Raw genomic sequence first — 57,671 nt, 5'->3', positions numbered from 1 at the left:
CCTCCTTAATCCTGTCTGCTTTATTTTTCAAGCTTTAAAACTGCCTGTTTATTTCTTACGTGTATGTTATAACATTAATTGTTAGCACTGTCAAGCCTTGAGTGCTAATGTTATTATTAAAAAAATATAAACACTTTAAATCAATGTATTTATCCGAAAATTTATTATGGTATTTGCTTTTTAAATATATTTTTTTATTTGTCTAATAATTATATCTTTTTATATGAATTCTCTGATTCTCATGTTTTGCTGTAAAACAAGACTTATCAGGCGGCATCCTAAAAGCATACATTCATTGTTAAATACTTTGATTTCCTAAATAGACCTGCAATTGATAATTCCATTGCAGTATTCCTGATATAACAATCTGCTGCACAATAAATTCAGGGCTGGCATTATGTTCATTGTGTGCTATATGCAGCAATTCCTTTATTTTATTCTCCCTGTCCTCTTCTGCGCAGTCTGTACAGAGATAGTTACCGCCGGGCAATATCTTTAATCCGTCAATATTTTCATAGCGGATACATACGGCAAATAGTTTAGACACCCCGTTTTCTGTATAAATACCAGCCAGATCTTCAAATGTGAATTGCTCTTTTTGCAGTAATTCAATTTTACTATAGAAATGGCTCAAATAATTCCAAAGATTATTGAGAGTTGGGGTTTCCAGCGTGTCAGACAACATGATAACCCGTTCCGGAAAATATCTGGTGATAATCCCCTCTGTATGGCGCTGTTCGCGATATTTACGCTCATATCCAGATTTCGCCAACTGAATCTTTTCTTTGCTGTTTTGAAGTAATTTAATTTTTTCCTCCGCTCTTTTTTCTGCCTCCGTTAAAAAGCTGATGATCTTTTGAAGGTCTTCATATTCTAAAACTTCTTTGATTTTTTGAAGGGATAAATCCATCTGCTGTAAAGCGCGGACCGTATTAATACGCACAAGGTCTTCCTCTGTATAGTAGCGGTAATTTGTAAAATCATCTTTTCTGCTTGGTTTTACGAGCCCGATCCGGTCATAGTGCCGTAATGTTTCACTGGTTATATGAGCCGCCTTTGCAGCCATACCAACGGAATAAAATTTTTTCATTTTGCAATTCTCCCTTGACCTTTGTGTTGCACAAAAGTTTATAATAAGGATACCATGGATTGTTGATCAAATCAACAGCCCTGCATAACCCAGACAGGAGGAAACAACTTATGAAAAAAAATGCAGCAATATTAATGTGTATTATTTTAGGCGCCGCTTGTGTGACTGGCTGCGCACAAAACAATGAGGTATTTACAGAGAAACGTTACTCAGCGGACGCCGGAGAAATCACGGAAATTTGTATTGATGTCCGGGACAGGCAGATTGATGTCGCACCATCTGCTGATAACCAAATCCACATTAACTATTTTGATACCGATAAGGAGTATCACAATATTTCTGTTACTGACGGGCATACGCTCTCCATGACCACTGAAAGCAATAAGGATTGGACGGATTATATAGGAGGAAAACTCCCTGCCAGTTCCCGTAAAATATTGCTACAGCTGCCGGATTCGCCTATCACGGCGTTGAAGCTGTCCACTACAAATGAAGATATTTCAACTCCTTCATTGGCTAATATTGATAATCTTTCTCTGGCCTCTAATGGGGGAAATCTTATATTTGACAATCTGGAAGTTGGAAACACCATTTGTCTTGATTCAAAAAATGGAGATATCCGGGGAACAATAATCGGAAGTTATGATGAATATGCTATTTCCTGCAATATTAAAAAAGGCGAAAGCAATCTCCCGCCTTGCAAAGAAGATGGGGCTAAAAACCTGACAGTATCAAATAACAATGGTAATATTGAGATTAAGTTTACCGGGAAATAAGTATTAGGCTATATTCACAAAACCGTAAAATTTCACTATTGTCTGTTTTTCTTTCCCGCAGTATAATGAAAATATTTTATGACATTAAACAGCAAGGAGAGGAACCCATGGAACATTTATTAGAAGAATTGTTATCAGATAGAATCAAAGCAACCCCGCCGTCTTTCATCAGAAGTATTTTAAAAACAGCGTCCAATCCAGAAATTATATCCTTTGCAGGCGGCCTTCCTAATCCGGTTTCCTTTCCGCAGGAAGAGCTTTTGGTGTCTATGGAGCGGATAGTCAGAACATATGGGAGCAGCCTGTTTCAATATTCCATTACCGCCGGGCTTCCTGAACTTCGTCAATATATTGCTGACCGTTATAATCAGAAATTTGGCCTTCATCTCAGCATTGACAATATCCTGATTACCACCGGCTCACAGCAGGCTCTTGACCTGATTTCAAAGGTGTTATTAAATAAAGGTGACGGAGTTATCGTGGAAAAGCCCAGTTACCTGGGCGCTATTCAGGCTTTTTCTCAATATCAGCCTAATTTTTATCCGGTTGAATTGACAGAGTCCGGATTAAATATTGAACACCTGCAGGCTGCCTTACAGAATGACGTTAAATTCATTTATACCATCCCTGATTTTCAAAATCCCACCGGGCTCACTTATTCTGCTGAAAACCGGGACAGGATTTATGAGATTTTAAAAGAACAGGATATTTTCCTGGTGGAGGACGACCCGTACGGCGACCTGCGGTTTGAGGGAGAGCGGCTTCCTTACATCGGTGCGGGCAGACTTCCTAACAGTATCCTGCTCGGCACTTTTTCGAAAACAGTTACTCCCGGCATGCGTACCGGATTTATTATCTCTGAAAATACGGAATTATTAAAATATATTTCTGTAGCAAAAGAAGCCAGCGACCTGCACACCAATATTTTCTCACAGTATCTGATTTGGGATTATCTGGAGCACAATGATTATGACGCCCACATTGCACAGATTAGGAAGCTATATCAAACGCAGGCCCAGTTCATGATGGACGCTATGGACCGGTACTTTCCAAAATCCGTCCAGTATACCAGGCCCCATGGAGGAATGTTCCTGTGGGTGACCCTGCCCGAGGGAATCAGCGCATTATCCCTGTTTCCAAAAGCCCTTGAGAAAAAGATTGCGTTTGTCCCGGGGGACCCGTTCTATATCGGAATGAAAGACACAAATACCATGCGTCTGAATTACACTAACGCTGATTCTGAAACGATTGACGAAGGAATTCACAGATTAGGGGATTTGTTAAAGGATATGATTTTGTAAAGAGTTTCTTCACAAACTCTTCAGAAACTCATCACACTCCGGTCACATATAAATATTATAGTAGATTCATATAAAGGATATTTCCTTTTTACATAAATTCTCTTTTTCATAATTCCTTTCTTTTAAGAGCGCCGCATCAGCGGCGCTCTTAAACATATAGCTGGCTTTGAGCGCTTCAGCAATTCCACTGGTATTTTTTCAAATCCACGCTGTTATTGTCTTTCACCGCAACGCCCTCCGCTTCCAGCAGGAAACGCTGCTCCGCCCATCCCGGCGCAAGCCGTCCTGCATGGTTCACCACCCTGTGGCAGGGGTAGCTCCCATAGTATTGCGCCATGCTCAGCACTTTGCCCACCAGCCTGGCATTTTTCTCCCTGCCGGTCAGCCTGGCGATCTGGCCGTATGTGGCCACCTTTCCTTCCGGTATCTCTTCCACTGCGGACAGAATTTCATAGATCAGGTCTTCCTGTAGGATTTTTGTTTTCAATTTTTGATCCTCTTTTTTTAGAGTACACTTTTTCTATTTGCATTAAAAATTGGTCATGTGTAACTTAAATGGCTACGACATAGTGCGTAGCCATTTGCAAAGGTATATTAAACATAATAGATTATAACCATTGTCCATTAAGCTTGGCTCCATCATAGATATGGGCTTGACAAACTAAATCGCTGCCCTTTTATTCAATGTAATCCTTGTCTACTGAAATTATCTTACAAATAATTCTTTGTAATGATCTCATTTCATTAATCATTTCCATACCTTTATATCTAAATTCCTTCATAGAATTTGTATTAGTATTAGACAAATAAATTGCTGTGACAATATCTCTAATAGAACTTCCCGCCATTTTATTCGCATCTAACAATATTTTTTGATAGTGTATTGTGTTTCTAAGTTTTTGAGCAAATCCTCGAGCACCTAAATCCTCAAGACAAAGTTTTTCGTACTCACAATAATGTCTTAAAATCTTAATGTCTTCTTTTGTGGAAAATTTTAATAAGCTTTCAAAATTATCAAAAGATTCATCATTCTTAATGGCTAAAATTTTTGTAGAAAAGCAAGACCACATATCATCCTTTTCAATAATATTATAATCAAATACTTTTATCATATATTTTTTTATGCATTCGCTAGCCCATCGGCGAATATTTGTGGCTATTTAGGATTTCTTCTATATCCAAGAGAATTAAACATATCAAGATTAAAGTGTGTTGTATTATAACTTTTTCAGTTAGCCGCAGTTGTTCGGAATTTGCGAACAACTGATTTCTCTTCTAACTCTTCCTCTTCAAAAATATGCTTGATATACTCACTGATATTATATTTGCTGGTTACGTAAAGTTTGCATAATTGTGCCTATAGAAGCCAACCGGTCACATCTTTGAGTGTAACATCTATTTTTGTTTGACCTTCTTCCGTTTGATATATGACAAATCCATTTCCAAAACTATTAGTATTGCCTTTTTAACTTCCACCTTTGAACCTTCCTTTTTATCATTCATTTCATCATTGGTGACTTTGTTCTTCGCAGCTGTCAAATCAAGCACGTCCATCTTCAATTCCGCGTCAATATGTTTATCCTAGTGGAGTTTAGGCAGTAAATATACCGTTTCAACTTGCTCACCATTGTCCAAACCTATGCTCAAATCTTTTTCGATAATCGGTAGCTTAAACCGAATTGATTTAAGCCACTGCCCCCATCATGGCTGTTGTCCCATTTATGCAAAGGTCATTGCACTTTTGCTTTAAATTTTGTTATTATTCTAATTCTTTTTCTATTTCTTCAATCGAAGGCAAACTGCTCTGGAACTCCTCTGGTAAAGACTGTGCGAGCTGATTCTGCCAATCTGCAACACCAATCGGGTTCTGATAACCAGATAAAGAGTATTCCACTACAGTTTTATTCTTACCCTTAACCAACAAAAGCCCAATTGTAGGTTTATCATCAGGATGGCACAAAATATCATTCACTATATTCTGATACATATTTAACTGACTGATAAATCCCGGCTCAAAATCACAGGCTTTCAATTCTATCACGATATAGCAACGTAATTTCAAATGATAAAACAAAAGATCTAAATAAAAATCCTGTCCTCCAACCTCTAAATGAACCTGCCTCCCAACAAATGCAAATCCCTGTCCTAATTCTAATAGAAAACTTTGAATATGTTCTGTTAGTTTCTGTTCTATTTCCACCTCACGTCTTGGCATATCGGTTCCCAAAAAGTCAAACAAATAAGGATCTTTAAATATTTGATTCGCCATATCAGAATCAAGCGGAAGCAGTGCCACAGGAAAATTGTTGACCGTTTTTCCAGTACGTTCCATTAATTTGCTTTGTATCTGTAACTCAAGTATCGTTTTACTCCAACCATTTTCTATTGTTTTACCAGCATACCATATACGTTCTTCCTGAGTTTTTAATTTATCCATCAAAGTAATATTTGTACGCCATGGTATTTGTGCAACGACCCGTTGCACAATTTCATAATCCGCCCAACACTGGGCAAATTTGCGCATATACTTAATATTACGTGGAGAAAAGCCGGACATTTCTGGAAAAGCAATTTTCAGATCCTTTGACATACGGTCAATAACCTTTGCACCCCATCCCTCTTCCTCTTGTTTTTTCAAAATAGCCCTGCCAACATTCCAGTAAAGGCAAATCATACTTGTATTGGCATTCATTACAACTGAAACTCTCTGCTTCTGGATTTCTTTCTTGATTTCTTCTATAAATTGCAAATAACTATCACTCATTTCGGAAAGATTTGGAGCAACTGGAAAAATCACTCCCTCTTTATCTTTTCCCCTGTGCTTTTGTTTATCCATAAACTCCCACCTTTATCTATTCTTTCATCATAGACGATCGTATTTAGTTTCTCTTCAAGTTGCTCACACTTTGTTAAATTTTTAAAAATATTGGCAGGATAAGACTCTGGAAAAAGTTCAACGTTTATCCGATTTAAGTTTGGAAAGCAAACACACCACTTCCACCCCCACCGTCATAGGAAACATATCCACCGGCTGCACCCTCTCCACCGCATACCCCTTCGCGGACAAATATTTCAGATCCCTGGCCAGCGTGGCAGAATCGCAGCTCACATAAACAATCCTCTCTGGCTCCATGTTTACCATAGTTTCCAGAAGAGATTCCTCGCACCCCTTCCTGGGAGGGTCCACCACGATCACATCCGCTTTTGCCTGGTTCTCCCGGACCATCCGGGGAAGCACCTCCTCCGCTCTGCCGGTAAAAAATTCCGCATTTTTAATCCCGTTGAGTTCCGCATTGTCCCGGGCGTTTTCCACAGCTGCGGGAACAATCTCCACCCCTCTTACAAAATCAGCCTTTTGAGCGAGAAAAAGAGAAATCGTCCCCGTTCCGCAGTACAGATCCCACACCTGTTCCAAGCCAGTAAGCTGCGCATATTCCAGAGCTGTTTCATACAGAATCCTCGTCTGGGCAGGATTCACCTGAAAAAACGACTGAGGAGAAATCCTGTAGCTGATTTCTCCGATTTTATCCGTAATATAACCCGGCCCATAGAGATTGATCTGCTCTTTTCCCAGAATCACATTGGTGCGCTCCATGTTCACATTGAGAGAAATACTGGTTACCCCGGGCACAACTTTTAAAGCTTCCGTCAGCTTTTCTGCCTGCGGAAACTTTTTCCCATTGATCACCAGACACACCATCACTTCTCCGGTGGCTGCGGCAGTGCGGATCAGCACATGGCGAAGCAGGCCCTTATGGCTTTCTTCCTGATAAGCAGCAATCTTGTTTTCTTTCAAAAATCCCTTTACAATCTCCATGATACGGCTGTTTTTTTCGTTTCCCAGCAGGCAGTCCTCCTGATCAATAATCGCATGGGTCCTGCCGGCATAGAAACCAGAAATCAGCCTGCCCTCCCGGTCATACCCCACAGGAATCTGCGCCTTATTGCGGTAGCGCCAGGGGGATTCCATCCCTATCACGGGAAGCACCACAACATCAGTCAGCCCGCCAATGCGTGAAAGATGGTTCTGAACCTTATTCCGCTTAAATTCCAGCTGTTTTTCATAGGACATCGCCTGGAGCTGGCATCCCCCGCACCTGCGGGACAGCGGACAGGGCGGCTCCACTCTGTCAGGAGACGGTTCTTTCAGTTCTGTCAGCCTGGCATAGCCGTAATTCTTTTTCAATTTCAGGATTTTTACTTCCGCCACATCACCGATAACCGTATCTTTCACGAATAAGGGAAAGCCTTCCAGCTTTCCCACTCCTTCGCCGTCATGGCTCATATCTTCAATTTTTACTGTAACAAGGTCATTTTTCTGCAATTCCATGAAACTCACTCCACTCCTGTCATGTTCTGGAAGTCCTGCGCACATTGCTGTCCATCAGCCTGTTAAAGCCCAGCCATTCCATGGTATCCGCGCCATCTAAAAGTTCCGTCATAATTTCCAGTTTTGCATCTGTATTATCCGCAAAATTCAATGCCAGCGCTTCGATAATCGCAGGCTTTTTGGGAGAACCGTACTCATATTCCCCGTGATGAGCCAGAATACAGTGCTTCAGTTCTGAAGCCAGCTTTGCGGGAAATCCCGGAATTTCCCGGATACGTTCTCCGATCCGTTCCACCCCAATCATGATATGACCCAGCAGCTGCCCGTCGTCCGTATAATCATTGGCCGGAAAATCCGACAGCTCCTCCAGTTTTCCGATATCGTGAAACATGGCTGCCGTTAACAGCAGATCCCGGTTCAGAAGCGGATACTGGGTGCAATAAAAATCACAGAGTTTGGTCACCGCCAGCGTATGCTGCAGCAGCCCTCCGATAAATCCATGATGCACGCTTTTAGCAGCAGAATGTTTCTTGAATGATTCCGCAAACTTCTTATCATCTATAAAAAAGCTGGAAACCAGCCGGCTCAGCTTTTCATTTTTTACCTTAGCAGCCAGCTGCAGCAGCTCCTGATACATTTCTTCAGGGTCCCGCTGGGAAGTGGGGAAGAAATCTCCGGGGTTATACTCGCCTTCTCCGGCCCTGCGCACCCTTTTTACATTGAGCTGCAGCGAACCCGCAAAAGAAGTCACCTCTGCCTCCACCTGAATAAAATCCATTGGGTCAAAATGGTCAATCCCAGGGCCCAAATCCCAGACCTTGGCGTCTATTGTTCCTGTTTTATCCTGCAGGATCAGAGAATAATAGCTCCGTCCGTTTTTCGTGGTTCCCGTCTGTTTCTGTTTGCAGAACCAGATTGCTGATATTCTCTCTCCCTCTCTTAAATCCTGAATATAACGCATATTCCTCCTATCTTGTCATTAACGTCACAGGGAACTGCAGCTCCCTGTTCTCATCCCTGCCGGAACGGACGGCTGTAATCACCACCTTGTCTCCCGGCGACAGTTCATTCAGCTCCCCTATGAGCTGTTTCATATTTTCAATCGGCGTATTGCCTATTGCAACAATCACATCCCCATTCTGCAGATTCCCCGCATAAGCAGGACTGTTTTCTTCCACAGTAGTGAGGTATACCCCCACAGGAATTCCCTGCTGCTCAGAAATTTCCTCTGTCACATCGCGGCCCACAATCCCCAGATAAGGAATTGGCTTCTGGTTGCACAGCGCCTGCAGGATGTACCGGATATCTGTAATTCCCACAGCTGCAGTCAGGTTTTCCATCCCGCTTTCCTTGTAGCTGTCGCACAGCCAGCCAATCAGCTCTCCGTTCAGGTTAATCAATATCCCCGAACTGCCTGCCACAGTCTGCATCCCTGTATAGATCATCGTCCAGCTGGAATCTGTCAATCGCTTGTTCTTCTTGATATAGCTTATATAGGTATAGCCTACAGATCGGCTGACCCCTAAAGGACTGCCCAGAGCGATCACCGGGGTCCCCGGCTGCACCGCGGAAGAACCCAGCGGAAGCTCTGTAAGCCGGGCGGAGATTTCCGGAGCCACTTCATTCAGCGAAACACTCAGTATGGCCATTCCGGTCAGCGTATCCTGGGCGGCCAGCACTGCCTCCACCTCTGTCCCGTCTGAAAAAACGGCGTCTAATGATACATAATTTTCCAAAATTTTTCTGCTGGCAAGCAGCAGTATTTCCTGATCAGTTTTATGTACAATAAATCCCACCGCATCCCGCTTATTTTCATAAGTCTGGTCAAACCAGTCTTTTCCCTGCATGGTCACCAGCAAATCCACAGAAGATTTCTCTACCTGGGTTACCAGTTTCTGCACAGCGGACTGGATCTGCAGCCCATCCTGGACCCCTAGAGTTTCCTGGGCCAGCCTGGATTCTATGATTTGGCTGATTTGGCTGTTCAGGTCCTCTTCCTCGGTAGACGTCTGTACTTCTGTTTCCGAAACCTGAGCTGAACTCTCTGCTTGTGTTGTCTCTGGTTCCACAGGGTCAGTCCACACAATTTCGGTAGAGGTTTCAGGCTCCATCCCTCCCCCCAGGTTCAAAAAGAAAGCAAACGCGCCTCCCGCAGCAGCTCCAAAAACAGCCGCAAGAAGCACGCCCACGCAGATCCGCCTGGCAATTTCCCTTCCGCTGGGAGGCCGTTTTACGATTTTTTCACGGATAAAAGGAGTGTCCTCCTGCTGTTTTTCCTGAAAATCCTTTTCCTCTGCCATACCATTCACCTCTGCCGGTCCTGCCGAAATGATATACACCAAACCTATTATAATGGAATTGCTGCCGAAAGGGAAGCTTTTTTTATCAAAATCCACAGATATCTACTAGGTCTGCACAAAAAATTGTGATATAATGTGCTCAGCAGCTATTTCCCAAAAAAATAACAGGAGTCTAATCATGAATATCCAAATCCTGCACCTGCTGGAGGGCGCCAGAGCCGCTTCAGGACTCACCGTAATTATAGATGTTTTCCGCGCTTTTTCGCTGGAATGCTATCTCTATGCACTTGGAGCTGAAACCATATTTCCCGTGGACACGCTGGAAAAAGCCTATCAATATCGTGAAAAATATCCCGGCAGTCTGCTGGCCGGTGAACGAAAGGGTAAAAAGTGCGCCGGTTTTGATTTTGGCAACTCTCCTTCTGCCATTATAAATTTTCCCATTCGCGGGAAAAAGGTAATCCATACCACCAGCGCAGGAACCCAAGGAATTGCCAATGCACATGGCGCTGAAGAAATTATTACAGGCAGCCTTGTCAATGCCTCGGCTGTCGCCCAGTATATCCGCGCAAAAAATCCTGAAACAGTATCCCTGGTCTGTATGGGGGTAGGCGGCAGGCGCAGGGCAAAAGAGGATTATCTCTGTGCGGAATATATCAAAAGCCTGCTGAAACAGCAGCCATTCAATATCAGCCGCGGGATTTCAAATCTCCGGTATGACGGGGGGACGCATTTTTTTGATCCGGACAGACAGGATGTATTTCCTAAAGAAGATTTCCACCTCTGCGTGAAATATGATCAATTCCCATTTGTGATCCGTATCAGAAAAAATGACGCAGGCGACACTTGTACAGAAAAAATAGATGTTTTATAGATTATAAACAGGAGAAGATATGAACGAAAAAGCATTACGGGTACTGGAGTACCATAAAATAACAGATCAACTAGCACAGCATGCAACCACCCCTATGGGACGGGAAGCCTGCCTTGCCCTTGTGCCCATGGATTCACTGGAATCTATTAAAAAAGCCCAAAAGGAGACGGAAGACGCGCTGAAACGTATCCTAAGCCGGGGTTCTGTTTCTTTTTCCGGTGTGAAAGATATCAGGGACACGCTGATGCGTCTTCATGTAGGCAGCTCCCTGGGAGCTCCGGAACTGCTGCGGATCAACGCGGTTCTTCGTGTAGCCGCCAGAGCCCGGTCCTTCGGCTGCCGCGATCTTCCGGAAGAAGAATATGACAGCCTGGATGAAAAATTCCAGTCCCTACAGACGATTTCCGCTCTGGGAAGAGAGATCGACCGGTGTATTATCTCCGAAGAAGATATCAGCGATGACGCCAGCCCGGCCCTCAGGTCCATCCGCCGGAGCATGGCGCTGGCAAATGAAAAAATCCACAGCCAGCTCAATTCCATGCTGAACTCCTCCCGCGCTTACCTGCAGGATGCTGTCATCACCATGCGAAACGGGCGCTACTGCGTGCCCGTCAAAAACGAATACCGCAGCCAGGTAGCCGGCATGATCCATGATCAGAGTTCCAGCGGCTCCACTGTCTTTGTGGAACCCATGGCTGTAGTCAAACTGAATAATGAACTGCGGGAGCTGGAAATCAAAGAGCAGAAAGAAATTGAGGTGATTCTGGCGGCTTTGAGCGAGCTGGCAGCCCAGCATGAGGAAGAACTGCAGGAGGACCTGAATATCCTGACTGAACTGGATTTTATTTTTGCAAAGGCATCGCTGGCGAAAGTGCAGAAAGCAAGCGCCCCCCTGTTTAATGACAGAGGTTATATTAATATCAAAAAAGGCCGGCATCCCTTGCTTCCGGGGGATAAAGTAGTCCCTATCGACATCCACCTGGGAAAAGAATTTGATCTCCTGATTGTCACCGGCCCTAATACAGGGGGTAAAACCGTTTCATTAAAAACAGTGGGGCTGTTTACCCTCATGGGGCAGGCAGGCCTTCATATCCCGGCTTTTGACGGCTCTGAACTGGCCCTGTTTACAGAAGTGTACGCAGACATCGGGGACGAACAAAGCATTGAACAGAGTCTCAGCACATTTTCTTCCCATATGACCAACATTGTTTCCATACTGGAGGAAGCGGACGACCGGTCGCTTGTGCTGTTTGATGAACTTGGGGCAGGAACCGATCCCACTGAAGGCGCGGCTCTCGCCATTTCTATCCTGTCCTTTCTGCACAATATGCAGGTGCGCGCAATGGCGACAACACACTACAGTGAGTTGAAAATCTTTGCTCTTTCCACGCCCGGCGTGGAAAATGCCTGCTGCGAATTCGATGTGGAGACCCTGCGGCCAACTTACCGGCTGCTCATCGGCATTCCAGGAAAGAGCAATGCCTTTGCCATTTCCAGAAAACTTGGGCTGCCGGAATATATTATTGAAGATGCGAAAAAGAGAATAGACGCAGAAGCGGAAAGTTTTGAAGATGTGATCAGCAACCTGGAAAAATCCCGTATCCGCATGGAACAGGAACAGGCGGAACTGGAGCGGCTGCGCAAAGAGACAGATTCCCTGAAATCCTCTCTGGCCGCCAGAGAAGAGCGGCTGGAATCTCAAAAAGCGAAGATTCTGGAAGAGGCCAATGAAAAAGCCCGCCAGGTGCTTCAGGATGCCAAAGATTTTGCGGACCAGACAATCAAAACGATCAACAAGCATACCTCCGACGGAGAAACCGGACGGATTCTGGAACAGGAGCGCACCCGCTTAAGGGAAAAACTTACCGGAGTGGAAAGCAAGCTTGTGCGCAAACCGCAGAAGCCCAAAAAAAAGGTCAGTCCCAAAGAATTAAAAATCGGGGACGCAGTTAAAGTGCTGTCCATGAATGTAAAGGGGACTGTCAGTTCTCTGCCGGATTCCAGAGGAGAGCTCTATGTCCAGATGGGTATTCTCCGCTCCAAGGTAAAACTGGACGACCTGGAACCGGTTCAGGAATCCACCATTTCCGGAGACGGAGTACAGCAGGCCGGACTGGCCTCTAAGTACGCCGGAAAATCTCTGGAGAAAGGCTCCGCCAGCCAGATGCGCATGAACAAATCTGCAAGTATTTCTCCGGAAGTAAATCTCATCGGCATGACTGTGGATGAAGCAATTCCGGAACTGGATAAATATCTGGACGACGCCTATCTGTCCCATCTGGAACAGGTGCGGGTGGTGCATGGCCGGGGGACCGGAGCGCTGCGTTCAGGCGTCCATAACCATCTGCGCAGACTGAAATATGTAAAATCTTTCCGCCTTGGCAACTACGGCGAGGGAGATACCGGCGTGACTATCGTAGAATTTAAGTAACAGGAGGACAGAAAAGCCATGGCAGAAAAACAGAAGATCCTGATTGTTGACGATGATGAGAACATCGCAGAACTAATATCCCTTTACCTGATGAAAGAATGCTTTTCCACACAGATTGTACATGACGGGGAAGCTGCCCTGGCTGCCATTCCGGACTTCCGCCCGGAGCTGATCCTTCTGGATCTGATGCTCCCGGGCATCGACGGATACCAGGTATGCCGGGAAGTTCGCCGCACTTCGTCCGTTCCTATCATCATGCTTTCAGCAAAAGGAGAAATCTTTGATAAGGTGCTGGGACTGGAACTGGGGGCCGATGATTATATGATCAAACCCTTCGATTCCAAGGAACTTGTGGCCCGGGTGAAAGCAGTGCTGCGCAGGACAGTCCCCGCAGCTCCCGCCATTGAAGAGACAGGCCAGTTTGTTGAATATCCGGACCTGACAGTTAATCTTACAAATTACTCCGTGGTTTATTGCGGCCACTCTGTGGAAATGCCTCCAAAAGAACTGGAGCTTCTGTATTTCCTGGCGTCCTCCCCGAATCAGGTGTTTACAAGAGAACAGCTTTTGGATCACATCTGGGGTTATGAATATATCGGAGATACCAGAACAGTGGACGTACATATTAAGAGGCTCAGGGAGAAAATCAAAGACCATGACCGCTGGTCCATCTCCACAGTCTGGGGAATCGGATACAAATTTGAGGTAAAGAAATGAAAAAAACCAAAACACTGTATTCCAAATTTATTCTGGGATATCTGCTGTTCGGTCTGCTGGGCTTTGCGGCCGTAGCCACCATCGGTTCTTTTCTCTGTAACCGCTATGTATTGAACCGTCAGAGGGAACTCATGTATCAGGAGGCAAATGCCATCGCTTCCAGCTACCGTTCCAGCTACAGCGGCTCTGAAACAAATTTTACTTCTGGCGTGAGCCTGCAGCTCAATGCTGTCGACCGCTGTATGAATGCAGAAATCTGGATTATGGACAACAAGGGCCGGATTTTGTTTTCCACCAGGGACAGGGACGTTCCTGAAGAAACGGATTTTGATCCCATTGACAGCGGCAGCAGATATTATGTAATCGGTGATTTTTACGGCATGTTTGAGGCCCCACAGCTCAGCGTCTACTGCCAGATGATAGGGCAGTACCATACCAACGCCTATGTGCTTCTCCATTACCCGGTTTCTGAGCTCAAAGCCGCCCAGGACGGAGCAATGAACATTGTCTATCTGATCTCATTGATTATATTTGCCCTGTCCTTTGTTATATTGATTTTACTGCATTTTGTTATTTACAATCCTTTGCGGAAAATCAACAAAGCTGCCAACGAATACGCTGCCGGAAATCTCACCTACGATCCGGGAGTACACACCCACGACGAAATGGGATATCTTTCCGCAACTCTGAAATATATGGCCAGCGAGCTGAACAATACCGGAGAAAGCCAAAGAAAATTTGTGGCAAATGTTTCTCACGATTTCCGTTCCCCGCTGACCTCCATCAAAGGTTATATCGAAGCCATCCAGGACGGCACAATTCCTCCACAGTTGCAGGACAAATACCTGAATATTGTTCTGGATGAAACCAACCGTCTTACTAAGCTGACGCAGAATCTTCTGACCCTGAATACCTTTGACAGCAAAGGCGCTTTCCTGGAATACAGCAATTTTGATATAAACCACGTTGTGAAAAAAACCATCGCGGCTTTTGAAGGGCTATGCGGCAAAAAGGGAATTACATTTGACCTGACCACCTCCTCCAGAGAACTCATCGTCACCGCGGACATAGGCAAAATACAGCAGGTACTTTATAATCTGATTGATAACGCAATAAAATTCAGCCGTCAGGATTCTTCCATAGCCATTTCCACCACAGACCGTTACGGGAAAGTATTTGTCTCCGTCAAGGATTCCGGCGCCGGTATCCCCAGAGAAAGCCAGGGGAAGATCTTTGACCGGTTCTATAAAACAGATCCCTCCCGGGGCAAGGATAAAAAGGGCACAGGGCTGGGTCTTTCCATCACAAAAGAAATTATTCTGGCCCACAATCAGACCATTGACGTAATCAGCACCGAAGGGGTGGGCAGCGAATTTATTTTTACTCTTCAGATGGCAAATGCCGGGCGTGAAAAAGGCGGGAATCCCAAATAGGACTCCCGCTTCTCTTTCTTCACGCCTAACGCTTCCCAATGTCCACTTCCTTCCAGACATTCTGACCAGCGCCATTTCCTGCCTGCTTCTTATCCCAAAACAGCGCCTGATTGCCGTCCCTCAATATCAGATACCTTTCATCTCCAAAACAACATTCCGCATCTCTTCTTTCCACAGGAATCTCATTGATCCTTTTTCCATCCTGGGTATAAATGAAGATCTTTCTCTGCCCGCTTTCCAATCCGGTTCCCCGGTTGTCGATATACAAATATTTGCCGTCCCAGGAAATTCTGGAATCATTCCCAAATTCTTCGTTTTCATCCAGCAATTTAAAATACTGAAGCGGATCTGCATCTTCACTGATATTGACTCTGGTTAAAACTCTCTTTCCAGCCTCAATCAAAACTCCGCCGTCGCCAGACAATTCCCTGTCCGTCTCTGTCACTTCCAAAACCTGATACAGCTCTTCTCCCGCCAGACAGTAGGAGGCGTCAAAGGTTGAACTGAGCTCTCTCACCCGCTGTTTTCCGACTTTTGTATAGTCCTGCAGGAAAAAGCGGCTGTTTTTCTGTCTCAGATCATAGGAGTCCACAATCAAATGGTCCCCGGACGCCTGCATCCCCGCGGGGCCCATGCTCACCACAAAACCGGCGCTGCTGTCCCTGATACATTCAGCTTTTTTCTTACCGTCAGCCCGTATCCGGTAAACAGCGGACAGATAAGGCTCTGCCGTCTCATCATAAGTTTCCGCGTACAAATATCCGCGGTGATAGAAAGCCTCCGCTCTGGATTTATCTGCATCTTTCATCTGGCAGATTTCACCCATCCGCTTCCACTCTGTATCATTCAGGCCTCGGGAATAAAAATACAGCGTATTTTCTTCAAATCCCAGGATATATAACTGTTCGGAATCTGCGGAGAGCGTTCCTGCCAGTTTCCCTTCCGCGTCAAATGCAGCCGCCGGTTCCAAACTGTCTCCGTCAAATCGATATCCCTGTCCGCCCGCGATCATATAATAATCGCCATTTACAGAACAGAGGCCGCTGCCCGGGCTGAAATACCCCTGCCATTCCGGCCCATCGGCCTCATGGCTGATCAGAGATATTACCAGATAAACAATCCCCACCACCGATGCAACCAAAACTACCAGAATCAGGATAAAATACCATAATGTCTTATTATTTTTCGTAATAGGCTGCTTATAAAAATACTCAATTCCCGGCTTATAAAACATACTTCCACCTCCCCATGGATACTACTTCACAAACATCAGTCCAAAGGCCACTGCCAAAAGCCCGCATACAAACAACACGGACGGCAGGCCAAACGCTATGGACAGCAGACCTCCCGCAACCGCTCCCATCACAAAGCACAGAAGTATTCCAAAGTACTGGATGCTGCGGGTAAGAAGCCCCCGGTCCTTCTTCTGTACTCCCTGGTACAGCAGTTCTGTAGCGCTGCGCAGATTGCTGGTACAGAGTGTGGTTACAAATGCATTTCCGTTAATCTTCCGGAAACTTTCTATCTGCAGGGCGCATACAAAAGAAATCATGGCATTGGCCGCCATATTCCAATTTCCCTGCGGGATCCATGCGGCCACAGCCAGAATACAAATTTCCAGAACTACCACCAGCTGCCGCCAATGGATAGACTGGCTCATCTTATAACGCTTTCTGATCATTTCAGCCACAAGAATACCTGCAAAAAAAGCAGCCAGCGGAACCAGATAAAAAAAGACTCCCGCCCATTCCCCCCTCGCAGCCTGGATACCCATCAGGACGATATTGCCGGTCTGGGCATTGGCAAAGGCATAGCCCCGGCACAGAAATGTATACGCGTCCAAAAAGCCGCCTGCCAGCGCCAGCAACACGCCGATCCTGTAAGTATCAGACATCTGCCAATTCTGATCTCTTGTTTTCTTCATTATACGCACCTCCTCCACATGTTTTCCTACTGTTTTATTATATTAAATGTATCACAATCCGCTGCAATCTGCAAGGAAAAGCAGCAATTATCCCAAAAAAATTATATATATTTGAGGCTGTAACCAAATGTCGAAATACGTCGAATAGTGTTTTGAAACCGTTATTGAAATTTTTACGCATATCTATTAAACTATAATCAGTTTAACATCATAAGCCGGGTGTTAAACTGAGAGAACGTGCTCTCCGTGCTGTAGTAAATATTATTATATTTATACATCAGTGCGTTCCTCCCCAACTCATCAATATAAGTTTCTGAACGCGAAAAGCATGCCTGACGGCATGCTTTTTGCTTATAATTTTTATTCAATTCGCCGTTATCCCGGCGCGAACCGGAATACAATGGACCCGCCCTGTTCTCCGCCCGGCTCCACAATCTGCAGATTGGACAACTCTTTAAATCCTCTGTTGTACATATTCGCCGCATCCGTGGAACATGTCTGGTTTTCAAGACAGAAAAATTCCTGTTCAGGAGTGAATACCACCAGGTGCGTGAACACGGGATCTGCCGTCAGTTCCAGGCAAAAATCCTCGTACTCAGCCACGGCGCAGGGCTGCCCTGTTATTCCAGTATATACATGGTCCAGATCCCTCTCATTAACCGGCACGGAAGTTCTCAGATCGAATTCTGTCCCTTCCACCGGAATCAGCCCTCCGGTAGGCAATTTATCTTCCCCGGCATCCATCACGGAATCTGCCATAACCCTCATCTCTACATCCTGCCCCAGCTTCTCAAAAAAAGGATGCAAGGCAAAACCGTATGGAAGAGGCAGGTCATCTCTGTTTTTCACCCTGTAAGAGTATGTAAACTGCTCCGCTTCCACCCGAATGGTAATTTGCAGTTCGCTCTTATATGGAAACTGTCTGTACAGAATGCTGCCTGGTTCAAACACCACTCTTCCTGTAAGGACTGCTCCTACATCATCCGCCTCCATTGATACCACCTCAAAGGGATGTTTCTTCACCAGCCCGTGCATTTCTGTTTCATGCACCATTTCATTGAAAGTGAATCTGTCATCCCTGGTGCGGTTGGGAGTAGGATAGAGAATAGGGATCCCATAGGTTCTCCCCTCCTCATATCTGTCCCTGCGGAATTTTACAACTTCTCTCCCATTGTAAACAACACTGAAAATATTCAGGCCGTCCGCCGGGTCCACTCTGAGCTGCAGGCTTCCGCAGCTCAGAGCGCAGCAGGCGCGCCCCTCATATACCGTATTTTGTACCTCGCCCCTCATCCTGACTTCCTCTTTTTAAGCTTCTTTCGCGGTCAGGTATTCATTGATCGCAGCTTCCAGGTCATCTGCATTGATGCCATGCACATAGGCTGCCTCAGCCAGTGATTCGCCCTGGGCTGAAGGACAGCCCAGGCAGTGCATGCCTGCTCCCATCAAAATCGGCGCGATTCCCTCATCCAGACGGATCAGTTCTCCGATCAGCATATCTTTTGATACCTTCTTAGCCATTCTATTTCCTCCTTGCATTGTACATTGTTCTTTGTTTTTTCGGCAGTGCTGAAAAAACAGCGCTACAGGGATAGTATAATACGAAATACGGTTTTTTACAAGGCGGTATTTTTGTATACTGTATTCAAAAAAATACAAAATCATCTTTTCTGGGGCTTGACGTTGTTGTCCTGTTTCTCTTATAATGATATTGTACAAAGAGACAGACATTTATTTAGGAGGAGTAAACGATAATGAGAGAAGAATGGACTGGTTTCTCCCATGGCGTATGGGAAAAGGAAATCAATGTAAGAGACTTCATCCAGAAAAACTACACTCCCTATGACGGAGATGATTCTTTCCTGGCGGGACCCACTCAGACGACAAAGGATCTGTGGGCACAGGTAATGGATCTCACCAAGCAGGAGCGTGAGGCCGGCGGTGTTCTGGATATGGACACTAAAATTATTTCAACAATTACTTCTCATGGCCCCGGATATCTGGACAAAGATAAGGAGACTATTGTAGGTTTCCAGACTGATAAACCATTCAAGCGTTCCCTGCAGCCTTACGGCGGCATCCGCATGGCTGTAAAGGCCTGCCAGGACAATGGCTATGAAGTTGATCCCGAAATTGTAGAATTTTTTTCCACACATAGAAAGACTCATAATGCAGGTGTATTTGATGCTTATACCCCTGAGATGCGCGCCTGCCGTTCCAGCCATGTTATCACAGGTCTTCCGGATGCTTACGGCCGCGGCCGTATCATCGGCGACTACCGCCGTATTGCGCTGTACGGTGTTGACAGACTGATTGAGGACAAGCAGCAGCAGAAGGATTCCACCCGTACGATCATGTACTCCGATGTTATCCGCGAGCGCGAGGAGCTGTCCGAGCAGATCCGCGCCCTGCAGGATCTGAAGAAACTGGGCGAAATCTATGGCATGGATATTTCCAAACCTGCCACTGACGTTAAGGAAGCAATACAGTGGCTGTACTTCGGCTACCTGGCTGCTGTTAAGGAGCAGAACGGCGCCGCCATGTCCCTGGGCCGTACCTCTACCTTTGTTGATATTTATGCAGAAAGAGACCTGAAGAACGGCACATATACTGAGGATGAGATTCAGGAAATCGTGGACCATTTCATCATGAAACTGCGCCTGGTGAAATTTGCCCGCACCCCTGAATACAACGCGCTGTTCTCCGGAGACCCCCAGTGGGTAACTGAGTCCATCGCAGGCGTTGGTATTGACGGACGTCACATGGTTACCAAGATGTCCTACCGTTACCTGCACACCCTGCAGAACCTGGGCACCGCCCCTGAACCGAACCTGACTGTTCTGTGGTCCACAAGACTGCCCGAGAACTTCAAGAAGTTCTGTGCAAAGACTTCTATCGAGTCCTCTTCCATCCAGTATGAGAATGACGATCTGATGAGAGTAACACACGGCGACGACTATGCTATCGCCTGCTGCGTATCTTCCATGAGACTGGGTAAGGAAATGCAGTTCTTCGGAGCACGCGCAAACCTGGCTAAGTGCCTGCTGTACGCCATCAACGGCGGTATTGATGAAATCTCCAAGAAGCAGGTTGGTCCTAAGTACCGTCCTATCACCTCCGAATATCTGGATTATGACGAAGTGATGGACAAGTATAAGGATATGATGAAGTGGCTGGCCCGTGTTTATGTAAACACCCTGAACATCATTCATTATATGCATGATAAATACTGCTATGAGAAGATTCAGATGGCGCTGCATGACAAGAAAGTAACCCGTTGGTTCGCTACCGGCGTTGCAGGCCTGTCTGTAGTAGCCGATTCCCTTTCCGCGATCAAGTACGCAAAGGTTAAGACTGTCCGCGATGAGAACGGCATTGTTGTAGATTATGAAGTAGAGGGAGATTTCCCCAAATACGGCAATGACGACGACCGTGTGGATGATATCGCTTCCGATCTGGTGAAGACCTTTATGAGCTATGTAAAGGGCAACCACACCTACCGCGGCGGAATCCCCACAACTTCCATCCTGACGATTACCTCCAACGTTGTGTACGGTAAAAATACGGGCTCCACTCCGGACGGACGTAAGGCAGGCGAGCCTTTCGCACCTGGCGCTAACCCGATGCACCGCAGAGATACCCATGGCGCGGTTGCCAGCCTGGCTTCTGTTTCCAAGCTGCCTTTCAGCGCCGCTCAGGACGGTATCTCCAATACCTTCTCCATCATCCCCGGTGCTCTGGGCAAAGATGCTCAGGTATTTGCAGGCGACCTGGATGTAGATCTGGTGGAACATGAATAAGAATCCCGCGAGCGGGATTCTCCGCCTGCGGCGTGTCGCTTTAGCGATGTGATTCCTCACGCCTCAGTGCGATCCCCCGGAGGGTTTTGTTACACAGGGAACGCAGTTTCTTGTGTAAAAACAAATAATCAATTTATCAGATTGGATGTGAAGCCCATGGCAGATTCCAAAAAAATAGACGATATCGTTGCCATGATTGACAATTTCATGGCAAACGGCGGCGGCCACATGAATGTAGATGTGGAAAATAACACGGAGAACCTGGACAAACAGGTCTCCACAACAAACAGCAGCGATTGCTCCGGCAGGGAAACGGCATGTATGGTGCCGACCCTGCACCAGGGGCTGGACAGAGACGAATAAAAGAGGAGGAGTTCACAATGGCAGTAAATGAACAGCAGATTGATAATCTGGTAAACATGCTGGACGGCTATATTGAAAAAGGCGGCCATCATCTGAACGTAAATGTATTTACAAAAGAAACTTTGCTGGATGCTCAGGCTCATCCTGAGAAATACCCTCAGCTCACCGTGCGTGTTTCCGGATACGCAGTAAACTTTATCAAGCTGACAAAAGAACAGCAGGACGAGGTTATTTCCCGTACATTCCACGATAATATGTAATTTTATGAATTTTTGGGGGCTGCATCACTGCAGCCCTCTTTAATTCCTATCAAGGAGGTCTTCTGATGAAAGGAAGAATTCATTCTACAGAAAGTTTTGGAACAGTGGACGGGCCCGGCATCCGCTTTGTCGTCTTTACGCAGGGCTGCCCAATGCGCTGCCAATACTGCCACAACCCGGATACCTGGGACCCGGTGGGCGGAAGCAGAGAAATATCAGTGGAAGAGCTTCTGGAAGAATACGACCACAACAAAAGCTTTTATAAAGATGGGGGAATTACCGTTACCGGCGGAGAACCTCTTCTTCAGATTGATTTTGTTACAGAATTATTTGAGGCGGCAAAACAGAAAGGCATCCATACCTGTCTGGATACCTCCGGCATTACATTTCAGCCAGGAAATCCTTCTGTTATGAAAAAAATGGACAGGCTGATGGAATGTACCGATCTGGTCATGCTGGATATCAAACACATTGATCCTGAAGAACATCTCAAGCTCACCAGTCGGAAAAACGATAATATTCTGTCTTTTGCCAGATACGTGGATGAAAAGGCTGTCCCTCTCTGGATCAGGCATGTGGTAGTTCCAGGGATAACAGATCAGGTTTCTCATCTGAAACGCCTTGGCGAATACATCGCAGAACTGCGCCATGTAAAAGCCCTGGATGTCCTCCCATATCATACCATGGGCATATCCAAATATAAGGAACTGGGTATGGAGTACCCCCTTGAAGGCGTCCCTGCATTAGACAAGAAAGACGCAGTAAAAGCAAAAGAAATTATCCTTGAAGCTTTTCGGGCTAAAAGAAGAACTGTATCCTGAATAGTACAATGCGGATACTTGCATTTTTTGCTGTTTTATGCTATAATTCTGCTAACCTAAAAAAAGGAGGGCGGTTTCCAATGGCATATGTAATTAGTGATGAATGTGTATCCTGCGGTACATGCGAGGGTGAATGTCCTGTAAGCGCTATTTCTGAAGGCGACGGCAAGTATGAAATCAATCCTGATACATGCATCAGTTGCGGTACATGCGCAGCAGCTTGTCCTGTTGGCGCCATCAGCGAGTAATTTTACAGCGTTCATATTTAAGCAGCAATGAGGACAGGCGGTTGATGAACCGCCTGTTTTTCGTTTCTTAGGGAAGTTGGCCCTATGAAACAAAATCTTCCGGGGGATGCGCACTATGCGCTAATGATTTATGGCCGCTGAAGCCGCCGCGCTTCGGCGCGGGGAAAATTTTTAAAAGTATTACTTAATGCATTGTTCTTGACATAAGAAATAAAACAGTTTATACTTTAATTATAACCTTTTAAAAGTTTCTGTTAAAAAAATAAAGGAGTGTTTATGACTACTTTACCGGCAAAACCCGGGCTTTTAAAACAGGCCAATCTTTCTATTATTCGTAGAGCTTTAAAAAATAAAAAGACAGCCACCAGAGCAGAACTGTCAGAAGAAACCGGGATCAGTCCCACCACAACCCGCGCCCTGCTTACAGAAATGATGGGAAACGGCGAGATTGAAAGCGCCGGATTTGACGCATCCAGCGGAGGACGGAAGGCGGAACGCTATCGTTTTCAAATGGATAAATACTGCGGCGCCGCGTTTTGTATAACAGATGAGGAAGTACGCTTTCTGCTCACAAATCTTTATGGAGAAGTGACGGACACCGCAATCCTTCAAATCCAAAATGATAATATAGAGCAGACGATTATATCCTTTTTGGACCGTCTGATTCTGACAAAAGAAATAAAATCTATAGGAATTGGGGTACAGGGCGTTGTGGACGGCACTTTTTTCTGGAAAAAAAGACTTCATGACGATGAACTTTACCGGGTTGATATCGGAAGCAGTCTGATGAAAAGATATGGAATCCCCGTAATTTTGGAAAATGACCTGAACGCTACCGCCATTGGGTTTAAACTTTGCTATGAGAAGGAATTTCCCTGTGAAAAACCTGACCAAATTAATATGGCCTATATTCATTTTGAAAAGGGATGTATCAGCGCCGGGTTTATTGCTGAAGGGCGAATTATACGAGGCAGCAGGAACTTTGCCGGCGAACTGGGCCTGATTCCTGTAGAAGGAGGCCGGCTTCTGGAAGAATCTCTCTCTTCCTGCAGTGATGATGCACAATACACTGACAGGCTCGTGAAAATCCTCAGTTGGGTATGCGGAATTCTCAATCCTCAATATATTGCGCTGGGCGGCAGTGATCTGCGCAAAAGCTGCATTTCTTCCGCCTGCGACGGACTGTCAGCTTATCTTCCAGACCACATGGCCGCCGAACTGCTTTATTCTCCCGATGTGTGGAATGACTATTTTCATGGACTGGCATTCCTTACCTCAGAAAAAATGTTTGATGAAATTCAGTTTGTAAAAGAATAGCAGGAAGACATCCTACTGGACAACGCCCTTCTGCAGCATAATGTTTGCATATAGAGCCTGTTCTCCTGTAGCGATTACGGCATAGGCCTCTCTCGCTTCCTCATAAAACCGGAAGCGTTCAATATGGCCGATCTGCCCCCTGCTGCCCTCATTTTTTTCAACAATATCAGCATACTGGTCCCAGATAGGCGTCTCTACATGATCCCCCGGCATTACTTCCATCAGGTTTACTGGCTTTTCTACATAAGTATCCAGAGGGAACAGCTTCAATACTGCATCCAGGATCTCAGGAATCCCATGCCCATCCATTCGAATCACAATAGCGTCTTTACCGACAGATTCCGAAGGGAAATTTCCGTCCGCGATCACAATCCGGTCGCTGTGCCCCATTTCACAGAGCACCTTCAACAGCTGTGGGGATAAAATTTTTGGTACATTTTTGAGCATTTTTTCTCCTTTCTCAATGAACATCCGGTTACTGATTATGGGATACAAACTTAATTATTTTCATTGTAGTGTTGCGGAATGAAATATTCTTGTGTTATAATAGCAAAAAATATAACAATATTCAGCAGACAAATTCTATGGAGGAACTTCATGCATTACCTGGACTACAATGAACAGAAAAAACACGGTACAGATGAATTTCCTGTAGAGTACTATTTCGTCACGGAAAAGCATCCCCGCTACAATATGCCCTTTCACTGGCACAGAGAAGTTGAAATGATACGCATTATCAGCGGCTATTTGACAATATATCTGGACGATGAGGAGATCACTGCAGGAAAAGGGGATATCCTGTTTATTAATGAAGGTGTGGTCCACGGCGGCATACCTGATAATTGTATTTACGAATGTGTCGTGCTTGACAGCAGAATTTTGCTCACTCAGCTCAATATCTGCCGGAAATATATCGGTTTGATGTTTTCCCATAAAATAAGTATTAACAGTCTTTTCCCAAAGGACAACGAGCAGCTTCAGCGTACAGCCTTTTCATTATTTGACACCCTGAAAAATAATGAGGACGTAAATTCTTATACCGAAAATGAAATGATTATTACAGGCAAGATTTTTGAAATATTCGGGACGCTGTTCCGGGATCATATTTATCAGAAAACAATGGATATACGACAGTCAGGGACAAAAAAAATCTCTTTGATTAAGCCTGTACTGGAGTACATAGACCAAAATTATGACCAGATGATTTCTCTCCAGAAACTTGCCAAACTATCCGGCATGACGCCAAAGTACTTCTGCCATTATTTTTATACTGTGATCCACCGGACGCCTATTGATTATCTGAATTATTACAGGATTGAAAGAGCCTGTTCCCTGCTCTATACCTCAGATCTATCTGTAACGGAGATCGGGTTTCAATGCGGGTTTAATGACAGCAGTTACTTTATTAAAACCTTTAAGAAATATAAAGGGATCACGCCGAAACAATATTTAGGAAAGGATGGAGACACATAATAAAGGAGTATTTCTCCTGACCAAAATCCAGTGAATTTTAGTCAGCCTGAAATACTCCTTATCTATTCAGCCCTGTTCTTTCTTTTCCTGAAAAACAGAAACATCGCTGTTTTTTTCTTTCTTCTTTTTCTTAAAAAGCCCGCGGCTCTTTTTGGGCTTCGGCTCTTCTGCTTTTGCGGCCGCTGCCTCTGCATTTATTTTCTGATGCCCACGGATAGCTTCGTCCAGCTGCTTGAATCTTGCCTCTTCCTGTTCTTCCGCCATTCTCATCAGATAATCCATCTGCTTTAACAGCCTGTCATTGACGTTTTCAGTTACCTCTGTGGCCACGGTGGAAGCTACATTTTCACTGACAATCTGTCCGATTTCCTCTCCCATTTCCCTCGTGTTCTGGCGCATGGCTCTGGCCACAATTTCTGTCATAAGCATCTGAAACTGCTCCATTTTCTCTGTTCTGGGAATTGCTGCGGGAGCTTCAGTTTCTACAGTTGCCGGCAATGTGGGAAGCTCGTCCAATTCCTCAATACTCTTACCCTTAATCTTCGGCAGGATGGCTTTTATCGCTTTCAGCTGGTAGCCTCTGTCTTTCAATTCTCTGATCTGATGGAATGTCAGAATGTTTTCTTCTGTATAATACCGGTGTCCCATCTCATTGCGCGGAATCTCCAATTCCAGCTCCTCCTCCCAATATCTCAGCACATGTGCTTCCACATTGACCTGCCTGGATGCGTCAGAAATCATATATCGTACTTCTCCCATGTCTCTTTCTCCTTTTTGGAATTGATTTGACGGCTTCTTTTATTTTTATGTATCAATACTTTCCGCCCTATTGACAATATATGAAGATTCACCTGAGAATATTCCAATAAATTTGAAAGATTTATAGCTGAAGCCAAAGGTTTTTTTAATTTTCCCTGTTCCTCTTGCGTTCCTTCCTTTATTCCTATATAATTGTGTTAAATAAATAACTTTTGAGGAGGCAGACCATGAGATTTGAAGGGAAATGTGTAGTAGTAACAGGGGCGAGTTCTGGTATGGGGTACAGAATTGCTCTGGATTTTGCAAAAGAAGGAGCTGCAGTCATTGCCGTGGCCCGCAGAAAAGAACGTTTGGAGCAGCTTGCAAAGGATGCTGAGGGATTTGCCGGAAAAATTCTTCCCTATGCCGGAGATATTTCATCTTTGGAAGTAAACGAGGGGATGATTGATTACGCGGTAAAGGAATGTGGTAAGCTGGACGTGCTTGTGAACAATGCCGGTATCATGGATGAATTTAAGCCTATTACAGAGGTGACAGACGAGCAGTGGAAACGTGTAATGGACGTCAACCTGACAGGCCCGATGTACGCGATGAGAAAAGCAGTGGATGTTATGTGCGGTCAGGAATCCGGCGGTAATATTGTGAACGTAGCTTCAATCGGCGGCGTGTGCGGATGCCGCGCAGGCGCTGCCTATACTGCCTCCAAGCATGCTTTGGTGGGTTTGACGGAGAACACTGCATATATGTATGTGAGCAACAATATCCGCTGTAACGTTATCTGTCCCGGCGGCGTTGAAACCGAGGTTATGAACAGTCAGACTGATATCAGCCAGAAGGGGATGGGTGTGATCATGGCAGGGTTGAATACAGCCATTCCTCAGGGAAAACCGGAAGACATTTCTTCTGCTGTTCTCTATGTTGCCAGCGATGACGCAAAATTTATGAACGGTTCCACCATTGTGGTAGACGGCGGCGTATCCTGTAACTAATCAAATATAAAATGAGTGCGGTCATTTGGCTGCACTCATTTTTATCTGTAAAGATGACATGCCCTGTCATCTATTCTATGATATTATCATAGAAAACTAAAAGGAGATTCCAATGCATTTTGTAAATTCAAAAGGACTGCTTTCAGCAAGAAACGGAATGAATATCTACCGTGGCTGCACCCATGGCTGTATTTACTGTGACAGCCGCTCTGACTGCTATCAGATGAATCATTCCTTTGAAGATATTGAAGTAAAACAGAATGCGCCGGAACTGCTGGAAAACGCCCTGCGAAGAAAACGAAAAAAATGTATGATCGGCACTGGAGCTATGTGCGATCCTTATATGCACTGTGAAATGCAGCTGGGCCTTACCAGGAGATGTTTGGAGATCATAGACCACTATGGGTTCGGCCTTACTGTACAGACGAAATCTGACCGCATTCTGCGGGATCTGGATTTGCTGAAAAGCATCAACAGAAAAGCAAAATGTGTAGTACAAATGACTTTGACCACCTGGGATGAGCCGCTGTGCAGATTGATCGAGCCTAATGTCTGCACCACGCAAAGACGCTGGGAGGTTTTGAAAATTATGGAGGAAAGCGGAATACCCACAGTAGTATGGTTTTCTCCTGTTCTTCCTTATATTAATGATACCGAGGAAAATCTCCTCGGTATCCTGCGGCTGTGCTTCAGCGCCAATGTGAAAGGCATTATTTGTTTTGGAATAGGCACCACCCTTCGTCAGGGCGACAGAGAGTATTTCTATAATGCTCTGGACCGCCACTTCCCGGGCCTGAAGCAAAAATATATTCAGCAATTTGGTAATTCTTATGAATGCCTCAGCAGCCAAAATAAAAAACTGATGGATATTTTTCATACAGAGTGTGAACGCCGCGGCGTTATGCATGACAATGATCAGATATTCGAATATCTCCGTCATTTTCCGGAAAAAGAATACCAGCTCAGTTTATTCTGAACTGTCCATTTATGGACGCCTCTCGATATTCCCGAATTTTGTATAATTTGGAAGCCATGCCAGCTCCACTGTTCCGATAGGGCCGTTTCTCTGTTTTGCTATAATTACTTCCGCGATATTTTTCGCTTCACTGTCTTTATTATAATAATCATCACGGTAAAGGAACATCACCACATCGGCATCCTGTTCAATAGCACCGGACTCGCGCAGGTCTGAAAGCATTGGCCTGTGGTCAGGCCTGGTCTCACAGGCACGGCTCAGCTGGGACAAAGCCAGCACAGGCACGCTCAGCTCTCTGGCCAAAGCCTTCAGAGAACGGGAAATTTCAGAAATCTCCTGCTGGCGGCTGTCTGTCTTCTTGCTGCCCCCGCTCATGAGCTGTAAATAATCTATAATAATTACCCTGAGGTCCTTTTCCAATTTCAGTTTTCTGCATTTTGAACGTAGTTCTGTGATAGAAATCCCAGGGGTATCATCAATCACCAGATTAGAATTCGCTATCACGCCTGAACTCTCCACCACCTGATCCCAATCGCTGTCCGTCAGGCTTCCGGTACGCAGTACTTGTGAATCCACTCTCGATTCCATCGCCAGCATACGGTTAACAAGCTGTTCCCTGGACATCTCAAGGCTGAAAATTGCGGTGGTATGATGATTTTTTACCGCCATGTACTGCGCAAGATTCAGTACAAATGCAGTCTTTCCCATGGATGGACGGGCTGCGATAAGCACCAGATCAGACGGCTGCATGCCGCTGGTCCTGTAATCCAGATCTGTAAATCCAGTTGCAATCCCTGTCACAGTGCTCTTATTCCTGGCAGCCATTTCAATCTTATTGACAACATCAAAAACAATCTGTCTGATTGGAACATAATCACCTGTGGCTCTGGTTTGCAGCAGATTAAATATTTCCTTTTCTGTTTTGGCCAAAATGTCTTCCAGCTTCTCCCGGCCAAGATAACATTCATTCGCAATGCTTTCATTTACCTTGATCAGCCTGCGCAGCAGGGATTTTTCATAAACAATAGAAGCATAGGATTTCACATTGGCAGAGGTAGGTACTGAAATAACCAGATCCCGGACAAATTCCATGCTGCTCACTTCCGGCGGAACATCCTTTTCCTTCAAACGGTCCTGGAGCGTGACCAGATCCACAGGCTTCCCTTCGTTATAAAGTTCCACGATTGATTCAAAAATAACGCCGTACTGGCTCTGATAAAAATCTTCTCCATGAATCAGCTCAGATGCCGTGACAATCGCTTCGCGGTCCATCAGCATGGAACCAATCACGGATTGTTCCGCCTCAACGCTGTGAGGCAGTACCCTCTTGATCAATGACTCTTCCATGCAGCTTCCTCCCTTTTCCTATGTGTGTCAGGCTTCCTTTACCTTTACTGTCAGCGTTGCTGTCACATCCTTATGCACTTTTACCGGCACCAGATGAGTTCCAAGAGATTTGATGGGTTCTGCTAACTGCATTTTCTTTTTATCAATCGAAAAACCCAGCTGTTTTTCCGCTTCCGCCGCAATTTCCTTTGTAGATACGGACCCGAAAATTTTTCCGCCTTCCCCTGTCTTTATAGATACTACCACAGGCTTCTCTGCTATCTTTTCCGCCAGCGCCTTTGCTTCTTCCAGACGCTGCTGGGCCATCCTCTCCTCATTTGCCTTTTGCAGTTTCAAATCATTCAGGTTCTTTGAATTTGCTTCAATTCCCAGCTTTTTTTTCAACAGAAAATTACGGGCGTAACCATCGTTGACTTCTACCGTTTCACCCTTTTTTCCCAATGCTTTCACATCTTCCAGCAAAATTACTTTCATCAGATTTCTCCTCCTTCAGTCATGCTCTGGAGAACTTCCTTTACCTTCTCCTTCGCCTCTTTTGCGTCCATGCCTGTCAGCTGCGCTCCCGCTATAGTCATATGTCCCCCGCCGCCCAGACGTTCCATAATTACCTGTACGTTAACCTCATCTATAGAACGGGCGCTGATATATATTTTACTATGAAATTCCGTCAGCACAAATGATGCCTTGATCCCGCGAATATTCAGCAACTCATTGGCAGCCTGAGCGCCTATAATGGTGGGGCTTTCCACAGTGTCGTTGGGACATATGCTAATGGCAAAAATCCCTTCAAACACTTCCGCATCCCTCACAGCCGCCGCTCTTGCCTTATAATCCCCCATTTCATCCCGGAACATTTTGCGCACCCGGGTCACATCAGCCCCACAGCGCCTCAGATAGGCAGCAGCCTCGAAAGTCCGCACTCCGGTTTTATTCATAAAGTTATTTGTATCAATCACAATACCTGCGTATAACGCTTCCGCATCCAGCTGACGAAGGCGCAGATTATCCTCATAATATTGGAGAACTTCCGCCACCATCTCGCAGGCGGAAGAAGCATATGGCTCTACATAAGATAACACCGCATTGTCTATCACTTCTCTGGTCTGTCTGTGATGGTCCAGAACGACGATATGCCTGGATATTTGCAGCAGATCAGGACACTCTGTATAACTGGGCCTGTTCACATCCACCACCACCAAAACGGTATTAGGGTCAATGATCTCCAATGCTCTTTCGTTATTAATAAAAATATCCTGTTCATATTCAGGATTATCCCTGAAGCGGTCCATAAGCGGTTTTACGGAAGAGGTAATTTCATTTACAACAATATGTGCCTTTTTGCCGGAAATTTTCGCCGCACGGTAGATGCCGATGCCGGCGCCGATGCTGTCCACATCGCTCATATTATGGCCCATAATCATCACATGTTCCTTACCCTCAATCAGTTCTCTCAGCGCCTGGGCCTTCACACGCGCTTTTACACGGGTATTTTTTTCTACAGACTGGGACTTACCGCCATAATAATAAATTTTTCCGTTATCTTTTATCACGGCCTGGTCCCCGCCACGGCCAAGAGCCATATCAATAGCTGTTCTGGCGTACTCATAATTCTGCAGATAAGTCTCTCCGCCTTTTCCCAGGCCTATACTGATGGTTACGGACATCTCATTTCCGATATTAACTGTCTTTACATCCTCCAAAAGAGGAAATTTTGTATTTTCCAGTTCCTTCAGATACTTTTGTTTCAAAACTACAAAATATTTATCTTTCTCGATCTTTTTCAGGATGCCGCCCATGTTTGAAACATATTTGTTGATTTTTCTGTCGATCAGCGCTACCAGCAGGGAGCGGCGCACTTCTTCAATGCTCTCCAGGGCTTCTTCATAGTTGTCCAGATAGATAAGCCCGGCAATCAGCCTTTCCTCTTCAATTTTATTTTTATAAGAGATCAGCTCTGTTTCATCATGGAGATACAGTACAAACAGATCAGTTTCCGACTCCTGTTTTAATGGAAGATCAATTTCCCGAATTACATCCGTGATCCTGATCTTTTTTATTTCAATCCAGTATTTTTTTTCTTTGTACTGGATGTGGGTGATTTGTTCCACTTCCCCTTTCGGGAAATCTTCTTCAGTAATTTCTGTAAAAACAGAGTTAAGGTAATGATACAGCTTCCCGTCTTTTCCAGTAATCCGCTGAAAGGCCTGGTTCATCCATAACAGCCTTCCATTTTCATCTGTCATAGCGTAGGGCACGCTCATTTCGCTGAGGAGCTGCTTCTGTATCTGTGCATAATCAGCAGCAAAAGTGACCAGGTCTGTCATCACATACTTTGAACGGTACCAGTATAACAGACCGGACATCACCAGATAGAGCAGGGTAAACCCTACCATCAGGACGCCTGCCTGAAAGCTGACCATAAAAACAAAGATATTTAACAAAACTGTCAGTGCAGAAAAAACCATGGGCCAACGCAAATAAATTTTCAGTTTACCATTAATTTTTTTTTGATTATTCTGTTTCTGATTCTGCTTCTGTTTCATCCGCCTCATCCTCTTGTTCACTCTCACGCACCTTTGCGATGCTGGCGACTCTTACATCACTTTCTGGGTTGATATTCATCAGCTTCACGCCGGAAGTATTTCTTCCCAGCACAGAAATATCAGAAACCTTCAGCCGGATGATGATTCCTTCTGTTGTAATGATCATGATCTCGTAATGATCCTGAACGGCCTTCATGCCAACCAGGTTTCCGGTCTTGTCATTTATTCTGTAGCACCTCACGCCCTTTCCGCCTCTGTTCTGGCAGGTAAATTCATCAATCGAGGTCCTCTTTCCCATTCCCATTTCCGAAACAAACAGCAATTTATCGCCCTGAGTATCCATCTGCATTCCAATGACTTCATCTTCGTCATCCAGATTCATTCCTCTTACACCCATGGATACGCGGCCTGTAGGACGGACGTCCGTTTCCCTGAACCGGATACATTGCCCAAATTTGGAAACCAGGAAAATATCTTTCGTATTATCCGTCACCTTCACTTCAATCAATTCATCTTCATCCCGCAGGTTAATGGCGGCAAGCCCCGTTTTTCTGATATTAGCGTATTCCGAAATATCCGTGCGCTTTACCAGCCCCAACTTTGTGGCCATAAACAGATATTCACCATCGTTAAAATCTTTTTTTGTGATAATAGCGGTAACCTTTTCTTCCGGCTGCAGCTGAATCAGATTTACAATAGCTGTTCCCCTGGCTGTCCGTCCTGCTTCCGGTATCTCATATGTTTTCAGCCTGTATACCCGACCCTGATTGGTAAAAAACATTATATGGTGATGGGTCGTGGTCATCAGCAGATCCTCAATATAGTCGTCATCGATGGTCTGCATACCCTTGATTCCTTTTCCGCCCCGGTTCTGCGCCTTAAAATTGTCCACCGACATGCGCTTGATATATCCCAGCTTTGTCATAGCGATCACAGTTGGTTCATCCGGAATCAAATCCTCATCTGTAAAATCATCCTCGTCATAACCGATAGCAGTTCGCCTGGGATCCGCATATTTTGCCCGAATCACCAGGATTTCTTCCCGGATCACTCCCAAAAGCAGCTTTTCATCTGCCAGAATGGCTTTCAATTCCTGAATCCTGGCTTCCAGCTCCTTATATTCATTTTCCAGTTTTTCCCTCTCTAAACCAGTCAAAGCGCGCAGACGCATATCTACAATCGCCTGGGACTGGGCTTCCGAAAGCCCAAATTCCTGAATTAATGCAGCTTTTGCCGCGGCCACATTTTCTGAACCGCGAATAATCTGAATCACTCTGTCAATGTGGTCCAGGGCTATCAGCAAGCCCTCTAAAATATGGGCGCGCTCTTCCGCCTTATTCAGATCATATCTGGTCCTCCTGGTTACTACATCCTCTTGATGCTTCAGATAGTATTTCAGCATCTCATGAAGATTCAGAACCTTTGGTTCATTGTTTACCAAAGCCAGCATAATTACGCCGAATGAATCCTGCAGCTGCGTATGTTTCATCAGAAGATTCATCACAATATTGGGATTGACGTCACGCCGCAGTTCAATACAGATCCGCATCCCCTCGCGGTCCGATTCATCCCGCAGGTCCGTGATTCCATCCACTTTTTTATCTTTTACAAGCTCAGCTATTTTTTCTATCAGCCTGGCTTTATTAACCATATAAGGCAGCTCGGTTACAACAATCCTGTTCTTACCATTCTGCATTGGTTCAATATTTGTGACCGCCCGTACTTTAATTTTCCCGCGGCCTGTGCGGTATGATTCCTCAATCCCCCTTTTTCCGAGAATTGTGGCTCCGGTGGGAAAATCGGGACCTTTTACCAGATCCAGAAGCTCTTTCATCTCTGTTTCCCGGTTTTCATAAATGCGGTTATCAATAATTTTTACCACTGCATCAATGATCTCCCCCAGGTTATGAGGGGGGATATTGGTGGCCATTCCCACCGCAATACCGGTTGTGCCGTTCACCAGAAGATTAGGATACCTTGCAGGAAGCACGGAAGGTTCCTTTTCAGTCTCATCAAAGTTTGGCACAAAATCGACGGTATCTTTGTTGATATCAGCAAGCATTTCCATTGAAATCTTACTGAGCCTTGCCTCTGTATAACGCATGGCGGCGGCGCCGTCCCCGTCCACAGACCCAAAATTCCCATGGCCGTCCACCAACGGATACCTGGTAGACCAGTCCTGGGCCATGTTGACTAAAGCTCCGTATATAGAGCTGTCTCCATGGGGATGATATTTACCCATGGTATCGCCGACTATACGTGCGCACTTTCTGTGAGGTTTGTCCGGACCGTTGTTCAATTCGATCATGGAGTACAGCACGCGGCGCTGCACCGGCTTCAGGCCGTCCCGTACATCCGGCAGCGCACGCTGCGCGATCACGCTCATAGCATAATCGATATAAGAGGTCTCCATAGTCTCTTGCAAGTCTATATCATGGACCTTGTCAAATACTGTTTCATCCATATTTCCTATCCTCCGTCCCGGACTTTAAATATCCAGATTCTTTACATATTTTGCATTCGCCTCAATAAATTCCCGGCGGGGTTCCACCTTATCTCCCATCAGAGTAGTAAAGGTCAGGTCTATTTCAGACGCATTGTCCTCCTCCATCACAACTCTCTTCAGAATCCGCCTTTCGGGGTCCATGGTAGTCTCCCACAGCTGTTCGGCATCCATTTCCCCAAGGCCTTTATATCGCTGGATCTTGTTGTTGGTATCCCTGCCCACCTCTTTCAGAATATCATTCAGCTCTTCATCGCTGTAGGCATACCAGACTTTTTTGTTTTTCTCCAGCTTGTAAAGCGGGGGCTGAGCCAGATATACATAACCCTGTTTGATCAGCTCAGGCATAAACCTGTACAGGAAAGTCAGAAGCAGCGTGCTGATATGCGCGCCGTCCACATCCGCATCTGTCATGATAATAATCTTATGATAACGCAGTTTTGAAATATCAAAATCATCGTGAATACCAGTTCCAAAAGCCGTGATCATCGCTTTAATTTCGGCATTGGCATAAATTTTATCCAGACGGGCTTTCTCCACATTCAGGATTTTCCCACGCAGAGGGAGAATCGCCTGAGTATCCCTGGAACGCGCAGTCTTTGCGGACCCGCCTGCAGAATCTCCCTCTACAATATAAATTTCACACTTTTCAGGATTCTTATTTGAACAATCCGCCAGCTTTCCGGGAAGCGCAAGCCCCTCCAAAGCTGTTTTACGTCTGGTCAGATCCCTGGCCTTCCTGGCAGCAGCCCTTGCTCTCTGTGCCAATATGGACTTTTCGCAAATTACTTTTGCAATGGAAGGATTCTGCTCTAAAAAATATGTGAGCTGTTCGCTGACAATAGCGTCCACCGCGGTCCTGGCTTCGCTGTTGCCCAGTTTCTGCTTTGTCTGTCCTTCAAACTGAGGATCTTCGATTTTTACGCTGACAATCGCAGTCAGCCCTTCCCTGATATCTTCTCCGCTCAGAGGAGGCTCATTGTCCTTCAGAAGTTTATTTGTTTTTGCATACTCATTAAAGGTTTTCGTCAGCGCATTCTTAAAACCGGTGAGATGAGTACCGCCCTCTGGCGTGTTAATATTATTTACAAAGCTATAGGCATTTTCCGTATAGGAATCATTGTGCTGCATGGCTACTTCCACGTAAACACTGTTCTTATTGCCTTCACAGTAAATGACCTGCTCATACAGGGCAGTTTTACTTTTATTTAAATAAGTCACAAATTCCTTTATGCCGCCCTCATAGTGAAAGGTGGTGCTGTGCTTTTCTTCTCTGTCATCTGCCAGAACAATCCGCAGGTTCTTGGTCAGAAACGCCATTTCCCTCAAACGCGTTTTGAGCACATCATAATCATATACCGTCTCTTCAAAAATTTCATCATCCGGAAGAAACGTCACCCTGGTCCCTGTTTTATCCGGTTCACATTCGCCCACTACCTTTAGGGAATAAGCTGTTTTTCCCCTTTCATATCTCTGTTTGTAAATTTTACCTTCGTTATAAATTTCCACTTCCAGCCACTGGGACAGGGCATTCACCACAGAAGCCCCAACCCCGTGCAGGCCGCCTGACACCTTATATCCTCCGCCTCCGAATTTTCCACCCGCATGGAGAATAGTATACACCACTTCCACAGCGGGAATCCCGGCCTTTGGATGGATTCCGATTGGAATACCGCGTCCATTATCCGTCACCGTAATGGAATTATCTTCATTGATCTGTACCAGAATTTCTGTGCAGTATCCTGCCAGAGCTTCATCAACCGCGTTATCTACAATTTCATAAACCAGGTGGTGTAGGCCCTTTGAAGAGGTGCTACCAATATACATACCAGGTCTTTTGCGGACTGCCTCCAGCCCCTCCAAAATTTGAATTTGACTTGCACCATATTCATTTTCAACAGCCATAAAATCCTCCTAATTTTCATTCCTTACGGTACCTTCCGATACCCTGAATATTTTGTCCATGTGAAACCTGTGGTTGACAAAATCATCCAGACCAGTACAGGTGATCATGGTTTGAATCCCTTCAATGGAATTCAGAAGCTGTGTCTGCCTGCCGGCATCTAATTCGCTGAGTACATCATCCAACAGCAGCACAGGCGTATCCTTCGTCATTTTTTTTACTAAATTGATTTCAGCCATTTTCAGAGACAGAGCCGCAGTTCTTTGCTGGCCCTGCGAACCGAATCTGCGGATATCCACGCCGTTGACAATAAAATTAATATCGTCCCTGTGCGGCCCTGACATGGTGGTCTTTTGCTTCAGGTCCCGCTGTTCCCCTGAATGAAGCGCGTCCAGGATGCAGTCTGCCCGGCAGTCAGGCTCATACCTGATTTCCAGGGTCTCTCTGTTTCCCGACAGTTTTTGATGGATCTCCTGGATCGTAATACCCAGCTCCCGTATAAAATTCTCGCGCAAACGGACAATCTGGCTTCCAAAACGGTCCAGCTGTTCGTTCCAGAGTTCCAGCGTATCCATAAGCTCAGGCCTAAACGGCAGCTCCCGGAGCAAAAGATTTCTCTGCATCAGCGACTTGTTATAATTTACCAGTTGATATAAATATATTTTATCCAGCTGACACAGCTCTAAATCAATAAACCTGCGCCTTTCCGCCGGCCCGTTTTTAATAATCTGCAAATCTTCCGGAGAAAAAAATACAACATTTACAATTCCAAACAGTTCGCTGACCTTTCTGATCGGCACCCCGTCAACAGCGATTCCCTTAGCCCGGCTCCGCTTCAGATGCATATCAATCTTTCTCTGCGCCCCGTCCCGGGAAGCCATCAGTCTGATATGCGCTTCCTCCTGACCAAACCGTATCATTTCCCGGTCCCGGCTGCTCCTGTGGGATTTATTTGTGCCGCACAGATATACAGCTTCCAGAATATTCGTTTTTCCCTGAGCGTTATCTCCGTAAAAAATATTGATTCCGGGGTCAAATTGCAAACTTAGCTCCGGATAATTCCGGAATTGGTTTAAATCCAGAGAAGTGACGATCATGGCGCAGAGATCTGAATCTGCTCCCCATTATATTCTACCACATCCCCGGCATGTAATTTTTTGCCCCTCTGCAGTTCCACAGATCCATTCACCTTTACTTTGCCTTCTAAAACCGCAAACTTTGCGTCCACACCGGAATCAGCCAGCCTGGAAGCTTTCAGCGCCTGCCCTAGTTTAATATATTCTTCTCTGAGCACTACTTTTCTCATTTTTTCTCCTCACCATCATCCCGTCCGGTAAAATACCGGCGTCAGGCAATAAAATTCACAGGCAGAATCAGATAAATATAACTCTCCTTCTTATCCTTGATAAAACAGGGCGCTTTAGGGTTCACCATGTAAAGAGTGACTTCTTCATCATCAATTACCCGGAGAGCGTCCATTAAAAACTTTGGATTAAATCCGATCATGATATCTTTTCCGGATTTAGTAATCAAGATTTCTTCATTCAGGGAACCAATAGAGGATACCAGCTTCAGTTCCATCAGTTCATCAAGAACGTTCATGATAATCGGTTTTTTATCGCTTTCTTTCACAAGCAGGGTAGCGCGGTCTATACAGGATGCCAATTCCCGCTTGTTAATCTGCACCTTTGTTTCATAATCGCCGGACAGCATCTGATTAATTTTAAAATATTCTCCCTCAATCAGCCTCGACACGACGGTAGTGTCGTCAAACTCAAACAGCACGTGATTTTTAGTGAAGAACATCAGAACTTCGCTTTCTGCGTCTCCTGAAAGGATTTTTGCAACTTCTCCCAAAGTTTTTCCGGGAACTACTACCTTCATCTGTCCATAATCGTCCTTCAGTTCTACCTTGCGGATAGAAATCCTGTGCCCGTCCAGAGATACAATGCGAAGTTCGCTGCCGTTGATTTCAATCAGTTCGCCGGACATCATGCGGTTATTTTCATTATCAGCAATTGAAAAGATAGTCTGACGGATTATTTCCTTCAGCGTAAACTGAGAGAGGCTTATATAGTGGTCTTTTTCTATTTCAGGAAGATAAGCAAAGTCAGATCCTTCTTTTCCGGGAATATTGAATTTTGCCTTTTCACAGGTAATCAAAGTATTAAAATTATTGTCTGTTTCAATGGTGACGTCATTATCTGGCAGACGTCTTACGATTTCAGAGAAAATTTTAGCATCCAGAGCGACTTTGCCAGGATCTTCAATTTCTCCGTTTATTTTTGTTTCTATACCGAGTTCCATATCATTGGCAGTCAGTTTAATCTGTCCTTCTGAAGCATCCAGTAAAATACATTCCAGAATAGGCATAGTAGTTTTTGAAGGAACTGCTTTGGATACGATATTGACTCCTTTTTGCAAAATATCTTTCTGGCATATGATTTTCATGCTGTTGGTGTCTCCTTTCGCCTGCGGCCTTATGTATTTATGTTTAAAAGAATTCAGTAGTAGTAATAGTAGGTGGTGTTGATATGTGTAAAACCCTCTGAAAGCCTGTCCATCAGCGGGTTCAGGTTAAGGGATAACTTCTGGATGAACCTGTGGTCGGCCACGGGATAACCTGTGAATTATCAACAGCCCTGAAAAATGACCTAATGTAGCTAATGTGGACAGGTTATTGGTTGTCCAAAATCTTTAAACAGTTTATGCACGGGGATGAAGCGGTTTATCCACAATATGATGTGGATATTATCCGGGCATAATTTTCTTTTTCAAAATATCAATGGTACTTTTTAAATTCTCATTTTCCTGCATTTCCCCTGCAATTTTCTCGATTCCATGAAGAATAGTGGTATGATCCCTGTTGCCCATGGCCTTTCCGATCATCTGAAGAGGTGATTCTGTCATATACCTGCAAAGATACATGGCGATCTGCCGCGGGAATACTACCTCTTTATTTCTCTTCTGGGAAATAATATCCGCTGGCTTCAGGTGGAAGTGTTCAGAAACTGTATCAATAATGGTATCCACAGTAACTTCTTTCACCTGATTGGGAGAAATCAGATCCTTCAATGCTTCCTCCGCTACTTCCTGGGTAATATCTGTTTTATACAGCTTGGAATATGCAGTAATTTTTGTAAGAGCCCCTTCCAGTTCCCGAATATTGGATTTAATATTGGTAGCAATATATTTCAGAATCTCATTATCAATATTATACCCTTCCATTTCCTCTTTTTTACGAAGAATGGCCATTCTGGTTTCATAGTCCGGAGCGGAAATATCAACCGGAAGTCCCATTTCAAATCTGGAACGCAGGCGCTCTTCCAAAGTTTCAAAGGCTTTAGGAGGTTTATCGGAAGAAATAACAATCTGTTTCTGATTGTCATGCAAAAAATTAAAGGTGTGGAAAAATTCTTCCTGAGTCCCTTCTTTTCCTATTATAAACTGTATGTCATCAATGAGCAGCACATCAATGTTGCGGTATTTCTCCCGAAACTCAAATGTGGAAATACTATTTTTGTTTCGGATTGCGTCAATCAGTTCATTTGTAAACTTTTCACTGGTTACGTATAACACCCTTGCATCCGGGTTATTCCTTAATATAAAGTTTGCTATAGCATGCATCAGATGAGTTTTCCCCAGTCCGACGCCTCCGTAGATAAACAGAGGATTATATCTCTCCGCGGGGGATTCCGCGACTGCAAGAGAAGCTGCATGGGCAAACTTGTTGTTCGGACCCACCACAAAAGTATCAAAAGTGTATTTTTGGTTCAGGTTTGCGCTGTATGGAGAAGAAATGGGCGCCGAAGACGGTTCTGCGGCACTCGTATGATTCTTTTCCAGATCACCTGGAAGCACAAAAACAACATTACAGGCGAAGTCTGTGACTTCTTCAATGGTTACCTGTAAAATAAAACGGTATTTCTTATTGACGAAATCAATCAGCTGCCGCTGTTCTTCCTCAATTCCGTTCAGGACCACAGTAACGGTATTGTTATCCACATCCGCCACCTGCATAGGCTGTATCCAGGTTTTATAGGATACATTGGTGATGTCATGGTCCTCTTTCAGTTTTTCTTTAATTTCTTCCCACTTGTCTCTCAATATGTCTAGCATCTTTAACTCCTGAACCTTGGATATATTGAAACCTATTCTATAATATCATATAACAAACCAGAATTTTTTTCAATAGCTTTCGGACGGGCTGTGGATAAAACATTGTGGATAACTTGTGTATAAGTAAGGGGAAATCCTGTGAATGACAGTTGATAATCCCCAGTTTCAATGAAAACCGGCGGTAAATGGATTGCTTTCTTTTGTGAATAAGTGAATAACTAAATTCACAATATACACATACAAAAATCTGGAAAATCAAAGGAAAAAATCCACAATAAAATGGATTACTTTGGAAAAATATCAAGTTATCAACAACTTATACACAAACTGTGGATAAGATTATGTAAATGTGGGGAGAGGTTTAATGTATGTGGATAAAACAGAAGAAAAATTTGTGGATAACTTTATTTTTTTTTATATTGAAATAATACTTGACGAAATCATTGATTTTCCTTATAATTAAAACGATGTCCTATTTTAGAATTGCCTTAGTGTGTTCTGAAGAAACAGAACAAATTTGAAATAAGGAGGTGTATGTTTCATGAAGATGACATTTCAGCCCAAAAAAAGATCCAGAGCCAAGGTGCACGGCTTCAGAGCAAGAATGAGCACAGCAAACGGCAGAAAGGTACTGGCTGCCAGAAGAGCAAAAGGAAGAAAAGTATTATCCGCTTAGGTCGCAGTTATGTGACCTTTTCTTCTTTCTAAAGAAAGGTGAATTAGATGGGAAAGATTCATTCTTTAAAGAAGAGTGTGGAATTTCAGAGGGTATATCGCAGGAGAAGGTCTTTAGGGAATAAGTACCTTGTGATGTACCTTGCAGAAAATAAGACTGCAGATTTGAGATTAGGAATATCGGTCAGCAAAAAGGTGGGGAACAGCGTTGTGCGCCATCGGCTTGCCAGACTGATCAGGGAGAGTTTCCGGTTGAACATGGACGCATTCAGGACAGGATATGACATCATTTTTGTAGCCAGACCATCGGCTAAGGGACAAGGATATACAGAAATAGAGAGCGCCATGCTGAATCTCTGCAGGATGCATGGTATTTTGAGTTTGGAAGAATCGAAGTGAGCATTATGATAAAAAAGGTACTGATCTCCTTGATCCGGTTTTACAGAAAGTTTTTATCGCCTTTAAAAGTAAAGACTCACTGCATTTATACGCCCACCTGCTCTCAGTATGCCATTGAGGCATTAGAAAAATACGGTGCGGTAAAGGGTTCTTGGCTGGCCTTCAAAAGGATATTGAGATGCAACCCATTTGCCAAAGGCGGATATGACCCTGTTCCCTGACAGAAGGAGGTAAATTTTTGGAATTTTTATTGTTAACGAAGAGTACGGCTTTTCTGATTGGCCCCATAGCAAATTTGCTGGGTGTAATTATGGATTGGATTTTTCAGGCCTGCGATCTGGTCGGAATAGCCAATATCGGTCTTTCTATTGTTCTTTTTACACTGATTGTGAGGCTGCTGATGCTGCCTATGACGATCAAGCAGCAGAAATATTCCAAGCTGAACGCAGTGATGCAGCCTGAAATACAGGCGATCACCAAGAAGTATAAGAACAAAAAAGATCAGGAATCCATGATGAAGATGAATGAGGAGACTCGCGCCGTATATGACAAATATGGGACGAGCCCCACCGGAGGATGTCTTCAGCTGATTATTCAGATGCCTATCCTGTTTGCGCTGTATCGGGTAATCATTAATGTGCCTGCATATGTGCCGAAGCTGAAGGATATGTATCTTGAAATTGTACATGTATTACAGGGTATAAAAGATTATAATGTGAATGAACAGATGATTGAACTGGCAAAGCAGCAGGGGTATGCCGGCGTTTCCAACGCGGATGAACTGTTGAATTCGGACAAGATTGTCGATGTTTTGTATCAGTTTGACGCGGATGAATGGAATAAATTTGAGCAGATTTTCAATGATCCTAATCTGACGAATACGGTGAATCAGTACGTTCCTATTATTGATAAGATGAATAATTTTCTGGGAGTGCCTTTGGCCAGTACCCCAGGATTTGGATTTCCCGGGATTCTGATCCCGATTATGGCCGGTCTGTTCCAGTGGCTCAGCACGAAAATGATGACCACTGTTCAGCCTGCCAATTCTGAAGATCCCACTGCAAAAACAATGCAGACCATGAATATTATTATGCCTCTGGTTTCGGTATTTTTCTGCTTTACAATGCCGGCAGGTCTGGGCCTGTACTGGGTGGCAGGCAGTGTGGTTCAGATTATTATGCAGTGGTTTATCAACCGTTACTTCAACCAGGTTGATGTGAATGAAATTATTGAGAAGAACCTGGAAAAACAGAATAAAAAGCGCGCTAAGAAAGGGCTTCCTCCTAAGAAGCTTAATCAGGTAACGCAGAAGACGGTGAGAAACCTTCAGGATGCTGCTGAAATGGAATCACAGTCCAAAGATAAAGCTGCCAAGAGAGAAGAGCAGATTAAAAAGTCTACGGAATATTACAGTTCCAATAATCCTAAGCCTGGCAGTCTGGCAGCTAAGGCAAATATGGTGAAACAGTATAACGAAAAGCACGATAAGAGCAAAAAGTAACCCATAATTGATTTTATCAGGGGGTATAAATATGGCTGATTTTATTCAGATTTCTGCTAAGACAGTGGATGACGCTGTAACAAAAGCTCTGATTGAGCTGGGAATTACCAGCGATAAACTGGAATATGAAGTAATTGAAAAGGGATCTACCGGACTTTTGGGATTCATCGGAAATAAGCCTGCTGTAATTAAGGCCAGGAAGAAATATGATATGATGGATGAAGGAAGGGAGTTCCTGGAAAATGTATTCCGTACCATGGGTATGGAAGTGAAGATTGACATGTCCTTTGATCAGGAAGAAAAAGTCGTGAATATTGATCTCAGCGGCGGAGATATGGGAGTGCTCATTGGAAAGAGAGGACAGACGCTGGATTCTTTGCAATATCTGGCGAGCGTTGTCATCAATAAGAGGACCGATGAGTATATCAGGGTAAAACTTGATACAGAGGATTACAGAAACAGAAGAAAAGAAACGCTTGAAAACCTTGCAAAGAACATTGCGTACAAAGTAAAGAGAACAAAGCATTCTGTTTCTCTGGAACCCATGAACCCTTATGAAAGAAGAATTATTCATTCCGCTCTTCAGGACGATCCCTATGTTACTACGAAAAGCGAGGGGGAAGATCCTTACAGGCATGTAGTGGTTATGCTGAAAAGAGATAAAGACAGAAAAAGGTTTTACAAAGATAAACCTATACAGAAATAAAAATATGCTGCCGCGGTAAACGGATGATCCGCCGGCTGCAGTGAGTACCTGGCTGGAAAGGCATGCATATCAGTTTATGCATGCCTTTCCTTAACCCGGAGGTCAGACTGGAAAGAGGTAAATATGGAACAGAGAACCATTGCTGCAATAGCCACGGCAATGAGCCCAGGCGGGATCAGTGTAATCAGGATCAGCGGTCCTGAGGCTTTTGAAGTGGCGGACAGGGTGTTTCGTTCAAAAAAGGCTGGAAAAAGGTTATGTGAACAGGAAACGCATACGATTCATTACGGATATATCTTCAGGAATGAAGAAATGATAGATGAGGTTCTGGTTTTGCTGATGCGGGGGCCGAAAAGCTATACGGCAGAGGATACAGTTGAGATCGATTGTCACGGCGGGGTTCTCGTGACAAAGAGAATATTGGAAACAGTTTTGGAGAACGGCGCAAGTCCTGCGGATCCCGGTGAGTTTACCAAAAGAGCGTTTTTAAATGGAAGGATTGATTTATCCAGAGCTGAAGCAGTTATGGATTTGATACAGGCAAAAAATGAGTTTGCCAGGAAAAATGCGGTCAGCCAGCTGAATGGAAAATTATATTTTAAAATTAAGGATTTTCGGGATATGATATTGGATGGAGCCGCCCAGATAGAAGCCGCGCTGGATGATCCCGAACAGATTTCTTTGGAGGGGTTTTGTGAGAAGCTGGATCAGGATTTAGACGGTATCTGTATTGGGTTAGATGAAATGCTGGCAGATGCGGATAATGGCAGGATGCTGGCGGAAGGGATCAGGACGGTTATTCTGGGCAGGCCTAACGCAGGGAAATCTTCACTGTTAAATTTATTGGCAGGGCAAGAGAGGGCGATCGTCACAGAGATTGCGGGAACCACCAGAGATACCTTGGAAGAACAGATACTTCTGGGGGGGATTGGCTTTAGATTGGTAGATACTGCAGGTATCAGGAGTACGGAGGATATTGTGGAGAAAATCGGGGTATCTAAAGCTATGGAACAGGCTGAGAACGCAGATCTGATTCTTTATGTGGTTGACGGTTCCATGCCTCTGGATGAAAACGATGAACAGATTATCGGAATGATCCAGGATAAAAAAGCTGTTGTTCTTCTTAATAAATCTGACCTGCCGCTCTATATTTCAGAGGAGGAGCTGAAGGAAAAAACCGGTAAAAAGGTAATAACGGTTTCTGCTAAGGAATTTACTGGTTTTAAGCGGCTGGAAAATGTGCTGTGCGAAATGTTCCTTCATAGAGAAGTCCAATATAATGACGAGGTATGGATTACTAACATTCGCCAAAAAGAAAATCTGAGGCATGCAAGAGAAAGCCTGCAGCTGGTAAGAGAAAGTATTTCTCAAAATATGCCGGAAGATTTCCTTACCATAGATTTGATGAACGCTTATATGGAATTGGGGTATATTTTAGGTGAAGAAGTGGAAGACGATATGGTTGACCGGGTGTTCAGCAAGTTTTGTATGGGAAAATAGAAATAAACATTGCAGAAAAGTAAGAAAAAAGAATGAGGTACATTATGCCTGTAGTTGAAGAATATTATGATGTAGTTGTGGTAGGAGCCGGGCATGCGGGCTGTGAAGCTGCTTTGGCATGCGCCAGAATGGGTCTGGAAACAATTATGTTCACTGTCAGCGTTGACAGTATTGCATTAATGCCCTGTAATCCTAATATAGGCGGGAGTTCAAAAGGCCATCTTGTCAGAGAGATAGACGCGCTGGGTGGCGAGATGGGAAAAAATATAGATAAGACCTTTATTCAGTCAAAAATGCTGAATGCTTCTAAAGGTCCCGCTGTATACTCTCTTCGCGCGCAGGCGGACAAGCAGGATTATACCAGAGAAATGCGAAGAACATTGGAGAATACAGAAGGCCTTCATGTACGTCAGGGTGAAGCGGCTGAGATTATCGTTGAAGGCGGGAAACTGCAGGGAATTAAGATGGCCTCAGGTGCGATATATCGCTGTAAAGCAGCAGTCCTGGCGGCAGGTACCTATCTCAGGGCCAGGTGTATTTATGGAGAAGTGAGCCAGAATACTGGGCCGAACGGATTACAAGCCGCAGTTTATCTTACCGAATCTCTTCAGAAGAATGGAGTGAAAATGAGGCGCTTTAAAACTGGTACGCCTGCCAGAGTGGATAAAAGAAGCCTTGATTTCACAAAAATGGAAGAGCAGTTTGGGGATGAGAGGATTGTGCCTTTTTCCTTTGCTACTGATCCTGAATCAGTTCAAAAGGACCAGGTATCCTGCTGGCTTACTTATACCACACCGGAGACTCATCAGATTATAAGGAATAACCTGGATCGTTCACCGCTTTTTTCCGGTGCGATCGAAGGAACCGGGCCGCGGTATTGCCCCTCAATTGAAGATAAGGTGGTGAAGTTTGCGGATAAGGAAAGACATCAGGTGTTTATTGAGCCGGAAGGACTATATACAAACGAAATGTATCTGGGAGGGTTGTCAAGCTCACTTCCTGAAGATGTACAGTATGAAATGTACCGTACAGTGAAGGGTTTGGAGAATGTAAGAATTGTAAGGAATGCTTATGCGATTGAGTATGACTGCATAGATGCCCTTCAGCTTAATCCTACACTAGAGTTTAAGAATATCACGGGATTATACAGCGCGGGACAGATAAACGGAAGTTCAGGATATGAAGAAGCAGCAGCCCAGGGATTAATTGCCGGAATTAACGCGGCCCTGAGCATTCAAAATAAGGATAGACTTGTATTGGATCGTTCTCAAGCCTATATAGGTGTCCTGATTGATGATCTTGTAACAAAAGAGACTCATGAGCCATATAGAATGATGACTTCCAGAGCAGAGTACAGACTGCTTTTGCGTCAGGATAATGCCGATATGAGATTGACGGAGATAGGTTATCGTGTTGGTTTAATTGATGAGGATCGTTATCAAAAATATCTTACCAAAAAAGAGATAATCCAAAGGGAAATGGACAGGCTTCGTCAAATACATGTGGGTGGATCTGAAACAGTACAAAATTTTTTGGAAAAGCATAACAGCACCTTATTGAATAATGGATCTGGTATGACTCTCGCTGAACTTTTGAAACGCCCTGAGCTGAATTATTTTTTGTTAGCTGAGATAGATCCTGTCAGACCTGTAATTCCGCGGGATGCTGCAGAGCAAGTGAATATTAATCTAAAATATGAGGGGTATATCAACAGGCAGATGAAACAGGTAGAACAGTTTAAAAAACTCGAGAACAGAAGACTGTCCTCTGGCTTTGATTATACTGCTGTTAAAGGATTACGTAAAGAGGCAGTTCAGAAGCTGGAAGCATTTAAGCCGGCTTCAATCGGTCAGGCTTCAAGGATATCAGGAGTTTCCCCCGCAGATATATCTGTGCTGCTGGTCTATCTGGAACAGAAAAGGAGAGAAGCATGAAAGAATATTTGGTTTCTTCTTTTCAGAAAATAGGATTTGATTTGTCAGATATTCAGGTAAATCAATTTTGCAATTATTATGAATTGTTGATAGAAAAAAATAAAGTTATGAATTTAACTGGAATTACTGAATTCAGCCAGGTGGTACAAAAGCACTTTATTGATAGTATTATGTCATGGAAAATAATTCAGAAATTTTTTGAAAACAAAGATGAAAATCGACAGGTAAAACTAATTGATGTCGGAACAGGCGCTGGTTTTCCTGGAATACCTTTGAAAATTTTATTTCCAGATTTAAATGTGGTATTGTTGGATTCCTTGAATAAAAGAGTCTTGTTTTTAAAAGAAGTAATTGAAAATTTGAAGCTGGAAGGAATTTTTGCTGTACATGGAAGAGCCGAGGATTTGGCGAGAAATACAGAGTTTAGAGAACAATTTGACCTGTGTGTATCCCGTGCGGTTTCAAATTTGTCCACATTATCAGAGTATTGTATCCCTTTCTTGAAAGTAAATGGAATTTTTATTTCGTATAAATCAGGCGGAGTAGATGAGGAGCTTCATAATGCTGCCGGGGCATTGAAACTATTATGCTCGGAGGCAGTACAGGTTCACCGTTTTGATCTGCCAGGTTCTGATATTTCAAGAAGTCTTGTTGAAATATGTAAAAAGAAACCAATTTCCAAAAAATACCCTAGAAAGGCAGGATTGCCTGGAAAGGAACCATTGTCATAATGTTCCACGTGGAACATATTTGTTGTATTGAAAAAGTATTCTCTATACAACATCCCCTTCAGGGAGATCGCGCTTAGGCAAATCAAATATGTAACAGAAGCGACATGATGCAGCAGGCGGGAATTCCCGCCTGCGTAGTTTTTTTTATACAGTACATGCTAAAAGCGTAATATTGTATCTGCCAGACTAGATGCATCTTCTAAAACAGGAAAATCTTTACACCCACTAATAAGAGTAGATTCAATTGCAGGATTTAATTCCCGGTATGATGAAATAATATCATCCATAAATTCTGAATCTGCGCCTCCAATCATAAAAATACTGTTGTCTATCTCACGGAGAGCCTTATTTACATTAAAGTTAGTATACCTGCCTTTTATACTGGCATATAAGGATTTACTGGCACTGCTTCCAAGATGTGCCCCTTCATGATAGCGGCAAACAAGCTGGGATATATCATTCTGGCTGCAGTCAGCAAATTTACTGTAAAACATTTCCTTCAACGATTTTTTGCTGAACGCAATATTATAGATCATTGTTCCTAATACTGGAATATCTAAAATATTCATATATAACTTAGAAATTTTTGTTGGAATCTGAGCACATGCTTTTAAGGATTCCGGGCTGATAAGAAATATTTTATCAAAAGAATCAGGAGAATTTAAGCAGGCAGTCAAAATCAGAGAACAAGAACTTCCAGTTGCAGCAACATTTGTGCGGCGCCCAATTACTTCTTTAATAAAATCATTAATCAGCTGGCTGTACATAAAGTTCGTATAAACCAGGTTTGGCTTTTCGGAACGGCCGCATCCTAATAAATCAAATACATATACACTATAATGTTTTGAAAGCTTTGCTATACAGTTTTGCCATTCATAGGAACTGGAAGCCGGACTCAGGTCATGGACTAGAAGAAGCGGCTGCCCCTGTCCATATTTTTCATAATATACAGATCCAAATCTCCATTTATAAAATTGACCTTGCTTTTTTTCTAATAAATTACATTTAATCGCATTTTTAAAGATAAGTTTGTTTACAGCTGCGGCAGCAGCAATGGTGGCTGTGGTCAAGGCGATTGCAGTAAATACTTTTTCTTTTCCTTTCATAAAAGCCTCCTGTCAGTTGTTTTGCAGTAATTTTATCAATATCTCTTATTATATATGATTTCTATAAAAGATACAAGGCCAGATAATATTTGTTATGTTCCACGTGGAACATTTTTATGTAGCCAAAAACATAGATTGGTGTTATACTTCTATTTGTAATGTCTGTCAATCAATAAATTGGAGAAGGAAAATGACCAGAGTAATTGCAGTAGCAAATCAAAAAGGTGGAGTGGGAAAAACAACAACAGCGATTAATCTTTCTGCATGTTTAGCCGAAGCAAATCAAAAAGTTTTGGTTGTGGATATTGATCCTCAGGGAAATACCACCAGTGGGTTCGGGGTAGAAAAAGAAGGACTGGAAAATACAGTATATGAATTGATTTTAGAGGAATGTAAGATTGAAGAATGTCTGCTGGAAAAAGTTCTGGATAATTTAGATTTAATTCCTTCAAACATTAATTTATCAGGCGCCGAAATAGAGCTGATTGGTGTAGAAGAAAAAGAATATATTTTAAAAAAACAAGTAGATCAGATAAAAGAAAAGTATGATTTTGTGATTATAGATTGCCCTCCCTCCCTTAGTATGTTAACAGTAAATGCAATGACTACTGCGGATACTGTTCTTGTGCCGATACAGTGCGAATATTATGCTCTGGAAGGTTTAAGCCAATTATTACATACAATAAATTTAGTAAAGGAAAGGCTGAATCCCGAATTGGAAATGGAGGGGGTTGTCTTTACAATGTATGATGCGAGGACAAATCTCTCATTACAAGTTGTTGAAAATGTAAAGGATAACTTAAAACAGACAATTTATAAAACCATTATACCCAGAAATGTTAGGCTTGCAGAAGCGCCCAGCCATGGAGTGCCTATAAATTTATATGACAGCAAATCTGCAGGTGCAGAAAGTTATAGGCTGCTGGCCCAGGAAGTAATTCAGCGTGGAGAGGTAGAAGAATGAAAAAAGGCGGTTTAGGGAGGGGATTGGATTCATTGATCCCCAATACAAATATCGAAAAGAAAAATGACTTACAAAAAAGTCAGATAACAAAAAGGGAAAAAGAGGACCAAAAGTCAGAAATGATGCTGCGTCTGTCAAAAATCGAACCAAACAGGAGACAGCCCAGAAAGCAGTTTGACGAGGATACTCTTGTGGAATTGGCGGAGTCTATAAAACTATATGGCGTGATCCAGCCATTAATTGTTCAGTTAAAGGGAGACCACTATGAAATAATTGCAGGAGAGAGAAGATGGAGAGCGGCAAAACTGGCAGGGCTGAAAGAGGTGCCGGTGATGGTGCGGGAATATACGGATAAGGAAGTGGCTGAAATTTCGCTGGTAGAGAATCTGCAGAGAGACGACCTCAATCCGATTGAAGAAGCAATGGCCTATCAGAGACTTTTAAAAGAGTTTAATTTAAAGCAGGATGAGGTGGCAGAGCGAGTTTCTAAGAGCAGAACAGCGATTACCAATTCTATGCGTTTACTGAAGCTGGATGAAAAAGTGCAGGAATTTATTGCAGAAGGGTTGATTTCTACCGGTCACGGGAAAGTGCTTTTAGCGGTTGAAGATAAAGAACTGCAGAGAGAAATTGCCAGGCAGATTATTGATGAAAAACTCAGCGTAAGAGAAACCGAAGCAGTTGTCCGGTTATGCCTGAATCCCAGACCTGTAAAAGAAGAGATAGAACTGCCGCATCAGGAAATCTATGTGGATTTTGAAGAAAAAATGAAACAGAGGATGGGGACAAAAGTAAAAATAAAAAGAAAAGAAGAAAATAAAGGGAAAATAGAAATAGATTATTATTCCTTAGAAGATTTTGAACGATTAATGCAGCTGTTTGGTATATAAAGGAAGGAGGATGTATGAGTTTTTTAACGGAGAACCCAGAATATCTTCTGTTTGCAGTAGCAGCATTGCTGATGCTGGTAATAGTTCTTTTCATTATGGTCACATATCTGACGGCAAAGTACAGTAAACTGGAGGCCAGATTCCGTATTTTCACAGAAGGCAAAGATGGAAATTCCCTGGAAAAAATGATACGCGAGGCAGTTAAGGCGTCTAAAGGACTTCGGGGAGAAGCGGAAGAGATTCACAAAGAGATTGATAAATTAAAAAGTAAAACAGCTTTATGCTATCAAAAAGCAGGGGTTTACCGCTACGATGCATTTGGGGATATTGGCGGAAGGCTCAGCTTCACCCTTGCTCTGCTGGATCAAAATAATGATGGGTTTCTGATCAGCTGTATGCATGGCAGCGAAGGATGTTATACATATCTGAAAGAAGTGGTAAAGGGGGAGGCCTTTGTGGCGATCAGTGAGGAAGAGCAGACTGCTCTTGAGGAAGCCCTCAAATGTGAGAAATATGAATAGACTGCTAAAATTTTAACAAATCTCTGTGCAAATGGACGATTGACATTTTTTTAACGATATCATATAATAAGTCTGCAAGCTAACAAATGGGAATGATGACTTCAAAATTGGAGGACAGAAAATGGAGAAGAAAAAGGTAGAATCACCCAAGGCTGTAGACAGTCTGGAATCTCTGCAGATCAGAATGGATGAGATCCGCGCAGCGCAGAAGGAATATGCTTCCTTTACTCAGGAGCAGGTGGATAAGATCTTTTTTGCCGCTGCAGTGGCAGCGAACCAGAAGCGTATTCAGCTGGCTAAAATGGCTGTTGCGGAAACCGGCATGGGCATCGTTGAAGATAAAGTAATTAAGAATCATTATGCGGCAGAGTACATTTATAACGCATATAAAGATACAAAAACATGTGGTGTGATTGAAGAAGACGCTGCGTTTGGCACGAAAAAGATCGCAGAGCCTATCGGGCTGATTGCAGCGGTAATTCCTACGACAAACCCTACTTCCACTGCGATTTTCAAGTGCCTGCTGGCTCTGAAAACCAGAAATGCGATTATCATCAGCCCTCACCCCAGGGCAAAAGGCTGCACCATCGAAGCAGCCAGGATTGTGAAAGAGGCTGCCGAGGCTGCGGGCGCTCCTGCAGGGCTGATCGGTTGGATCGACGTACCCTCTCTGGAACTCACAAATGAAGTGATGAAAAATGCTGACATTATCCTGGCCACAGGCGGCCCGGGAATGGTGAAAGCAGCCTACTCATCCGGAAAGCCTGCTTTGGGCGTAGGCGCCGGAAATACCCCCGTTATTATCGATGAGACTGCGGATATCAAGCTGGCTGTGAACTCCATTATTCACTCCAAAACATTTGATAACGGCATGATCTGTGCTTCCGAACAGTCCGTAACAGTTCTGGAGCCGGTATATAAAGAAGTGAAAAAAGAATTTGCAGACAGAGGCTGCTATTTCCTGAAAAAGGATGAACTGGATAAGGTGCGTAAGACCATCATTATCAATGGCGCCCTGAATGCAAAGATTGTCGGCCAGAGCGCGCATGCCATTGCAAAACTGGCTGGAGTAGAGGTGCCGGAAAGCACAAAGATTCTGATCGGTGAAGTGGAATCTGTGGATATTTCTGAGGAGTTTGCCCATGAGAAATTATCCCCGGTTCTGGCTATGTATAAGGCAAAGACTTTTGATGAAGCCATTGCAAAAGCAGAACGCCTGGTAGCCGACGGCGGTTATGGCCACACCTCTTCTCTGTATATTAATGTGAATGAAAAAGAAAAAATGGCGAAGCATGCGGCTGCCATGAAGACCTGCCGTATTGTGATCAATACCCCCTCCTCCCATGGCGGTATCGGAGACCTGTATAACTTTAACATGGCTCCTTCCCTGACGCTGGGCTGCGGTTCCTGGGGCGGCAATTCCGTATCCGAGAACGTAGGCGTGAAGCATCTGCTGAATGTGAAGACGGTAGCGGAGAGGAGAGAGAATATGCTTTGGTTCAGAACACCCGAAAAGGTTTACTTTAAGAAAGGCTGCCTGCCTGTGGCTCTGAGAGAGCTGAAGGATGTTATGGGCAAAAAGCGCGCTTTCATTGTAACAGATAACTTCCTTTACATGAACGGATATACAAAGTGCATTACGGACAGACTGGATGAAATGGGCATTACCCATACAGTATTTTCTAATGTTCAGCCTGATCCCACTCTTGCAAATGCGCAGGAAGGCGCAAAGGCAATGGCAGCTTTCCAGCCTGATGTGATCATTGCACTTGGCGGCGGTTCTGCAATGGATGCCGGTAAGATTATGTGGGTGCTCTATGAACATCCTGAAGTGGACTTCCAGGACATGGCGATGCGGTTCATGGATATCAGAAAGAGAGTATACACTTTCCCTAAAATGGGTGAAAAGGCTTACTTTATTGCAGTTCCCACTTCTTCCGGTACAGGTTCTGAGGTAACGCCCTTTGCAGTTATTACAGACCAGGAGACAGGCGTAAAATATCCTCTGGCGGATTATGCGCTGCTGCCTAATATGGCAATTGTGGATACAGACAACATGATGAGCCAGCCTAAGGGGCTGACCAGTGCATCTGGCGTGGATGTTCTGACCCATGCGCTGGAAGCATATGCATCCATTATGGCGACTGATTATACAGACGGCCTTGCCCTGAAGGCAATGAAAAATGTATTTGATTATCTGCCCAGAGCCTACGATAACGGCAGCGATGTGGAAGCAAGACAGAAGATGGCTGATGCATCCTGTATGGCAGGTATGGCCTTTGCAAACGCTTTCCTGGGCGTATGTCATTCCATGGCTCACAAGCTGGGCGCGTTCCACCATCTGCCTCACGGCGTGGCAAATGCCCTGCTGATCGATATGATCGTAGATTTCAATGCTGCAGAATGCCCTACAAAAATGGGGACTTTCTCACAGTATGCTTATCCCCATACCATGGAGAGATATGCAGAATGCGCCAGATTCTGCGGTTTCGGCGGCAAGACAGATGAGGAGAGCGTAAATAACCTGACTGAGAAAATCAGGGAGCTCAAGGAGAAAGTTGGAATTAAGAAGACCATTAAAGATTACGGCGTAGATGAGAAGTATTTCCTGGATACTCTGGATGCGATGACGGAGCAGGCTTTTGATGATCAGTGTACCGGAGCTAATCCCAGATATCCTCTGATGAGCGAAATTAAGGAAATGTATCTGAAAGCTTATTACGGAGAATAAAGACAGGCGGAGGTTACTGCAGCCGGTCTGAAGAATAAGCGGCGTTCCGCAGGTGAAGCAATCGCCTGCGGGGCGCTTCTTTTTACTCATTTATAGAAACTGCGGTCTTTATAAAACAAAGCCCTCCGGGGGATGAAAAAGGATCAAATTGCGGCTGTTAAATTGCCAATAAAAAGAGGAGATTGTGGATGAAACCATTTTTTCTGGAAGTATGTGTGGACAGCCTGGAATCTGCGCTGGCTGCCGAAGCTGGGGGTGCAGACCGTCTGGAGCTTTGCGCTAATCTTGTGATCGGAGGAACTACCCCCGGCAGCCGGCTGTTTGAGCAGATAAAGGAAAAAACCAATTTGCCGGTGAGAGTGTTGATTCGCCCCAGATTTGGGGATTTTTGTTATACATCTGCGGAGATAGAGCAGATGGAGGAAGATGTCCGGCATTTTTCAAAAACAGGGGCGGATGGAATTGTTATCGGATGCCTGCTGCCGGATGGTGAACTGGATCAGGCTGGGATGAAACGGCTGATTGGAGCAGCAGCACACTGTGGAGTTACGCTGCACAGAGCGTTTGATGTCTGCCGGAACCCGGAGCGTGCGCTGTATCAGGCGGAGTCGTTGGAGGTGGATACGATTCTCACTTCCGGGCAGGAGGGATCGGCGGAAGAGGGAATAAATCTCATCAACAGGCTTCGTAGCATGAGCAGGAAAGTGGAAATTATGGCAGGCGGAGGAATTTGCTCTGAGACTGTAACGCGGATGCTTCCGGCCTTTTTCAATAATCCGGAAAATTTGGACAGGCCAGTATTGTTTCACATGTCGGGAAAAAAGGTGGCAGACAGCCCCATGCAATACAGGAATTACAGAGTATCTATGGGAATGCCGGGTATCAGTGAATTTGAACGCTGGGAAACATCTGAAAAGGAAGTAAGAAAAGTAAGGGAGATTTTAGAACAATGGCAGAAAAATTAAGCCTTAAATTTTCAGAAAAGATTTACGGTCAGATCCAAGAGCTTTATTCCCGGCGGCTGTCCGGATGGGACAGTAAAAAAGAGGAGGTACAAAATTTTCTGGAAAGAAATTACCTTTGCAGAGAAGAGGAGCTGTGCATGAAATTTCTTTATTCCTGCGCTCCTGTACAGGATTTGCTGAGTTTCTCGCCGGAATGGTTTTTCCTGCAGGTGCGCCAGGCTCTGAAGGCTGCGGAAAATCTTTTATTCACGCAACAGATTCCTGAGATCATGTGGCTTAGATATGTTTTGATGTACAGAATTAATGATGAAACTCCGGACTTGTCCAGAAAGATACTGTATCAGGAATTATTTCCCCTGGTAAAGGGCAAGCCGGCCAGGGAAGCTGCCCTGGCGGTCAATGAATGGTGCTGCAGCCGGGTGTCTTATGAGCCGACGGATAACAGAACTCTGGGGGTTGAAGGGATTTTGAAAAGAGGGGCTGGACGGTGCGGCGAAGAATCCACCCTTGTGACTGCGGCTCTGCGCAGCGTCGGGATACCTGCAAGGCAGTGCTATGCTGTAAAGTGGGCCCATTGCGACGGCAACCATGCCTGGGCGGAAGTCTGGACAGGAGATGGCTGGCACTATATGGGGGCCTGTGAGCCTGAGCCGGACTTAGACAGGGGATGGTTTACATCCGCGGCTTCCCGCGCCATGATGATCAGAACCAGGAGCTGGTCACTTCTTCCAAATCAAACGGAAGAGGAAGAAGAGGCAAAGCCGGCAGGAAAACTTTTTTCCTGGATCAATGTGACGGGGCGCTATGGAAGCACCGGGATGTTAAGAGTGAAAGTGACAGACAGGGGCAGGGGAAAAAGCGGCGTTCAGGTTAAATTCTTTGTGGTAAACTACAGCAGGCTTTCTGTAATTTACCAGGGGACGACGGATGATTCCGGTATGATATCCTGTAAATTTGGGTTAGGGGAATTATATGCAGAAGCCTGGGATGGGAGAAAACTGTGCGGAAAAAAGGTCTCTCTTCAAAATGCAGCTCAGGGCGGGGTTGAAATTCATTTAGAGCTGGAAGAGGGGTATTGCCCTGAGCATGAAGAAAATAACGTACATTTTTCATTAAGGCCGCCAGAGGAAAAGATCTTTTATGAAGAAGAACCTGCAGGGGATTTTCAATACAGGCTTTTGCAGCTGGACCGTCAGAGAGCGGAGAGACGGGAAAACTGGAGGATTTGCAAAACTGTTGGAAACAAAGCCAGAGGAAACTGGGAGGAAATCCTTAAATTTCAGGAATTTAAGGAATTTCAGGAAGAAGAAAAACATCTTCTCCTTTCAATTTTGAATGAAAAGGATCTGTCCGATTGTACCGCGGACGGTTTGAAAGAATTACTGGAATCAGCTCTTCCTTACCGGGACAGGTATCCGGCTGAAGTCTGGGCTGACGGGGTACTGAATCCCAGAGTCAGCAGGGAATTTTTGTGGCCGGTGAGAAAACAACTGTCAGAGGAGCTGCGCAAAACAGGGATTGAATTTTCTGATTTCCGCCAGGTTCAGGAATATCTTGAGGGGAATCTGCGGATTTTAGATGCAGGCGGATTTGAAGGCTGGACCGGGAATCCTTTAGAAATGCTGAAACAAAAGACCGCAGTAAGAAGCGATGTCCAGGTACTTTTAATCAACTGCTGCCGCAGTCTGGGAATAGCGGTCAGATATTCGGAAAACCTGGGTATGGCTGAAATTTGGGAAAATGGTGAGTGGATACCTGCTGACCGGAAGCAGCGTATATGTAAAGTGATTTTAAAAAGCAGGGAATTGATAGAATACGGCACACAGGCTGCTGTGTCCATATGGGAAGAAGGCAGTTTCCGGGCACAGGAAAAAGTTGAGACAGAAGAGGGAAAAGACTGTGTTGTACGGGTCAGGGCGGGATTTTGCCGGATACTTACATCCAGGAGGCAGATCGACGGAGAGGTCAGCTGCCAGATGCGGGATACGAAAGTTCAAAATGATACAGAAATATTTTTAAGCCTGGCAAAAGACAAAACGATGGAGAAAAGAAAAAAAGAGGCTGTAACGTCTCCCGGAAAAAAACGGATTGTAGTATTTGCTGATCCGGGAAAAGAGCCTACAGAGCATTTGCTTCAGGAATTGCTTCAGATTCAGGAGGAATTAAAGGAGAATCAAATTGAGACTCATATTCTGCTGGAAGAAGGGGCAGATCATAAACAGGAAACTCTGCTGCGGATTTTGAAAGAGCTCTGGCATGCAGAACGGAAGGACAAAAATGACTATCCTCCTGCCGCCCGGCTGCGGCTCAGAATGGGGGTAGGCGACAGACGGCTTCCCTTTGTTTTGGCTGTGGATGAGGAGGGGATGGGGAGATTTGCCTTTGCCAATTATCAGATTGGGACAGCGTCAGCTCTGCTCAATATACTGAGAGGTTAGTTTTGGTAAATGT

General features: G+C 44.4%; 53 protein-coding genes. 29 read left to right on the top strand and 24 right to left on the bottom strand.

Translation table 11 applies throughout. From position 1 onward, the window contains the following. Positions 1–298: 298 nt before the first annotated feature. On the bottom strand, positions 299–1,090 hold the full coding sequence (locus tag EV209_RS10980; RefSeq protein WP_130435509.1) for a MerR family transcriptional regulator: 792 nt from the start codon (positions 1,088–1,090) through the stop codon (positions 299–301). A gap of 110 nt (positions 1,091–1,200) precedes the next feature. Here EV209_RS10980 and EV209_RS10975 point away from each other — a divergent pair, with 110 nt between their 5' ends. Then, positions 1,201–1,866 carry a DUF4097 family beta strand repeat-containing protein gene (locus EV209_RS10975; RefSeq protein ID WP_130435508.1) on the top strand — a complete coding sequence of 222 codons (666 nt, stop codon included), beginning with the start codon at positions 1,201–1,203 and terminating at the stop codon, positions 1,864–1,866. Between the two features lie 107 nt (positions 1,867–1,973). Then, positions 1,974–3,167: an aminotransferase-like domain-containing protein gene (locus tag EV209_RS10970; RefSeq protein ID WP_130435507.1), complete on the top strand. Its 1,194-nt coding sequence runs from the start codon at positions 1,974–1,976 to the stop codon at positions 3,165–3,167. Between the two features lie 175 nt (positions 3,168–3,342). Here the strand turns inward: EV209_RS10970 and EV209_RS10965 are convergent, their stop codons facing one another. From EV209_RS10965 to EV209_RS10930, 7 genes are all read right to left on the bottom strand, one after another. Further along, positions 3,343–3,654: an MGMT family protein gene (locus EV209_RS10965; RefSeq protein WP_207220604.1), complete on the bottom strand. Its 312-nt coding sequence runs from the start codon at positions 3,652–3,654 to the stop codon at positions 3,343–3,345. A gap of 190 nt (positions 3,655–3,844) precedes the next feature. Beyond that, positions 3,845–4,279, bottom strand: a complete 435-nt coding sequence (locus EV209_RS10960) for a hypothetical protein (RefSeq protein WP_130435506.1) — start codon at positions 4,277–4,279, stop codon at positions 3,845–3,847. A gap of 283 nt (positions 4,280–4,562) precedes the next feature. Then, positions 4,563–4,727 carry a hypothetical protein gene (locus EV209_RS16370; RefSeq protein WP_165388904.1) on the bottom strand — a complete coding sequence of 55 codons (165 nt, stop codon included), beginning with the start codon at positions 4,725–4,727 and terminating at the stop codon, positions 4,563–4,565. A 199-nt stretch (positions 4,728–4,926) separates the two neighbouring features. Beyond that, positions 4,927–6,003, bottom strand: coding sequence for a PDDEXK nuclease domain-containing protein (locus tag EV209_RS10945; RefSeq protein ID WP_130435505.1), 1,077 nt, complete (start codon positions 6,001–6,003; stop codon positions 4,927–4,929). A gap of 117 nt (positions 6,004–6,120) precedes the next feature. Beyond that, positions 6,121–7,497: a 23S rRNA (uracil(1939)-C(5))-methyltransferase RlmD gene (gene rlmD, locus EV209_RS10940; protein WP_130435504.1), complete on the bottom strand. Its 1,377-nt coding sequence runs from the start codon at positions 7,495–7,497 to the stop codon at positions 6,121–6,123. 19 nt (positions 7,498–7,516) lie between these two features. Then, entirely contained in the window at positions 7,517–8,458 is a 942-nt protein-coding gene (locus tag EV209_RS10935; protein ID WP_130435503.1) for a 3'-5' exoribonuclease YhaM family protein, read from the bottom strand. 7 nt (positions 8,459–8,465) lie between these two features. Beyond that, the gene (locus EV209_RS10930; RefSeq protein WP_130435502.1) at positions 8,466–9,797 is read right to left on the bottom strand and encodes a S1C family serine protease; all 1,332 of its coding nucleotides are present in this window, start codon (positions 9,795–9,797) and stop codon (positions 8,466–8,468) included. Positions 9,798–9,975: 178 nt separating this feature from the next. Here EV209_RS10930 and EV209_RS10925 point away from each other — a divergent pair, with 178 nt between their 5' ends. From EV209_RS10925 to EV209_RS10910, 4 genes are read left to right on the top strand one after another with little or no spacing between them, the layout of a single operon-like run. Next, entirely contained in the window at positions 9,976–10,671 is a 696-nt protein-coding gene (locus EV209_RS10925; protein WP_130435501.1) for a 2-phosphosulfolactate phosphatase, read from the top strand. 19 nt (positions 10,672–10,690) lie between these two features. Further along, the gene (locus EV209_RS10920) at positions 10,691–13,102 is read left to right on the top strand and encodes an endonuclease MutS2 (protein WP_130435500.1); all 2,412 of its coding nucleotides are present in this window, start codon (positions 10,691–10,693) and stop codon (positions 13,100–13,102) included. 18 nt (positions 13,103–13,120) lie between these two features. Beyond that, positions 13,121–13,819 carry a response regulator gene (locus tag EV209_RS10915; protein ID WP_130435499.1) on the top strand — a complete coding sequence of 233 codons (699 nt, stop codon included), beginning with the start codon at positions 13,121–13,123 and terminating at the stop codon, positions 13,817–13,819. Beyond that, positions 13,816–15,252, top strand: a complete 1,437-nt coding sequence (locus tag EV209_RS10910) for a HAMP domain-containing sensor histidine kinase (protein ID WP_130435498.1) — start codon at positions 13,816–13,818, stop codon at positions 15,250–15,252. Before EV209_RS10915 ends, EV209_RS10910 begins: the two co-directional genes overlap by 4 nt. 25 nt (positions 15,253–15,277) lie before the next feature. Here the strand turns inward: EV209_RS10910 and EV209_RS10905 are convergent, their stop codons facing one another. The 4 genes from EV209_RS10905 to EV209_RS10890 form a co-directional block, all read right to left on the bottom strand. Then, positions 15,278–16,486, bottom strand: coding sequence for a hypothetical protein (locus tag EV209_RS10905; protein ID WP_130435497.1), 1,209 nt, complete (start codon positions 16,484–16,486; stop codon positions 15,278–15,280). A 21-nt stretch (positions 16,487–16,507) separates the two neighbouring features. After that, positions 16,508–17,176: a YoaK family protein gene (locus EV209_RS10900; RefSeq protein WP_130435496.1), complete on the bottom strand. Its 669-nt coding sequence runs from the start codon at positions 17,174–17,176 to the stop codon at positions 16,508–16,510. 375 nt (positions 17,177–17,551) lie between these two features. Further along, positions 17,552–18,469: an aldose 1-epimerase gene (locus EV209_RS10895; protein WP_130435495.1), complete on the bottom strand. Its 918-nt coding sequence runs from the start codon at positions 18,467–18,469 to the stop codon at positions 17,552–17,554. Between the two features lie 15 nt (positions 18,470–18,484). Further along, complete coding sequence (locus tag EV209_RS10890) at positions 18,485–18,697, bottom strand: DUF1858 domain-containing protein (RefSeq protein ID WP_130435494.1); 213 nt, start codon at positions 18,695–18,697, stop codon at positions 18,485–18,487. Positions 18,698–18,930: 233 nt separating this feature from the next. Here EV209_RS10890 and pflB point away from each other — a divergent pair, with 233 nt between their 5' ends. From pflB to EV209_RS10860, 6 genes are all read left to right on the top strand, one after another. Beyond that, complete coding sequence (pflB, locus tag EV209_RS10885) at positions 18,931–20,976, top strand: formate C-acetyltransferase (RefSeq protein ID WP_130435493.1); 2,046 nt, start codon at positions 18,931–18,933, stop codon at positions 20,974–20,976. A gap of 156 nt (positions 20,977–21,132) precedes the next feature. Then, positions 21,133–21,339 (top strand): hypothetical protein, encoded by a 207-nt coding sequence (locus tag EV209_RS10880; protein WP_130435492.1) that lies wholly within the window; start codon positions 21,133–21,135, stop codon positions 21,337–21,339. Between the two features lie 17 nt (positions 21,340–21,356). Next, positions 21,357–21,599 (top strand): autonomous glycyl radical cofactor GrcA3, encoded by a 243-nt coding sequence (gene grcA3, locus EV209_RS10875; RefSeq protein WP_130435491.1) that lies wholly within the window; start codon positions 21,357–21,359, stop codon positions 21,597–21,599. A 65-nt stretch (positions 21,600–21,664) separates the two neighbouring features. Next, a complete protein-coding gene (gene pflA, locus EV209_RS10870; RefSeq protein WP_130435490.1) occupies positions 21,665–22,420 on the top strand; it encodes a pyruvate formate-lyase-activating protein in 756 nt (251 codons plus the stop codon). A gap of 80 nt (positions 22,421–22,500) precedes the next feature. Further along, positions 22,501–22,668, top strand: a complete 168-nt coding sequence (locus tag EV209_RS10865; RefSeq protein WP_130435489.1) for a 4Fe-4S ferredoxin — start codon at positions 22,501–22,503, stop codon at positions 22,666–22,668. A 276-nt stretch (positions 22,669–22,944) separates the two neighbouring features. Further along, the gene (locus EV209_RS10860) at positions 22,945–23,985 is read left to right on the top strand and encodes an ROK family transcriptional regulator (protein WP_130435488.1); all 1,041 of its coding nucleotides are present in this window, start codon (positions 22,945–22,947) and stop codon (positions 23,983–23,985) included. Positions 23,986–23,997: 12 nt separating this feature from the next. On the opposite strand, the gene EV209_RS10855 is transcribed toward EV209_RS10860, so the two are convergent. Next, on the bottom strand, positions 23,998–24,432 hold the full coding sequence (locus EV209_RS10855) for an RbsD/FucU family protein (RefSeq protein ID WP_130435487.1): 435 nt from the start codon (positions 24,430–24,432) through the stop codon (positions 23,998–24,000). Positions 24,433–24,582: 150 nt separating this feature from the next. Here EV209_RS10855 and EV209_RS10850 point away from each other — a divergent pair, with 150 nt between their 5' ends. Further along, positions 24,583–25,458, top strand: coding sequence for an AraC family transcriptional regulator (locus EV209_RS10850; RefSeq protein WP_130435486.1), 876 nt, complete (start codon positions 24,583–24,585; stop codon positions 25,456–25,458). Between the two features lie 66 nt (positions 25,459–25,524). Here the strand turns inward: EV209_RS10850 and EV209_RS10845 are convergent, their stop codons facing one another. Continuing rightward, positions 25,525–26,217 (bottom strand): helix-turn-helix domain-containing protein, encoded by a 693-nt coding sequence (locus EV209_RS10845; protein ID WP_130435485.1) that lies wholly within the window; start codon positions 26,215–26,217, stop codon positions 25,525–25,527. 227 nt (positions 26,218–26,444) lie between these two features. On the opposite strand from EV209_RS10845, the gene EV209_RS10840 reads away from it, so the two are divergent. Together EV209_RS10840 and EV209_RS10835 are read left to right on the top strand one after the other, a co-directional pair. Then, positions 26,445–27,206, top strand: a complete 762-nt coding sequence (locus EV209_RS10840) for an SDR family NAD(P)-dependent oxidoreductase (RefSeq protein ID WP_130435484.1) — start codon at positions 26,445–26,447, stop codon at positions 27,204–27,206. 112 nt (positions 27,207–27,318) lie between these two features. After that, positions 27,319–28,182: an SPL family radical SAM protein gene (locus EV209_RS10835; protein WP_130435483.1), complete on the top strand. Its 864-nt coding sequence runs from the start codon at positions 27,319–27,321 to the stop codon at positions 28,180–28,182. Between the two features lie 9 nt (positions 28,183–28,191). Here the strand turns inward: EV209_RS10835 and dnaB are convergent, their stop codons facing one another. The 9 genes from dnaB to dnaA all read right to left on the bottom strand — a co-directional run bounded on the left by dnaB (position 28,192) and on the right by dnaA (position 40,597). Then, positions 28,192–29,529, bottom strand: a complete 1,338-nt coding sequence (gene dnaB, locus EV209_RS10830; RefSeq protein WP_130435482.1) for a replicative DNA helicase — start codon at positions 29,527–29,529, stop codon at positions 28,192–28,194. A 27-nt stretch (positions 29,530–29,556) separates the two neighbouring features. After that, positions 29,557–30,003, bottom strand: a complete 447-nt coding sequence (gene rplI, locus EV209_RS10825; RefSeq protein WP_130435481.1) for a 50S ribosomal protein L9 — start codon at positions 30,001–30,003, stop codon at positions 29,557–29,559. Next, entirely contained in the window at positions 30,003–32,072 is a 2,070-nt protein-coding gene (locus EV209_RS10820; protein WP_130435480.1) for a DHH family phosphoesterase, read from the bottom strand. The genes rplI and EV209_RS10820 overlap by 1 nt, the downstream gene beginning before the upstream one ends. Next, positions 32,041–34,536, bottom strand: a complete 2,496-nt coding sequence (gyrA, locus tag EV209_RS10815) for a DNA gyrase subunit A (protein ID WP_130435479.1) — start codon at positions 34,534–34,536, stop codon at positions 32,041–32,043. Before gyrA ends, EV209_RS10820 begins: the two co-directional genes overlap by 32 nt. A gap of 24 nt (positions 34,537–34,560) precedes the next feature. Next, positions 34,561–36,480: a DNA topoisomerase (ATP-hydrolyzing) subunit B gene (gyrB, locus tag EV209_RS10810; protein WP_130435478.1), complete on the bottom strand. Its 1,920-nt coding sequence runs from the start codon at positions 36,478–36,480 to the stop codon at positions 34,561–34,563. A gap of 9 nt (positions 36,481–36,489) precedes the next feature. Beyond that, a complete protein-coding gene (gene recF, locus EV209_RS10805) occupies positions 36,490–37,575 on the bottom strand; it encodes a DNA replication/repair protein RecF (RefSeq protein ID WP_130435477.1) in 1,086 nt (361 codons plus the stop codon). Then, positions 37,572–37,784, bottom strand: a complete 213-nt coding sequence (locus tag EV209_RS10800) for an RNA-binding S4 domain-containing protein (RefSeq protein ID WP_130435476.1) — start codon at positions 37,782–37,784, stop codon at positions 37,572–37,574. The genes recF and EV209_RS10800 overlap by 4 nt, the downstream gene beginning before the upstream one ends. 41 nt (positions 37,785–37,825) lie before the next feature. After that, positions 37,826–38,929, bottom strand: coding sequence for a DNA polymerase III subunit beta (dnaN, locus tag EV209_RS10795; protein ID WP_130435475.1), 1,104 nt, complete (start codon positions 38,927–38,929; stop codon positions 37,826–37,828). A gap of 300 nt (positions 38,930–39,229) precedes the next feature. Beyond that, positions 39,230–40,597 (bottom strand): chromosomal replication initiator protein DnaA, encoded by a 1,368-nt coding sequence (gene dnaA, locus EV209_RS10790; RefSeq protein ID WP_130435474.1) that lies wholly within the window; start codon positions 40,595–40,597, stop codon positions 39,230–39,232. 541 nt (positions 40,598–41,138) lie between these two features. On the opposite strand from dnaA, the gene rpmH reads away from it, so the two are divergent. The 8 genes from rpmH (at position 41,139) to rsmG (ending at position 48,043) form a co-directional block, all read left to right on the top strand. Next, on the top strand, positions 41,139–41,273 hold the full coding sequence (gene rpmH / locus EV209_RS10785) for a 50S ribosomal protein L34 (protein WP_117767944.1): 135 nt from the start codon (positions 41,139–41,141) through the stop codon (positions 41,271–41,273). Between the two features lie 47 nt (positions 41,274–41,320). Beyond that, positions 41,321–41,671: a ribonuclease P protein component gene (gene rnpA, locus EV209_RS10780; protein ID WP_130435473.1), complete on the top strand. Its 351-nt coding sequence runs from the start codon at positions 41,321–41,323 to the stop codon at positions 41,669–41,671. Positions 41,672–41,676: 5 nt separating this feature from the next. Then, positions 41,677–41,892 (top strand): membrane protein insertion efficiency factor YidD, encoded by a 216-nt coding sequence (gene yidD / locus EV209_RS10775; RefSeq protein ID WP_130435472.1) that lies wholly within the window; start codon positions 41,677–41,679, stop codon positions 41,890–41,892. A gap of 17 nt (positions 41,893–41,909) precedes the next feature. Next, on the top strand, positions 41,910–43,172 hold the full coding sequence (locus EV209_RS10770; RefSeq protein ID WP_243647573.1) for a YidC/Oxa1 family membrane protein insertase: 1,263 nt from the start codon (positions 41,910–41,912) through the stop codon (positions 43,170–43,172). Positions 43,173–43,203: 31 nt separating this feature from the next. Then, positions 43,204–43,878 carry an RNA-binding cell elongation regulator Jag/EloR gene (jag, locus tag EV209_RS10765; RefSeq protein WP_130435471.1) on the top strand — a complete coding sequence of 225 codons (675 nt, stop codon included), beginning with the start codon at positions 43,204–43,206 and terminating at the stop codon, positions 43,876–43,878. 123 nt (positions 43,879–44,001) lie between these two features. Next, the gene (gene mnmE, locus EV209_RS10760; protein ID WP_130435470.1) at positions 44,002–45,378 is read left to right on the top strand and encodes a tRNA uridine-5-carboxymethylaminomethyl(34) synthesis GTPase MnmE; all 1,377 of its coding nucleotides are present in this window, start codon (positions 44,002–44,004) and stop codon (positions 45,376–45,378) included. 44 nt (positions 45,379–45,422) lie between these two features. Continuing rightward, on the top strand, positions 45,423–47,312 hold the full coding sequence (gene mnmG / locus EV209_RS10755; protein WP_130435469.1) for a tRNA uridine-5-carboxymethylaminomethyl(34) synthesis enzyme MnmG: 1,890 nt from the start codon (positions 45,423–45,425) through the stop codon (positions 47,310–47,312). After that, entirely contained in the window at positions 47,309–48,043 is a 735-nt protein-coding gene (gene rsmG, locus EV209_RS10750; protein WP_130435468.1) for a 16S rRNA (guanine(527)-N(7))-methyltransferase RsmG, read from the top strand. Before mnmG ends, rsmG begins: the two co-directional genes overlap by 4 nt. Before the next feature lie 158 nt (positions 48,044–48,201). On the opposite strand, the gene EV209_RS10745 is transcribed toward rsmG, so the two are convergent. Beyond that, on the bottom strand, positions 48,202–49,149 hold the full coding sequence (locus EV209_RS10745) for an alpha/beta fold hydrolase (protein WP_130435467.1): 948 nt from the start codon (positions 49,147–49,149) through the stop codon (positions 48,202–48,204). Positions 49,150–49,339: 190 nt separating this feature from the next. Here EV209_RS10745 and EV209_RS10740 point away from each other — a divergent pair, with 190 nt between their 5' ends. The 6 genes from EV209_RS10740 to EV209_RS10715 all read left to right on the top strand — a co-directional run bounded on the left by EV209_RS10740 (position 49,340) and on the right by EV209_RS10715 (position 57,658). Then, on the top strand, positions 49,340–50,113 hold the full coding sequence (locus EV209_RS10740) for a ParA family protein (protein ID WP_130435466.1): 774 nt from the start codon (positions 49,340–49,342) through the stop codon (positions 50,111–50,113). Then, on the top strand, positions 50,110–51,003 hold the full coding sequence (locus EV209_RS10735) for a ParB/RepB/Spo0J family partition protein (protein ID WP_130435465.1): 894 nt from the start codon (positions 50,110–50,112) through the stop codon (positions 51,001–51,003). Before EV209_RS10740 ends, EV209_RS10735 begins: the two co-directional genes overlap by 4 nt. A 14-nt stretch (positions 51,004–51,017) precedes the next feature. Next, complete coding sequence (locus EV209_RS10730) at positions 51,018–51,524, top strand: DUF4446 family protein (RefSeq protein WP_130435464.1); 507 nt, start codon at positions 51,018–51,020, stop codon at positions 51,522–51,524. 121 nt (positions 51,525–51,645) lie between these two features. After that, entirely contained in the window at positions 51,646–54,255 is a 2,610-nt protein-coding gene (adhE, locus tag EV209_RS10725; RefSeq protein ID WP_130435463.1) for a bifunctional acetaldehyde-CoA/alcohol dehydrogenase, read from the top strand. 188 nt (positions 54,256–54,443) lie between these two features. Continuing rightward, positions 54,444–55,220: a copper homeostasis protein CutC gene (locus EV209_RS10720; protein WP_130435462.1), complete on the top strand. Its 777-nt coding sequence runs from the start codon at positions 54,444–54,446 to the stop codon at positions 55,218–55,220. Then, the gene (locus EV209_RS10715; RefSeq protein WP_130435461.1) at positions 55,205–57,658 is read left to right on the top strand and encodes a transglutaminase-like domain-containing protein; all 2,454 of its coding nucleotides are present in this window, start codon (positions 55,205–55,207) and stop codon (positions 57,656–57,658) included. Before EV209_RS10720 ends, EV209_RS10715 begins: the two co-directional genes overlap by 16 nt. Positions 57,659–57,671 lie beyond the last annotated feature (13 nt).

The sequence above is a fragment of the Cuneatibacter caecimuris genome, assembly GCF_004216775.1.
Taxonomy (GTDB): domain Bacteria; phylum Bacillota; class Clostridia; order Lachnospirales; family Lachnospiraceae; genus Cuneatibacter; species Cuneatibacter caecimuris.
This window is presented reverse-complemented; position numbering and strand designations above follow the sequence as displayed.

What these genes read in the sequence shown, in the direction of transcription:
- EV209_RS10980 (WP_130435509.1), bottom strand. Translation starts at nt 1,090, where the DNA reads ATGAAAAAATTTTATTCCGTTGGTATGGCTGCAAAGGCGGCTCATATA.
- EV209_RS10975 (WP_130435508.1), top strand. Translation starts at nt 1,201, where the DNA reads ATGAAAAAAAATGCAGCAATATTAATGTGTATTATTTTAGGCGCCGCT.
- EV209_RS10970 (WP_130435507.1), top strand. Translation starts at nt 1,974, where the DNA reads ATGGAACATTTATTAGAAGAATTGTTATCAGATAGAATCAAAGCAACC.
- EV209_RS10960 (WP_130435506.1), bottom strand. Translation starts at nt 4,279, where the DNA reads ATGATAAAAGTATTTGATTATAATATTATTGAAAAGGATGATATGTGG.
- EV209_RS10945 (WP_130435505.1), bottom strand. Translation starts at nt 6,003, where the DNA reads ATGGATAAACAAAAGCACAGGGGAAAAGATAAAGAGGGAGTGATTTTT.
- rlmD (WP_130435504.1), bottom strand. Translation starts at nt 7,497, where the DNA reads ATGGAATTGCAGAAAAATGACCTTGTTACAGTAAAAATTGAAGATATG.
- EV209_RS10935 (WP_130435503.1), bottom strand. Translation starts at nt 8,458, where the DNA reads ATGCGTTATATTCAGGATTTAAGAGAGGGAGAGAGAATATCAGCAATC.
- EV209_RS10930 (WP_130435502.1), bottom strand. Translation starts at nt 9,797, where the DNA reads ATGGCAGAGGAAAAGGATTTTCAGGAAAAACAGCAGGAGGACACTCCT.
- EV209_RS10925 (WP_130435501.1), top strand. Translation starts at nt 9,976, where the DNA reads ATGAATATCCAAATCCTGCACCTGCTGGAGGGCGCCAGAGCCGCTTCA.
- EV209_RS10920 (WP_130435500.1), top strand. Translation starts at nt 10,691, where the DNA reads ATGAACGAAAAAGCATTACGGGTACTGGAGTACCATAAAATAACAGAT.
- EV209_RS10915 (WP_130435499.1), top strand. Translation starts at nt 13,121, where the DNA reads ATGGCAGAAAAACAGAAGATCCTGATTGTTGACGATGATGAGAACATC.
- EV209_RS10910 (WP_130435498.1), top strand. Translation starts at nt 13,816, where the DNA reads ATGAAAAAAACCAAAACACTGTATTCCAAATTTATTCTGGGATATCTG.
- EV209_RS10905 (WP_130435497.1), bottom strand. Translation starts at nt 16,486, where the DNA reads ATGTTTTATAAGCCGGGAATTGAGTATTTTTATAAGCAGCCTATTACG.
- EV209_RS10900 (WP_130435496.1), bottom strand. Translation starts at nt 17,176, where the DNA reads ATGAAGAAAACAAGAGATCAGAATTGGCAGATGTCTGATACTTACAGG.
- EV209_RS10895 (WP_130435495.1), bottom strand. Translation starts at nt 18,469, where the DNA reads ATGAGGGGCGAGGTACAAAATACGGTATATGAGGGGCGCGCCTGCTGC.
- EV209_RS10890 (WP_130435494.1), bottom strand. Translation starts at nt 18,697, where the DNA reads ATGGCTAAGAAGGTATCAAAAGATATGCTGATCGGAGAACTGATCCGT.
- pflB (WP_130435493.1), top strand. Translation starts at nt 18,931, where the DNA reads ATGAGAGAAGAATGGACTGGTTTCTCCCATGGCGTATGGGAAAAGGAA.
- EV209_RS10880 (WP_130435492.1), top strand. Translation starts at nt 21,133, where the DNA reads ATGGCAGATTCCAAAAAAATAGACGATATCGTTGCCATGATTGACAAT.
- grcA3 (WP_130435491.1), top strand. Translation starts at nt 21,357, where the DNA reads ATGGCAGTAAATGAACAGCAGATTGATAATCTGGTAAACATGCTGGAC.
- pflA (WP_130435490.1), top strand. Translation starts at nt 21,665, where the DNA reads ATGAAAGGAAGAATTCATTCTACAGAAAGTTTTGGAACAGTGGACGGG.
- EV209_RS10865 (WP_130435489.1), top strand. Translation starts at nt 22,501, where the DNA reads ATGGCATATGTAATTAGTGATGAATGTGTATCCTGCGGTACATGCGAG.
- EV209_RS10860 (WP_130435488.1), top strand. Translation starts at nt 22,945, where the DNA reads ATGACTACTTTACCGGCAAAACCCGGGCTTTTAAAACAGGCCAATCTT.
- EV209_RS10855 (WP_130435487.1), bottom strand. Translation starts at nt 24,432, where the DNA reads ATGCTCAAAAATGTACCAAAAATTTTATCCCCACAGCTGTTGAAGGTG.
- EV209_RS10850 (WP_130435486.1), top strand. Translation starts at nt 24,583, where the DNA reads ATGCATTACCTGGACTACAATGAACAGAAAAAACACGGTACAGATGAA.
- EV209_RS10845 (WP_130435485.1), bottom strand. Translation starts at nt 26,217, where the DNA reads ATGGGAGAAGTACGATATATGATTTCTGACGCATCCAGGCAGGTCAAT.
- EV209_RS10840 (WP_130435484.1), top strand. Translation starts at nt 26,445, where the DNA reads ATGAGATTTGAAGGGAAATGTGTAGTAGTAACAGGGGCGAGTTCTGGT.
- EV209_RS10835 (WP_130435483.1), top strand. Translation starts at nt 27,319, where the DNA reads ATGCATTTTGTAAATTCAAAAGGACTGCTTTCAGCAAGAAACGGAATG.
- dnaB (WP_130435482.1), bottom strand. Translation starts at nt 29,529, where the DNA reads ATGGAAGAGTCATTGATCAAGAGGGTACTGCCTCACAGCGTTGAGGCG.
- rplI (WP_130435481.1), bottom strand. Translation starts at nt 30,003, where the DNA reads ATGAAAGTAATTTTGCTGGAAGATGTGAAAGCATTGGGAAAAAAGGGT.
- EV209_RS10820 (WP_130435480.1), bottom strand. Translation starts at nt 32,072, where the DNA reads ATGAAACAGAAGCAGAATCAGAAACAGAATAATCAAAAAAAAATTAAT.
- gyrA (WP_130435479.1), bottom strand. Translation starts at nt 34,536, where the DNA reads ATGGATGAAACAGTATTTGACAAGGTCCATGATATAGACTTGCAAGAG.
- gyrB (WP_130435478.1), bottom strand. Translation starts at nt 36,480, where the DNA reads ATGGCTGTTGAAAATGAATATGGTGCAAGTCAAATTCAAATTTTGGAG.
- recF (WP_130435477.1), bottom strand. Translation starts at nt 37,575, where the DNA reads ATGATCGTCACTTCTCTGGATTTAAACCAATTCCGGAATTATCCGGAG.
- EV209_RS10800 (WP_130435476.1), bottom strand. Translation starts at nt 37,784, where the DNA reads ATGAGAAAAGTAGTGCTCAGAGAAGAATATATTAAACTAGGGCAGGCG.
- dnaN (WP_130435475.1), bottom strand. Translation starts at nt 38,929, where the DNA reads ATGAAAATCATATGCCAGAAAGATATTTTGCAAAAAGGAGTCAATATC.
- dnaA (WP_130435474.1), bottom strand. Translation starts at nt 40,597, where the DNA reads ATGCTAGACATATTGAGAGACAAGTGGGAAGAAATTAAAGAAAAACTG.
- rpmH (WP_117767944.1), top strand. Translation starts at nt 41,139, where the DNA reads ATGAAGATGACATTTCAGCCCAAAAAAAGATCCAGAGCCAAGGTGCAC.
- rnpA (WP_130435473.1), top strand. Translation starts at nt 41,321, where the DNA reads ATGGGAAAGATTCATTCTTTAAAGAAGAGTGTGGAATTTCAGAGGGTA.
- yidD (WP_130435472.1), top strand. Translation starts at nt 41,677, where the DNA reads ATGATAAAAAAGGTACTGATCTCCTTGATCCGGTTTTACAGAAAGTTT.
- jag (WP_130435471.1), top strand. Translation starts at nt 43,204, where the DNA reads ATGGCTGATTTTATTCAGATTTCTGCTAAGACAGTGGATGACGCTGTA.
- mnmE (WP_130435470.1), top strand. Translation starts at nt 44,002, where the DNA reads ATGGAACAGAGAACCATTGCTGCAATAGCCACGGCAATGAGCCCAGGC.
- mnmG (WP_130435469.1), top strand. Translation starts at nt 45,423, where the DNA reads ATGCCTGTAGTTGAAGAATATTATGATGTAGTTGTGGTAGGAGCCGGG.
- rsmG (WP_130435468.1), top strand. Translation starts at nt 47,309, where the DNA reads ATGAAAGAATATTTGGTTTCTTCTTTTCAGAAAATAGGATTTGATTTG.
- EV209_RS10745 (WP_130435467.1), bottom strand. Translation starts at nt 49,149, where the DNA reads ATGAAAGGAAAAGAAAAAGTATTTACTGCAATCGCCTTGACCACAGCC.
- EV209_RS10740 (WP_130435466.1), top strand. Translation starts at nt 49,340, where the DNA reads ATGACCAGAGTAATTGCAGTAGCAAATCAAAAAGGTGGAGTGGGAAAA.
- EV209_RS10735 (WP_130435465.1), top strand. Translation starts at nt 50,110, where the DNA reads ATGAAAAAAGGCGGTTTAGGGAGGGGATTGGATTCATTGATCCCCAAT.
- EV209_RS10730 (WP_130435464.1), top strand. Translation starts at nt 51,018, where the DNA reads ATGAGTTTTTTAACGGAGAACCCAGAATATCTTCTGTTTGCAGTAGCA.
- adhE (WP_130435463.1), top strand. Translation starts at nt 51,646, where the DNA reads ATGGAGAAGAAAAAGGTAGAATCACCCAAGGCTGTAGACAGTCTGGAA.
- EV209_RS10720 (WP_130435462.1), top strand. Translation starts at nt 54,444, where the DNA reads ATGAAACCATTTTTTCTGGAAGTATGTGTGGACAGCCTGGAATCTGCG.
- EV209_RS10715 (WP_130435461.1), top strand. Translation starts at nt 55,205, where the DNA reads ATGGCAGAAAAATTAAGCCTTAAATTTTCAGAAAAGATTTACGGTCAG.